Annotated in this window: 52 protein-coding genes and 3 pseudogenes (2 of these 55 only partly in view); 31 read left to right on the top strand and 24 right to left on the bottom strand. The window is 73.8% G+C overall.

Translation table 11 applies throughout. The features are described 5' to 3' along the window. The 3 genes and pseudogenes from ACFY4A_RS13060 to ACFY4A_RS13050 form a co-directional block, all read left to right on the top strand. Positions 1-303: the 3' portion of a HemK2/MTQ2 family protein methyltransferase gene (locus ACFY4A_RS13060; RefSeq protein WP_390829489.1), read on the top strand. Its footprint begins 393 nt before the window's first position; only the last 303 of its 696 coding nucleotides appear in the window; its start codon lies off the left edge, out of view; its stop codon occupies positions 301-303. After that, positions 272-529, top strand: a complete 258-nt coding sequence (locus ACFY4A_RS13055) for a CDGSH iron-sulfur domain-containing protein (RefSeq protein WP_390829488.1) — start codon at positions 272-274, stop codon at positions 527-529. Before ACFY4A_RS13060 ends, ACFY4A_RS13055 begins: the two co-directional genes overlap by 32 nt. Positions 530-1,021: 492 nt before the next feature. After that, positions 1,022-1,341: pseudogene (locus ACFY4A_RS13050) on the top strand (alpha-hydroxy-acid oxidizing protein); the annotation flags it as partial. 54 nt (positions 1,342-1,395) lie between these two features. Here ACFY4A_RS13050 and ACFY4A_RS13045 read toward each other — a convergent pair. From ACFY4A_RS13045 to ACFY4A_RS13035, 3 genes are all read right to left on the bottom strand, one after another. After that, a complete protein-coding gene (locus ACFY4A_RS13045) occupies positions 1,396-3,039 on the bottom strand; it encodes an RICIN domain-containing protein (RefSeq protein ID WP_390829487.1) in 1,644 nt (547 codons plus the stop codon). 462 nt (positions 3,040-3,501) lie between these two features. After that, on the bottom strand, positions 3,502-3,879 hold the full coding sequence (locus ACFY4A_RS13040) for a toxin Doc (RefSeq protein WP_390829486.1): 378 nt from the start codon (positions 3,877-3,879) through the stop codon (positions 3,502-3,504). A gap of 3 nt (positions 3,880-3,882) precedes the next feature. Continuing rightward, positions 3,883-4,128 carry a hypothetical protein gene (locus tag ACFY4A_RS13035; RefSeq protein WP_390829485.1) on the bottom strand — a complete coding sequence of 82 codons (246 nt, stop codon included), beginning with the start codon at positions 4,126-4,128 and terminating at the stop codon, positions 3,883-3,885. A 253-nt stretch (positions 4,129-4,381) separates the two neighbouring features. Here ACFY4A_RS13035 and ACFY4A_RS13030 point away from each other — a divergent pair, with 253 nt between their 5' ends. Further along, positions 4,382-6,754, top strand: a complete 2,373-nt coding sequence (locus ACFY4A_RS13030) for a SpoIIE family protein phosphatase (RefSeq protein ID WP_390829484.1) — start codon at positions 4,382-4,384, stop codon at positions 6,752-6,754. Between the two features lie 13 nt (positions 6,755-6,767). Here the strand turns inward: ACFY4A_RS13030 and ACFY4A_RS13025 are convergent, their stop codons facing one another. Further along, complete coding sequence (locus tag ACFY4A_RS13025; RefSeq protein ID WP_390829483.1) at positions 6,768-7,319, bottom strand: RNA polymerase sigma factor; 552 nt, start codon at positions 7,317-7,319, stop codon at positions 6,768-6,770. A gap of 46 nt (positions 7,320-7,365) precedes the next feature. Here ACFY4A_RS13025 and ACFY4A_RS13020 point away from each other — a divergent pair, with 46 nt between their 5' ends. From ACFY4A_RS13020 to ACFY4A_RS13010, 3 genes and pseudogenes are all read left to right on the top strand, one after another. After that, complete coding sequence (locus ACFY4A_RS13020) at positions 7,366-8,730, top strand: serine/threonine-protein kinase (RefSeq protein WP_390829482.1); 1,365 nt, start codon at positions 7,366-7,368, stop codon at positions 8,728-8,730. Between the two features lie 196 nt (positions 8,731-8,926). Further along, on the top strand, positions 8,927-9,628 hold the full coding sequence (locus ACFY4A_RS13015; RefSeq protein WP_390829481.1) for a DUF4232 domain-containing protein: 702 nt from the start codon (positions 8,927-8,929) through the stop codon (positions 9,626-9,628). 64 nt (positions 9,629-9,692) lie between these two features. After that, a pseudogene (locus tag ACFY4A_RS13010) lies at positions 9,693-9,968 on the top strand (arsenic transporter); the annotation flags it as partial. 204 nt (positions 9,969-10,172) lie between these two features. Here the strand turns inward: ACFY4A_RS13010 and ACFY4A_RS13005 are convergent. From ACFY4A_RS13005 to ACFY4A_RS12990, 4 genes are all read right to left on the bottom strand, one after another. Further along, a complete protein-coding gene (locus ACFY4A_RS13005; RefSeq protein ID WP_390829480.1) occupies positions 10,173-11,141 on the bottom strand; it encodes an aldo/keto reductase in 969 nt (322 codons plus the stop codon). 33 nt (positions 11,142-11,174) lie between these two features. Continuing rightward, positions 11,175-11,750: a flavoprotein gene (locus tag ACFY4A_RS13000; RefSeq protein ID WP_390829579.1), complete on the bottom strand. Its 576-nt coding sequence runs from the start codon at positions 11,748-11,750 to the stop codon at positions 11,175-11,177. Positions 11,751-11,897: 147 nt separating this feature from the next. Continuing rightward, positions 11,898-12,095: a ferredoxin gene (locus ACFY4A_RS12995; RefSeq protein WP_390829479.1), complete on the bottom strand. Its 198-nt coding sequence runs from the start codon at positions 12,093-12,095 to the stop codon at positions 11,898-11,900. Between the two features lie 12 nt (positions 12,096-12,107). Next, a complete protein-coding gene (locus ACFY4A_RS12990; protein WP_390829478.1) occupies positions 12,108-13,313 on the bottom strand; it encodes a cytochrome P450 in 1,206 nt (401 codons plus the stop codon). A 274-nt stretch (positions 13,314-13,587) separates the two neighbouring features. Here ACFY4A_RS12990 and ACFY4A_RS12985 point away from each other — a divergent pair, with 274 nt between their 5' ends. From ACFY4A_RS12985 to ACFY4A_RS12970, 4 genes are all read left to right on the top strand, one after another. Further along, the gene (locus tag ACFY4A_RS12985; protein WP_390829477.1) at positions 13,588-14,220 is read left to right on the top strand and encodes a LysE family transporter; all 633 of its coding nucleotides are present in this window, start codon (positions 13,588-13,590) and stop codon (positions 14,218-14,220) included. Positions 14,221-15,022: 802 nt separating this feature from the next. Further along, positions 15,023-15,472: a nitroreductase family deazaflavin-dependent oxidoreductase gene (locus tag ACFY4A_RS12980; RefSeq protein WP_390829475.1), complete on the top strand. Its 450-nt coding sequence runs from the start codon at positions 15,023-15,025 to the stop codon at positions 15,470-15,472. Positions 15,473-15,661: 189 nt separating this feature from the next. After that, on the top strand, positions 15,662-16,681 hold the full coding sequence (locus tag ACFY4A_RS12975; protein WP_390829474.1) for a glutathione S-transferase family protein: 1,020 nt from the start codon (positions 15,662-15,664) through the stop codon (positions 16,679-16,681). Between the two features lie 59 nt (positions 16,682-16,740). Then, positions 16,741-17,061: a DUF4235 domain-containing protein gene (locus tag ACFY4A_RS12970; protein ID WP_390829473.1), complete on the top strand. Its 321-nt coding sequence runs from the start codon at positions 16,741-16,743 to the stop codon at positions 17,059-17,061. Positions 17,062-17,310: 249 nt separating this feature from the next. Here ACFY4A_RS12970 and ACFY4A_RS12965 read toward each other — a convergent pair whose 3' ends face one another. The 3 genes from ACFY4A_RS12965 to ACFY4A_RS12955 form a co-directional block, all read right to left on the bottom strand. Further along, positions 17,311-17,703, bottom strand: a complete 393-nt coding sequence (locus tag ACFY4A_RS12965; RefSeq protein WP_390829472.1) for a VOC family protein — start codon at positions 17,701-17,703, stop codon at positions 17,311-17,313. 287 nt (positions 17,704-17,990) lie between these two features. Then, positions 17,991-18,374 carry an anti-sigma factor antagonist gene (locus ACFY4A_RS12960; protein ID WP_390829471.1) on the bottom strand — a complete coding sequence of 128 codons (384 nt, stop codon included), beginning with the start codon at positions 18,372-18,374 and terminating at the stop codon, positions 17,991-17,993. Positions 18,375-18,539: 165 nt separating this feature from the next. Continuing rightward, on the bottom strand, positions 18,540-19,508 hold the full coding sequence (locus ACFY4A_RS12955; protein ID WP_390829470.1) for a ribose-phosphate diphosphokinase: 969 nt from the start codon (positions 19,506-19,508) through the stop codon (positions 18,540-18,542). A 211-nt stretch (positions 19,509-19,719) separates the two neighbouring features. Here ACFY4A_RS12955 and ACFY4A_RS12950 point away from each other — a divergent pair, with 211 nt between their 5' ends. From ACFY4A_RS12950 to ACFY4A_RS12940, 3 genes and pseudogenes are all read left to right on the top strand, one after another. Then, positions 19,720-20,382: a DUF4230 domain-containing protein gene (locus ACFY4A_RS12950; RefSeq protein WP_390829469.1), complete on the top strand. Its 663-nt coding sequence runs from the start codon at positions 19,720-19,722 to the stop codon at positions 20,380-20,382. A gap of 109 nt (positions 20,383-20,491) precedes the next feature. Further along, entirely contained in the window at positions 20,492-21,046 is a 555-nt protein-coding gene (locus ACFY4A_RS12945) for a VanZ family protein (RefSeq protein WP_390829468.1), read from the top strand. 9 nt (positions 21,047-21,055) lie between these two features. Continuing rightward, positions 21,056-21,682 (top strand): annotated as a pseudogene (locus tag ACFY4A_RS12940) (ricin-type beta-trefoil lectin domain protein); the annotation flags it as partial. Positions 21,683-21,703: 21 nt separating this feature from the next. Here the strand turns inward: ACFY4A_RS12940 and ACFY4A_RS12935 are convergent. Then, entirely contained in the window at positions 21,704-21,940 is a 237-nt protein-coding gene (locus tag ACFY4A_RS12935) for a hypothetical protein (protein WP_390829467.1), read from the bottom strand. A gap of 242 nt (positions 21,941-22,182) precedes the next feature. On the opposite strand from ACFY4A_RS12935, the gene ACFY4A_RS12930 reads away from it, so the two are divergent. Together ACFY4A_RS12930 and ACFY4A_RS12925 are read left to right on the top strand one after the other, a co-directional pair. Beyond that, positions 22,183-23,202, top strand: coding sequence for a PHP domain-containing protein (locus ACFY4A_RS12930; protein ID WP_390829466.1), 1,020 nt, complete (start codon positions 22,183-22,185; stop codon positions 23,200-23,202). A 106-nt stretch (positions 23,203-23,308) separates the two neighbouring features. Then, positions 23,309-24,337, top strand: coding sequence for an SDR family oxidoreductase (locus tag ACFY4A_RS12925; RefSeq protein ID WP_390829465.1), 1,029 nt, complete (start codon positions 23,309-23,311; stop codon positions 24,335-24,337). 256 nt (positions 24,338-24,593) lie between these two features. On the opposite strand, the gene ACFY4A_RS12920 is transcribed toward ACFY4A_RS12925, so the two are convergent. Beyond that, positions 24,594-25,805, bottom strand: coding sequence for a cysteine desulfurase-like protein (locus ACFY4A_RS12920; protein WP_390829464.1), 1,212 nt, complete (start codon positions 25,803-25,805; stop codon positions 24,594-24,596). A gap of 264 nt (positions 25,806-26,069) precedes the next feature. Here ACFY4A_RS12920 and ACFY4A_RS12915 point away from each other — a divergent pair, with 264 nt between their 5' ends. The 4 genes from ACFY4A_RS12915 to ACFY4A_RS12900 all read left to right on the top strand — a co-directional run bounded on the left by ACFY4A_RS12915 (position 26,070) and on the right by ACFY4A_RS12900 (position 30,328). After that, positions 26,070-26,564, top strand: a complete 495-nt coding sequence (locus ACFY4A_RS12915; protein WP_390829463.1) for an FBP domain-containing protein — start codon at positions 26,070-26,072, stop codon at positions 26,562-26,564. 53 nt (positions 26,565-26,617) lie between these two features. Then, positions 26,618-27,832 (top strand): aromatic acid exporter family protein, encoded by a 1,215-nt coding sequence (locus ACFY4A_RS12910; RefSeq protein ID WP_390829462.1) that lies wholly within the window; start codon positions 26,618-26,620, stop codon positions 27,830-27,832. 89 nt (positions 27,833-27,921) lie between these two features. After that, positions 27,922-28,962 carry a hypothetical protein gene (locus ACFY4A_RS12905; protein WP_390829461.1) on the top strand — a complete coding sequence of 347 codons (1,041 nt, stop codon included), beginning with the start codon at positions 27,922-27,924 and terminating at the stop codon, positions 28,960-28,962. Between the two features lie 217 nt (positions 28,963-29,179). Continuing rightward, on the top strand, positions 29,180-30,328 hold the full coding sequence (locus tag ACFY4A_RS12900; protein ID WP_390829578.1) for a lactonase family protein: 1,149 nt from the start codon (positions 29,180-29,182) through the stop codon (positions 30,326-30,328). On the opposite strand, the gene ACFY4A_RS12895 is transcribed toward ACFY4A_RS12900, so the two are convergent. From ACFY4A_RS12895 to ACFY4A_RS12875, 5 genes are all read right to left on the bottom strand, one after another. Next, positions 30,296-31,033: a DUF2470 domain-containing protein gene (locus ACFY4A_RS12895; RefSeq protein ID WP_390829460.1), complete on the bottom strand. Its 738-nt coding sequence runs from the start codon at positions 31,031-31,033 to the stop codon at positions 30,296-30,298. The genes ACFY4A_RS12900 and ACFY4A_RS12895 overlap by 33 nt on opposite strands. Positions 31,034-31,244: 211 nt before the next feature. Next, positions 31,245-32,093: a pentapeptide repeat-containing protein gene (locus ACFY4A_RS12890; protein WP_390829459.1), complete on the bottom strand. Its 849-nt coding sequence runs from the start codon at positions 32,091-32,093 to the stop codon at positions 31,245-31,247. A 45-nt stretch (positions 32,094-32,138) separates the two neighbouring features. Then, positions 32,139-32,978 (bottom strand): alpha/beta fold hydrolase, encoded by an 840-nt coding sequence (locus tag ACFY4A_RS12885; RefSeq protein ID WP_390829458.1) that lies wholly within the window; start codon positions 32,976-32,978, stop codon positions 32,139-32,141. 60 nt (positions 32,979-33,038) lie between these two features. Next, on the bottom strand, positions 33,039-33,935 hold the full coding sequence (sigJ, locus tag ACFY4A_RS12880) for an RNA polymerase sigma factor SigJ (RefSeq protein ID WP_390829457.1): 897 nt from the start codon (positions 33,933-33,935) through the stop codon (positions 33,039-33,041). A gap of 98 nt (positions 33,936-34,033) precedes the next feature. Continuing rightward, positions 34,034-35,335, bottom strand: coding sequence for an alpha/beta fold hydrolase (locus ACFY4A_RS12875; RefSeq protein ID WP_390829456.1), 1,302 nt, complete (start codon positions 35,333-35,335; stop codon positions 34,034-34,036). A 217-nt stretch (positions 35,336-35,552) separates the two neighbouring features. Between ACFY4A_RS12875 and ACFY4A_RS12870 the strand changes: the two genes are divergently transcribed. The 3 genes from ACFY4A_RS12870 to ACFY4A_RS12860 are packed head-to-tail and all read left to right on the top strand — an operon-like array spanning position 35,553 to position 38,499. Continuing rightward, positions 35,553-36,308: a (Fe-S)-binding protein gene (locus ACFY4A_RS12870; RefSeq protein ID WP_390829455.1), complete on the top strand. Its 756-nt coding sequence runs from the start codon at positions 35,553-35,555 to the stop codon at positions 36,306-36,308. Further along, on the top strand, positions 36,305-37,822 hold the full coding sequence (locus ACFY4A_RS12865; RefSeq protein WP_390829454.1) for a LutB/LldF family L-lactate oxidation iron-sulfur protein: 1,518 nt from the start codon (positions 36,305-36,307) through the stop codon (positions 37,820-37,822). The genes ACFY4A_RS12870 and ACFY4A_RS12865 overlap by 4 nt, the downstream gene beginning before the upstream one ends. Then, positions 37,819-38,499, top strand: coding sequence for a lactate utilization protein C (locus tag ACFY4A_RS12860; RefSeq protein WP_390829453.1), 681 nt, complete (start codon positions 37,819-37,821; stop codon positions 38,497-38,499). The genes ACFY4A_RS12865 and ACFY4A_RS12860 overlap by 4 nt, the downstream gene beginning before the upstream one ends. A gap of 4 nt (positions 38,500-38,503) precedes the next feature. On the opposite strand, the gene ACFY4A_RS12855 is transcribed toward ACFY4A_RS12860, so the two are convergent. Continuing rightward, entirely contained in the window at positions 38,504-38,869 is a 366-nt protein-coding gene (locus ACFY4A_RS12855; RefSeq protein ID WP_390829452.1) for a cupin domain-containing protein, read from the bottom strand. A gap of 226 nt (positions 38,870-39,095) precedes the next feature. On the opposite strand from ACFY4A_RS12855, the gene ACFY4A_RS12850 reads away from it, so the two are divergent. Then, positions 39,096-40,013, top strand: coding sequence for an aminoglycoside phosphotransferase family protein (locus ACFY4A_RS12850; RefSeq protein ID WP_390829451.1), 918 nt, complete (start codon positions 39,096-39,098; stop codon positions 40,011-40,013). A 207-nt stretch (positions 40,014-40,220) separates the two neighbouring features. Here ACFY4A_RS12850 and ACFY4A_RS12845 read toward each other — a convergent pair whose 3' ends face one another. Beyond that, positions 40,221-41,246: a cytochrome c oxidase assembly protein gene (locus ACFY4A_RS12845; RefSeq protein WP_390829450.1), complete on the bottom strand. Its 1,026-nt coding sequence runs from the start codon at positions 41,244-41,246 to the stop codon at positions 40,221-40,223. Between the two features lie 448 nt (positions 41,247-41,694). On the opposite strand from ACFY4A_RS12845, the gene ACFY4A_RS12840 reads away from it, so the two are divergent. The 5 genes from ACFY4A_RS12840 to ACFY4A_RS12820 all read left to right on the top strand — a co-directional run bounded on the left by ACFY4A_RS12840 (position 41,695) and on the right by ACFY4A_RS12820 (position 48,098). Then, entirely contained in the window at positions 41,695-43,500 is a 1,806-nt protein-coding gene (locus ACFY4A_RS12840) for a bifunctional metallophosphatase/5'-nucleotidase (protein WP_390829449.1), read from the top strand. A 408-nt stretch (positions 43,501-43,908) separates the two neighbouring features. Further along, on the top strand, positions 43,909-46,218 hold the full coding sequence (locus ACFY4A_RS12835; protein ID WP_390829577.1) for a heavy metal translocating P-type ATPase: 2,310 nt from the start codon (positions 43,909-43,911) through the stop codon (positions 46,216-46,218). A 125-nt stretch (positions 46,219-46,343) separates the two neighbouring features. After that, the gene (locus tag ACFY4A_RS12830) at positions 46,344-46,601 is read left to right on the top strand and encodes a DUF1876 domain-containing protein (RefSeq protein WP_390829448.1); all 258 of its coding nucleotides are present in this window, start codon (positions 46,344-46,346) and stop codon (positions 46,599-46,601) included. A 337-nt stretch (positions 46,602-46,938) separates the two neighbouring features. Further along, positions 46,939-47,394 (top strand): cyclic nucleotide-binding domain-containing protein, encoded by a 456-nt coding sequence (locus tag ACFY4A_RS12825; RefSeq protein WP_390829447.1) that lies wholly within the window; start codon positions 46,939-46,941, stop codon positions 47,392-47,394. Between the two features lie 38 nt (positions 47,395-47,432). Further along, positions 47,433-48,098 carry a CBS domain-containing protein gene (locus ACFY4A_RS12820; RefSeq protein WP_390829576.1) on the top strand — a complete coding sequence of 222 codons (666 nt, stop codon included), beginning with the start codon at positions 47,433-47,435 and terminating at the stop codon, positions 48,096-48,098. Positions 48,099-48,274: 176 nt separating this feature from the next. Here the strand turns inward: ACFY4A_RS12820 and ACFY4A_RS12815 are convergent, their stop codons facing one another. Both ACFY4A_RS12815 and ACFY4A_RS12810 read right to left on the bottom strand, forming a co-directional pair. After that, positions 48,275-49,171 carry a universal stress protein gene (locus ACFY4A_RS12815; RefSeq protein ID WP_390829446.1) on the bottom strand — a complete coding sequence of 299 codons (897 nt, stop codon included), beginning with the start codon at positions 49,169-49,171 and terminating at the stop codon, positions 48,275-48,277. A gap of 360 nt (positions 49,172-49,531) precedes the next feature. Then, positions 49,532-50,659, bottom strand: coding sequence for a hypothetical protein (locus ACFY4A_RS12810; protein WP_390829445.1), 1,128 nt, complete (start codon positions 50,657-50,659; stop codon positions 49,532-49,534). Between the two features lie 233 nt (positions 50,660-50,892). On the opposite strand from ACFY4A_RS12810, the gene ACFY4A_RS12805 reads away from it, so the two are divergent. Further along, positions 50,893-51,633: a PP2C family protein-serine/threonine phosphatase gene (locus tag ACFY4A_RS12805; protein ID WP_390829444.1), complete on the top strand. Its 741-nt coding sequence runs from the start codon at positions 50,893-50,895 to the stop codon at positions 51,631-51,633. 51 nt (positions 51,634-51,684) lie between these two features. Here the strand turns inward: ACFY4A_RS12805 and ACFY4A_RS12800 are convergent, their stop codons facing one another. Beyond that, complete coding sequence (locus ACFY4A_RS12800) at positions 51,685-52,329, bottom strand: protein-L-isoaspartate(D-aspartate) O-methyltransferase (protein ID WP_390829443.1); 645 nt, start codon at positions 52,327-52,329, stop codon at positions 51,685-51,687. Between the two features lie 109 nt (positions 52,330-52,438). On the opposite strand from ACFY4A_RS12800, the gene polX reads away from it, so the two are divergent. Then, complete coding sequence (gene polX, locus ACFY4A_RS12795; protein WP_390829442.1) at positions 52,439-54,166, top strand: DNA polymerase/3'-5' exonuclease PolX; 1,728 nt, start codon at positions 52,439-52,441, stop codon at positions 54,164-54,166. 86 nt (positions 54,167-54,252) lie between these two features. Here polX and ACFY4A_RS12790 read toward each other — a convergent pair whose 3' ends face one another. Further along, positions 54,253-54,832, bottom strand: partial view of an SAM-dependent methyltransferase gene (locus ACFY4A_RS12790; RefSeq protein ID WP_390829441.1) — the 3' portion only. It continues 236 nt past the right edge of the window; only the last 580 of its 816 coding nucleotides appear in the window; the start codon falls outside the window, past its right edge — the gene reads right to left on this strand; its stop codon occupies positions 54,253-54,255.

Here is a 54,832-nt window from a genome sequence, read left to right as displayed (position 1 = left end):
CGCGACGGGCGGCTCGTCCTGGACCGGATCTGCCGGGACGCGCCCCGGCTGCTGCGGCCCGGGGGCGTACTGCTGATCGTGCACTCCGCGCTGAGCGCTCCCGACCGCACCCTGGACCGGCTGCGCGCGGCCGGCCTCGAGGCCGCGGTGGTGCGCCGCCGCCGGATCGCCTTCGGTCCCGTGCTGCGGTCGCGGCGCGGCTGGCTGCGGGAGCGGGGTCTGCTGTCCGCGGCGCAAGCGGCCGACGAGAAGGAAGAGCTGGTGGTCATCCGTGCCGAACGCCCCCTACGGCAAGCCGCGTGACAACCCGGGCGACAGCCCGGACACCCCCACGGGTGGTCCGCGCCCCGACCCTCCCTGCCGGGTCACGATGCAGCGCCGCGGTCCGATCCTGGTCGACGGCCCGGTCGAGGTGGAACTCGAGGACGGCAGCACCGTCTTCTCGGACCGCTTCCGCGTCGCCCTGTGCACCTGCCGCCGCAGCCGCCGCTACCCGTGGTGCGATACCAGCCATCGTGACAGGACGTAGCGCGGTCCCGACGGCCCGCGCCCCGGGGCACTCCTCCCGCCCCGATGCCAGGGGCCGGCGGGCGGCCCCACTCCGCCCGCCGGTCCTGGTGCGGAATCGCCCGGTCCCCGCGGCAGTGCCCGCGCTCCCCAGCCACGGGACCCTTCAAGTGTGCGCGGGGCACGCGCGATCCCGGCCCCTCAGAACGCGAAGACGCTCGTCACCGAAGCGTTCTTCACGCACTCGTTGCCGTAGGTGCGCTCGTAGGAGACGCGCCTGCCCTGCGCAGCGGGTCCGGGCCCAGGGACCCGATGCCCGGCCCGAGGACACCCACGACGAGGACAGTCACGACGAGGACCGCGGCGAGGGCACCCGCGGCGGGGAGGGGTGAACGGAGGGCGGCGGATTCGTCCACGCCTGGCGTGAAGGCTGGACGAACCGTCCTCTGGTACGGCTCACGCACGGCGCCTCAGCGTCAGCGGGCCCCGAGGACAGCGCCCTTCCCGCCGCGCTGGCGGGCGCCAGGTGGCCGGAACCGTCGTGCGGCCGCCGCCGCGCTGCCGCGGGTGGCCGGGGCGGTCGGCGACCGGCTGACGGTCCTGTTCGACAGCGGTGTGCGCACCGGGGACGACGTGTTCAAGGCGCTCGCCCTCGGTGCGCGGGCGGTGCTGGTGGGCCGGCCGTACGCGTACGGCCTCGGCCTCGACGGCCAGGCGGGCGTCGAGCATGTGGTCCGCTGTCTGCTCGCGGAGTTCGACCTCACGCTCGCCCTGACGGGGCACGCCGGGCCGGCCACGGTCGGCGCGGGCGACCTCGTCGAGGCCCCCACCTGACCCGCGCCGGCCGGCCGTGGCCGCCGCCCGCGTCCGGGCGGCGGCCACGGTCGCTCACGCGGTGACGTCCGGCGGTGCGGCCCGGCGGGCGGACGGCGCGCCCGCCCCGGCGACCGACAGCGGGCCCGGAGTCACCGACGCGGAGTCTGCCGCCCAGCGCTGCGCGGCGGTGCCGTCGCGAACCTTCACCACGATGTCCGCCTCCGCCTGCGGCGAGGCGGAGGTCAGGGCGAGTCCTTCCTCCCAGCGCGGCAGCAACTCTCCCTGCGCGCCCACGTCGTAGCGCACGTCGCGGCCCCGCTCGTCACCGGACTGCGCGCAGGTGCCGAGGACGACCACGCCCGCGTCCGCGTGCGAGTCCAGGCACAGGCCGGGGTCGGCGACGCTGCGCAGCAGCCCGTCGTCCTCCAGCGACCACCGCTGGTTCCAGGCCGAGGAGCACTCGGCCAGTCCGGCGGCGGCGCCGGCCTTCGGCTCGCCCCGGACGGCCAGGCAGAGACCGGCCGCGACGTTGCGCAGCCGGGTCTCCTCGGTCGACGGGGACGGCCGGGCGGGGCCGGGCGTCGCGGAACCGGCGGACGGGGCCGCGGAGTCGGTGCCGTGCGCCGTGTCCCGTGTGCCGGACGCACCGGTGGACGCGGCCGGGGCGGTGCCGTCGCCGTGCGACCACAGGTTGACGCCGAGCACTGTAGCGAGCAGTGAGGCGGAGACGAGGCCGAGGCCGGTGCGCAGCGCCCGGGACGGCCGCGGGCCGCCCGGGGCGCGGCGGCCCGGCGCGGTGATCCGGGACAGCAGCCGGTGCCGGCCGCCGCCCGGACGGCCTCCGCCGTGCCGGGCGGTGCCTCTCGTGCGCGTGGTCTGTCCGGCGCGCCCCGGGCGGGAGTCGAGATAGCGGCGGGCGCCCCAGCCGAGCACCGCTTCGGCCAGCAGCGCGCCCGGTCCGTTTTCCACCTGGCCGAGCTGTCCGGCGGCGTCCCGGCAGTAGCGGCAGTCGTCCAGATGCCGCCGGACGTCCGGCAGCAGGCCGCCGCCGCGGCGGATCGGCACGTCGAGCAGCCGGTTGTAGAAGCGGCAGTCGTCGGTCGGCGCGAGTTCGCGGTGGGCGCGCACGCAGCCCTCGCGGAACTTGTCCCGGGCCTCGTCCAGGGTGCGGGAGGCGGTGTCGAGGTCCATGCCCAGCAACCCGGCCGGGACGTCGAGCGGTTCGGCCTCCACCTCGATGTGCCACAGCAGGCACCGGGCGGCCGGGACGAGACCCTCGAAGGACCGCTGGGCGAGCCGGCGGTTCTCCGGGACCAGGGTCGCGGCGGCCCGCATGCCCCGGCCTCCGGCGGGTTTGCGCAGCTCCGGCAGGGCGGCCGATATGCGGTCCTCGGCGGCCCACAGCCGGACCGTGTCCCGCACGGTCAGCAGCAGCCGGGGGCGCAGCGCGACGCCCGGCTCGCCCAGGGTCAGCCGGTCGAGGACCTGGTGGAAGGCGGCCGAGGTCACCATGGCCGCGACGGGCGCCCGGGAGGCGAGGCAGATCACCGTGTAGTCGTGGACCGGCTGCCAGTGCCGTGCGATCAACAGGGCGACGCAGTGGGCGACTTCGTCGTCCGTGCTGCCGGTGAGCCGGGCGGCGAGGGATTCGTCGGACTCCCCGGGGATCCCGCCGGGCGGCGGACTGGGGGGACGAGAGGGGCGGGGGGTGGGCACGAAGACGCTTCCTTTGGTACGTACCTGTGTGGAGCGGGCCCGCGGGTCTGGCACACGGCCGGCGGACGAATCGGCTCGACTCCCCAACTGTCCCTGTGGAAACGGCCCTTGCCCACGCACGGGCCGCTCAGCCTTGCACAGCTCAGTGACACACAACAAGACATACCGACAACCCGGGCATCATTGACGGAAAGTCAGGAAGCAGGAGGTCACCGGACGCTGTGCGCGTAGCCACCGGGCGGTCTGCAAGTACGCGTTCCCACCGTTGCCGTGCGCCCCGTGTGAAGCACGCGCACACACCGGCGCCGCGCGCACGCTCCCCGCACGCCAGGCTCGGGAGTGCACTGGTGTCGGCCTCTTGAAGGCCCGGCGCGGGACGGCGGCTCTCCTGCGCGCGCCGGGCCGCCGACCGTGTTCCTCCCGCCCACGGCCGGCGGCCCCGGGGGCATACGGCAGTGGGTGTCAGATCTCCCAGGAGCGCAGACGGTCGGCGGCGCCGTAGACGTCGGTCTTGCCGGACATCAGGTCGCGGGTGAGGTCGACGAGGGCGCCGTAGGGCGGGTCGATGCCGACGCCGCTGACGAACATGTAGGCCACGGCCGTCGCGCAGGCGAAGCGGGCGTTGGCCGACGGCAGGGGTTTGAGCACGGCGAGGGTGTGCAGCAGGGCGGCGGCCCGCCAGGCCGGGTCGGAGTTGACGCCGAGACGCGGCGGGTCGACGCGGTGGCGGGCGACGGCGGCCACCAGGGCCGAGAAGTCGTCGACCGCGGGCTGGTCCGGCAGGACCTCCTCGTGGCGCTGGAGCAGCCAGGGCACGTCGATGTGGATGACGGGGGTCATCGGTCAGGCTGCCCGCCCCTCGCCCTTCGCGGTTGACTCGTCCTCGGGAAAGGCCGTCGCGAACTCGTCCGCGTGGGCGGTGAAGAACCGCCGGAAGGCCTCGGCGCCTTCCTGGAGGGCCCGGTGCCGGGCTATGTCCGCGGCGGCTGCCTCGCGTACGAGTGCCTTCATCGACGTGCCGCGTTCCTTGGCGATCTGACGCAGGTCCTCGAGCTCGCGGTCGCTGAACTCCACATTGAGAGCTGGCATGGTCCACACGGTACCGCGCGGGTACTTTCCCGTAAATACCCGCTGGTCACAGCGGTGGGACAGCGGTACCGCGGGCGGGCCCGCCGCAGTGGGGGCGCGCCGCCGCGCCGCTCCGACGCGCCACGCGGCGGGCCCGGCGGTGACCGCGCCCGGCCGGCAGGGGGGTCGCCGTCCGTACGGCGCCGGTACGCACTAGGCTGGAACGCAAGTGACGCACCTGTTCACTGTGAGTGTGCGCGATGGAGTGGCGACGATGAGCCCCGTGTATCCGTTCGACGATGCCGCCACGGCTCGGGCTGTCGTCGACGAGCACGGCGTCCTCCTCGAATGGAACGAAGGCGCGCGCCGGCTGCTCGGCTGGGCCCCCGACGAGGTGCTGGGCGAGCAGGCCGCGAACCTGCTGGCCGACGGCCCGGTCACCCTCCTTCCCGACGAGTCCCGCTGGAACGGCACGCTCACCCTGCGGCACCGCGACGGGCGCGCCGTGCCCGTCTGGATCCTGGCCCACCACCGGCGCCCGGAGGACGGCGGCAACTGGCTCCTGGTCACCCCGCTGGAAGGCGCCGGACCCCCGGAAGCCGACGACCCGCTGGCCCGTACCGAGCTCATCCAGTCCCCCTGCGCCGTGGCGATCTACGACGAACGACTGCGGCTGCACGCGATGAACGCCGCCATGGCCGACGTGCTCGGGGTACCGGCCCAACGGCTGCGGGGCCTGCGCCACTCCGAGATCGGCGGCCATCGGCAGAGCGAGGACTTCGAGTGGCACATGCACCGGGTCCTCACCACCGGCCGGGGGAACGACGTGCGGACGTATGTGCCGATAGGCGGCGACGGTCAGGTGAGCGCCTGGCTGGCCCGTATGTCCCCGATCACCGACCGGCAGGGACGGGTGCGCGGGGTGTGCGTCGCCGCGCACGACTTCACCGAGCAGTACCGGGCGCGCGAACGGCTGCAACTGGTCAACGAGGCGAGTGTGCGCATCGGCACCACCCTCGACGTCCCGCGGACGGCGCAGGAACTCGCCGACGTCTGCGTCCCGGCCCTCGCCGACTTCGTCAGCGTCGACCTGCTTGACCCGCCCGAGCACGGCGGCGAACCCCACACCGGGCCGGTGACGATGCCGGTCGTCCTGCGCCGGGCCGCCCACCGCTCCGTCAACGCGGGCAGCCCCGAGGCGCTCGCCGCCGGGCGGACCGAGCTGTACCCGGCCACCTCCCCCCAGGGCGCCTCGCTGGTCACGGGCCACTCCGTGGTGATCTCCAAGGACTCCGGCGACCTCGGCAAGTGGCTGTCCTGGGACCCGGTGCGCCGCATGCACGCCCGGGAACTCGGCGTCCACGGCACGATGTCCGTGCCGATCCGGGCCAGGGGCGTGACCCTCGGGGTCGCCGTGTTCACCCGGTTCCGGCAGCCCGCCCCCTTCATGCCCGACGACGTGCTGCTGGCCGAGGAGGTCACGGCCCGCGCCGCCGTCTGCATCGACAACGCCCGGCGCTACTCCCGCGAGCGGGAGACCGCCCTCGCCCTCCAACGCAGCCTGCTGCCCCGCAGCCTGCCGCGCACCGCCGCGCTCGAGGCGGCCTCCCGCTACCTCCCGGCGGCCCGGGCCGGGGTGGGCGGCGACTGGTTCGACGTGATCCCGCTGTCCGGGACGCGGGTCGCCATGGTCGTCGGGGACGTCCTCGGGCACGGCGTGCAGGCCTCGGCCAGCATGGGCCGGCTGCGCACCGCCGTACGCACCCTCGCCGACATCGACCTCGCCCCGGACGAGCTGCTCACCCACCTGGACGACGTGGTGGCCCGGTTGTCCGCCGAGGCCGGGGCCGAGGGACGGCCCGGCGAGGTCGGCGCGACCTGCCTGTACGCGGTGTACGACCCGGTCTCCCGGCGCTGCACGCTCGCCCGCGCCGGGCACCCGCCGCCGGTGCTGGTCCCGCCGGACGGCCCGCCCCGCCGGGTGGAGCTGCCCTCCGGTCCGCCGCTGGGCCTGGGCGGGCTGCCCTTCGAGAGCGTCGAGCTCCAGCTGGCCGAGGGCAGCGTGCTGTCCTTCTACACCGACGGGCTGGTCGAGAGCCGCGAGCGGGACACCGACGCCGGCCACCGGCTGCTGTGCGAGGCGCTGGCCGCCCGCAGCGGCTCCCTCGAGGAGACCTGCGACCGAGTCCTGCACACCCTGCTGCCGACGGGCGGCGCCTGCGACGACGCGGCGCTGCTGCTGGCCCGCACCCGCGCCCTGCCACCCTCCCAGGTGGCGACCTGGGACATCCCCGCCGACCCGTCGCTGGTCGCGTCGGTTCGCAAGCAGGTCGTCGACCGGCTCGACGACTGGGGGCTGAGCGGGGCGGCGTTCACCGCCGAACTGGTGGTCAGCGAGCTGGTCACCAACGCGATCCGGTACGGCACCCCGCCCATACGGCTCCGGCTCATCCACGACGAGTCGCACCTGACCTGCGAGGTGTCCGACACCACCCACACCGCTCCGCACCTGCGCCGCGCCAAGGCCTGGGACGAGGGCGGCCGCGGCCTGCTGCTCGTCGCACAGCTCACCCGGAGGTGGGGCAGCAGGCACACCGCCGAGGGCAAGACGATCTGGGCGGAGCTGAGCCTGCTCGACGACGAGTGAGCCCGCTCGGGTCTCAGGATCCGTCGGCCAGCCAGGGCCGCACCCGCCGACGCGCCTCGTACAGCCGCGACTTGAGCGTGCCCAGCGGGATGCCCGCCCGTTCGGCGGCCTCGGCGTACTCCAGCCGGCAGATGTCCCGGTACACCAGCGGCGCCACCAGGTGGGGATGCTCCCGCTCCAGCCGGTCCAGCGCCTCCAGCAGGTCCACCCGGGACCCCGCGATGACGCTCGTGGTACGGGGGTCGGCGTACCGCGCGGGCTCGATCCGCGCGGGCTGCTCGGCGGCGCGGCGCCTGAGCTCCCGGTACTTCTGGCGGCAGCAGTTGGCGACGACCGTGTAGAGCCAGGTGCTGAAGCGGCTGCGGCCCTCGAACGCGGTGATCTTCCGCGCGATCTGGAGCAGCACGTCCTGCGCGGCCTCCTCGGCGTCCTCGCGGCAGGGCAGGAAACGCCCGCAGCGCCGGACCACCTCGGGCCGGACCTGCTGGAGCAGGGCCTCCAGCGCGGCGACGTCACCGGCGGCGGCACGCCGGGCGAGGTCTTCGACCGGCGCCGCGTTCTGCACGACAAGGCCCCCTTCGCGTGGCTCCCGGGGCAGGCATCATAGTCGCATGCACTCCCTCGAGCGGATCGGCCGCTACCGGCTCGAACGGCGCCTGGGCACGGGCGCCTTCGGCACGGTGTGGCTCGCCCACGACGACGAGCTCGAGGCCCCCGTGGCCGTCAAGGTCCTCGCCGAGAACTGGTCCCACCGCCTCGACGTGCGCGAGCGGTTCCTGGCCGAGGCACGGCTACTGCGCAGGGCAGGCTCGTCCAGGGTGGCTCAGGTCTACAACATCGGTGAACTGCCCGACGGCAGACCGTACTTCGTCATGGAGTACGCCGACGCCGGCACCTTCGCCGACCTGCTCGTCACCGGTCCGCTGCCGGTGCCGGAGGCCCTGCGGCTGACCGCGCTGGCCGCCCGCTCCGCCCACGCCCTGCACGAGGCGGGCATCGTGCACCGGGACGTCAAGCCGAGCAACGTGCTGCTGCGCACCGCGCCGGACGGCACCCGGCGGGTGCTGCTCGCCGATCTCGGGCTCGCCAAGAGCCTGGCGCAGGCCTCGGGGCTGACCCTGGCGGCGGGTTCGGCCGGGTACCGGCCGCCGGAGCAGGCCGAGCCCGGCGTGGGCATCGACGCGCGGGCGGACGTCTACGGACTGGGCGCGGTCGGCTACCGGCTCGTCACCGGCACGGTGCCCGCCGAGCCCGGCCAAGTGGTACGGCCCGAGCGGCTGCGGCCGGGCCTGGACCCCGTTGTCGCCCGGGCACTGACGCGGGCCCTGGACCCGGACCGCGAGCGGCGCTGGCCCACCGCCGAGGCGTTCGCGGACGAGCTGGAACGGCTGGCCTCGGCCCCGGCGACCGCCGTCCGCCCGCGCGGGCGGTCCAGGACCGTCGTGCTGGCCGCCGCCGTGGCCGCCGTCGCCGTCGCCGGGGCCGCCGTCGCCCTGGTGAACCGGCCGTCCACGGCGTCCGGCGTCGACGTCCGGGACGCCACCGGCCGGATCGCGGTGCGGGTGCCCGACGACTGGGGGCGCCAACTGCGCGACTCCGGCTGGGATCCGGCGGCGCTGGGGCTGCCCGCAGGGCACGAGCCGGGACTCGCCGTCGCCGACGACCTGACCGGATGGCAGGATCTCGGCGCCGATGTGCTCGGGGTGTTCGCCGGCCTGAGCGAGCACGGCGACGTCACCGCCCGCGTCGACGCACTCGGCCACCCGGGCTGCCGCTACGACGGCGCCCGCGCCTACTCCGGCGGGCGGTGGCACGGCCGGGTCCGGACCTGGAGCGACTGCCCCGGCGGCGGCCGGCTCACGGAGACCGCGCTCGTCCCGGCCGGCGGCGGGCAGCCGCAGGTGTACGTGCAGATCCGTCAGCACGGCGGCGGCGACGCGACCGACCGCGTACTGCGCTCCCTGCGCGTCACCTGATCCCCCGTACGGGCGAGACCGCTCGACCCCGTACGGGCGAGTCCCGCCCGGGGTCCGCGCGGGAAGAAGTCACCGGGAGAAAAGGTGTGGACGGCCGCGAACTTTTCGCCCGGTCCGCGCATCGGACACTCAGGACGGCGCACCCGGCGCCGGAGGCACGCGGCCACCGCGTGCGAGCGACCCAGGAGTGTGGAACATGGCGCACAAGTCCCCGTCCGCCCGCCGGGTGGCCCTGCTCGTCGGCGCGGTCGCCGTGCTGGGCCTGCCGCTGACCGCCTGCGGCCACGGCAGCGGCACGAGCGGCGCTCCGCGGAAGGTGTCCGGCACCGCCGCGCCCGCGACCGGCGACACCACCGCCGGGACGGCACCCGGCACGGCCCCCGGCACGAGCTCCGCTCCCAGCGGCGGCGCCGCACCCCCGAGCGGGGCGGCCACCGGCTCCGCCCCGGGCACGGGCGGCACCCGCACCCCCGTAACGAGCACCCGCTGTCACACCTCCGAACTCAGGGCATCGGTGGGCCGCGAGAACCCGGGCGCCGGGCAGGAGAACTTCCCGGTCGTCCTCACGAACACCTCCGGCCGCACCTGCACCGTGCACGGCTATCCCGGCGCCGCCTTCGTGGACGCCTCCGGCAGGCAGCTGGGCCCGGACCCGAAGCGGTCCGCGGGCACGCCCACCACGGTGACGCTGAAGCCGGGCCGAAGCGCCTGGGCCGGTCTGACCTTCTCCAACCCCCAGGTGAGCGGCGCGAGGGCGGCGACGCCCGCCGCGCTGATCGTCACCCCGCCGGACGAGCGCGACCACCTCACGGTGAAGTGGACGGCCGGCCAGGTGCCCGTGGGCGGCAACGCCTCCTCGGTGTTCCTGACGGTCCTCAGCCCCGGCACCGAGCCCTGACCGGTCCCGTCCGCGGCGCTCTCCCGCGGGGGAACCGGCACGGCCCTCCCCCGGAGGAAGACCGCTGAACACTCCGCTGGCCGAAGCCCTTTCGGTCGTCCTGCTCGTCGCCGTGCCCGCCTGGGCCGTCGTCCCTCCCTTCGGCCGGCCCGAGGCGGTCATGGCCGTGCCCGCCGCCGGGATCGCCGTCGCCACCGGCGCGATCCGGCTGGACCACGCCCGGGCCGAGGCGGAACGGCTGGGACCGGTGGTCGGGTTCCTCGCCGCGGTGCTGGTGCTCGCCCAATTCAGCGGCCGCCGCCGTGGCGGTGGCGCCTGTTCCGGTCGTCCCACGAGCGGCGTGTCGGCATCTCGAACGTCCACCGCGCAGAGGGCGGACCCATGGCCTGCTCGCCGACCGGCCACACCTTTGCACAGGCCAGCGGCGAGCAACAAGGGATCACGCGGTCTTGTGCTTGACGCTCCCGGCGCTCAGTGTTGACGGATTGTCAATTCCCGTGGACGGAATGCGATTACTGCCCAATGTGCGGGGCAATTGCCGCTCTCAGTGGCCGCTCACGGCGTGCGGTGTGTACGGCCGTTCCAGTTCCTCGGCCTCCTTGTCGCCGAGCTCCAGTTCGACCGCGGCCACCGCGTCGCGCAGGTGCTCCGGCCTGGACGCGCCGACGATGGGCGCCGTGACCGTGTCCTGGCGCAGCAGCCAGGCGAGGGCGACCTGGGCGCGCGGGACCCCGCGGTCCCCGGCGACGCGGGTGACGGCCTCGACGATGCCGCGGTCGCCCTCCGTGTAGAGCCGGCCGCCGAAGGCGTCGGTGGCGCTGCGCTCGGTGGTGGCGCCCCAGTCCCTGGTGAGGCGGCCGCGGGCCAGCGGGCTCCACGGCAGTACGCCGACGCCCTGGTCCGCGCACAGGGGAAGCATCTCCCGCTCCTCCTCGCGGTAGAGCAGGTTGTAGTGGTTCTGCATGGAGACGAACCGGGTCCAGCCGTGCAGCAGGGCCGTGTACTGGGCCTTGGAGAACTGCCAGGCGTACATCGAACTCGCCCCGATGTAACGGACCTTGCCCGCCTTCACCAGGTCGTGCAGCGCCTCCATGGTCTCCTCGACGGGCGTGTGGGGGTCCCAGCGGTGGATCTGGTACAGGTCGACGTAGTCGGTGCCGAGCCGGCGCAGGCTGTGGTCGATCTCCGTCATGATCGCCTTGCGGGACAGGCCGCCGCCGTTGGGCCCCGGCCGCATCCGGCCGTGCACCTTGGTGGCGAGTACGACGTCGTCGCGGCGGGCGAAGTCGCGCAGCGCGCGGCCGACGATCTCCTCACTGGTGCCGTCGGAGTAGACGTTGGCCGTGTCGAAGAAGGTGATCCCCGCCTCCAGTGCCTGCCGGATCAGCGGGCGCGACGCCTCCTCGTCGAGGGTCCACTCGTGCGTGCCGCGGCCGGGCACGCCGTAGGTCATGCAGCCCAGACAGATCCGCGACACCTCGAGGCCAGTCGAACCGAGCTTCCCGTACCGCATCGTTGCTACTCCTGTCCTTGGCGCGGTCGCCGGTCACGAGCCGGGGCGGCCCGCGGACGTCCGCGTCGGAAACGTGTCCAGCAGGTCCAGTGCCCGTTCCCAGCCGAACTCGGGCCGGCCGCCGTCCCGGGACGGTTCGCCGGAGGACGGCTCCCCGAAGCGGACGCCCATCCCGCGCAGGCGGACGAGGCTGTCCCGGTAGGCGGGGTGGGCGGCGAGGGTGTTGGAGACGCACGGCAGGACCACGACCGGAACGTCCATGCCGTACGTCTCGCACAGGGTGGCCAGGGCGAGGGTGTCGGCGGTCCCGGCGGCCCACTTGTTGAGCGTGTTGAAGGTGGCCGGCGCCACGACCACGGCGTCCGGCGGCGGGAACGGCCGCGGGTCGCCCGGCGTGCGCCAGGCCGACCGTATGGGGCGGCGGGTCTGCGCCTCGACCGCGGCGGTGTCGAAGAAGCCGCCCATGGCGACCGGTGTCGCGATGACACCGACCTCCCAGCCCCGTTCCTGCGCGGCGGTGAGCAGCTCGCTGACGCCCGCGGCGATGCCGGCGGCGCAGACGACGACGTAGAGGAAGGGCTTCCCGGACGCTGTCCCGGACTCCTTCACGGGCGGTGCCCCGGAGGGCTTCTGGGCCTGTTCGCTCACCCGGGAACCCTAGTCAATCCTCCACCGCCGAGGCCACGGGCCGGCGCGACGGGCACCCGGCGGGCCGGCCGCCGCGGACTGCGGCGGACCGGCGGACGGCGTGGCCCACTACTCGTCCTCGGACAGCGTGATGGCGCCCACGGGGCAGGCCCGGGCGGCCTCCCGGACCATGGGGTCGCCGGCGCCGTCCTCCCGGCCGGGCAGCAGGGCACTGAAGCCGTCGTCGTCCTGGGTGAAAACGCCCGGCGCGGTCAGGGCGCACTGTCCGGCGCCGATGCAGCGGTCCTTGTCGATCTCGATGCGCATGGCGGCAGCCTCTTACCAACTGACGGGGAGTTCCAGCATCCCCTGGATGGTGTCGCCGGGTTTGAAGGGGATCTCCTCCGGCGGGGCGGCGAGCCGGAGCCCGGGCAGCCGTTCGAGGAGCGTGCGCAGGGCGATCTCCAGCTCGGTGCGGGCGAGGTTCTGGCCGAGGCACTGGTGGATGCCGAAGCCGAAGGCGACGTGGTGGCGGGCCGAGCGGTGGAAGTCGAGGGTGTCGGGTGCCGGGTAGACGTCCTCGTCGCGGTTGATGACGGAGGTGGAGAAGACCACGCCCTCCCCGGCCCTGATCGTGGTCCCGCCGATCTCGATGTCCTCGGTGGCCAGCCGCAGCAGTCCGTCCGCGATGGACAGCATCCGCATCAGTTCCTCGATCGCGTCCGGCAGCAGCGAGGGGGCGGCGCGCAGCTCGGCAAGCCGCTCGAGGTGCAGCAGGAGCGTGTAGGTGCCGAGGGAGATCATGTTGGCGGTGGTCTCGTGGCCCGCGACCAGGAGGATCATCGCCAGGGCGGTCAGCTCCTCGCGGTCGAGTTCGCCCTCGCGCAGCCGCTGCTGGACGAGTTCGTCCAGCAGGCCCTCGCCGGGCTGCCGCCGCTTGCGGTCGATCAGCTCCTCCAGGTACGCCGCCAGCCGGTCCCGGGCGTCCTGTGTGTCCTCGGCCGCCGGTCCGCGCAGCAGCCGCCTCGACTGCTCCTCGAAGAAGTCGTGGTCGGCGTAGGGCACGCCGAGCAGGGCGCAGATCACCATGGACGGCACCGGCAGCGCGAAGGCGCGCACCAGGTCGGCGGGCGGCCCCTGCGCGATCATCGCGTCCAGCAGGTCGTCGACGATCTCCTGGATGCGCGGCCTGAGCTCGGTGGCGCGCTTGAGGGTGAAGCTCGGGATCATCATCCGCCGCTGGCTGCGGTGCTTGGGGTCGTCGACGCCGAGGAGTGCCGGCTTGCGGTCGCGGACCGCGGCGAAGCGGGGCGTGGTGGCCGGGAAGCCCGAACGGGTGCGGTCCGTGGACAGCCGGGGGTCAACCAGCAGGTCACGGGCGACGGCGTGGCCGGTGACGAGCCAGGCCGGGCGGCCGTCGTAGAGCCGGATGCGGGCCAGCGGCCGGGCGGTGCGCAGCGGATCGTACCCGGTGGGCGGGTGGTAGGGGCAGGCCCGGTCCTGGGGGAAGGAGACGGGCTCGGACAGTTCGGTCAGGTCTGTCATGGAAGACCTCGCAGACGAAGGATGCTTCGTGCCGATCTTCATTAGATGCCCGGGGCACCTAGGGCACGACATCGAGTTCGGCCAGATCGGCGACCTGCGGGATCTGGCTGGGAACCACCCATTCGCATCGTAATTCGGTTGCCGCCGAAACGGCGCGGGGCCAGGATCCGGCCATGTCCACGACCGATGGGTTCCCGCCGCTGCCCGCCGCCGACCTCCCGACGCGGTCCCAGCAGCAGCCCGGCCGTCCCCGGAGGCCCGGTCCGCAGCTGTCGTGAGCGCCGCGCTCGTCGCGGGCCTGCTCGCGGGCTACGGCATCGCCGTGCCCGTCGGCGCCGTCGCGACCTACCTCGTCACCCTGACCGCCCGTACGTCCCTGCGGACCGGTGTGTGCGCCGCGCTCGGCGTGGCGACGGCCGACGGCCTCTACGCCCTGCTCGCCGCCCTCGGCGGCTCGGCCCTGGCCGCCGCGCTGCGGCCGGTGATCGTGCCGCTGCGCTGGGCGTCGGCCCTGCTGCTCGCCGCGCTGGCCGTCCGGGGCGCGGTCGTCGCGCTGCGGCGGTATCGCGGACACCGGCTCGCCACCCGGACCGCTCCAGCGCCGCCGAGCCCGGCCCGGGCGTACCTGGCGTTGCTCGGGATCACCCTGCTCAACCCCACCACGCTGATCTACTTCGCGGCACTGGTGCTCGGCACCCGTGGCACCCAGGCCGCACCGCCGTCCCAGCAGGCGGTGTTCGTACTGGCGGCCCTCGCCGCCTCCGCGAGTTGGCAACTGCTGCTCGCGGGCGGCGGCGCGCTGCTGGGCCGGGCCCTGACGGGCCACCGGGGCCGGCTGGTGACGGCTCTGGTGGCCAGCGGTGTGATCACGGTGCTGGCGGTACGGATGCTGATACCGCCCGGGTGAACGGCCCGCGTGAGGGGGACGACGTGCGCCCGCGGGCGACGGTCCCCGCCTGCCGGGGACGCGGCGCACCCGCAGGGGGACGCTCCCCGCCCGCGGGCGACGGGGTGCGCCCGCGCGGAACCCGGACCGCCCGCGGGCAAAGCGGTACACCCGTGCGGGAGCCGGACCGCCCGCGGGCAACGCGGTACACCCGTGCGGGAGCCGGACCGCCCGCGGGCAACGCGGTACACCCGCGGGCAACGCGGCCCGCCTACGGGTAACGGCGTACCCGCCCCGCCCGCCAGGGACGCGGCGCGCGCCCGTGCGGGAGCCGAGCCGCCTGCGGACGATGCGGACCGCCTGCGGGCGCGCGGCCCGCCCGCCCAGGGACGCAGCCCACCTGACGGAGGACGCGGTGCGCCCGCGAGGGACCCGGACCGCCCGCGCAGGACCCGGACCGCCCCCGGGCAACGCGAACGCGGTACACCCGTGCGGGAGCCGGACCGCCCGCGGGCAAGGCGGTACACCCGCGGGCAACGCGGCCCGCCTACGGGCAACGGCGTACCCGCCCCGCCCGCCAGGGACGCGGCGCGCGCCCGTGCGGGAGCCGAGCCGCCTGCGGACGATGCGGACCGCCTGCGGGCGCGCGGCCCGCCCGCCCAGGGACGCAGCCCACCTGCCGGAGGACGCGGTGCGCCCGCGAGGGACCCGGACCGCCCGCGGCGCCGCGGGCGTGGTCGGCGGCGGTGCGGTGGGGATGAATCGTGCGGGCGCGGATGTTGTTGCGACATCAGTCACGGGACGCGACGAGAGGACGGCCGGCATGGCTCTTGAGGGCGAGTACGAGCCCAGCCCGACCCAGTGGGTGCGGGAGCAGGTGGAGCTGTACGAGAGCTCCGGCGGCACCAAGGGGACCACGCTGCGGGACACGGGACTGCCCGTGATCCTGCTGACCACCGTGGGCGCTCGGAGCGGCAGGATCCGCAAGACACCGCTGATGCGCGTGGAGCACGAGGGGCGGTACGCCGTGGTGGCCTCCCAGGGCGGTGCGCCCAAGCACCCGTTCTGGTACTTCAACCTCAAGGCCGACCCCCGGGTCGAGCTCCAGGACGGTGTGGTCAAGCAGGACATGACGGCCCGTGAGGTCACCGGTACGGAGAAGGAGCGGTGGTGGGAGCGGGCCGTGGCCGCGTTCCCCCCGTACGCCGAGTACCAGGAGAAGACCTCGCGGGAGATCCCGGTCTTCGTGCTGGAGCCGGCCGCCGGGAACTGAGCCCCGAGAAAATCCGGCCGGGACGCATGAGCCCGTCCCGTCCGGGCATGCGTCTGTCAGGCCCCGCCGCGCTCCCCCGTCGCGGCGGGGCCCTTTCGTGCCGCTCCCCGGCCGCCGCGGCCCACGCCGTGCCGCCGGCGGATTTCGGGGAACGTGTTCTCCAGGAAATCCGTCGAGCAGGGAGGACACATGAGCGGCGGGGGCGAGGGCAACAGCGCCTACGGCCACAAGGCCTTCAAGCGGTCCAGGAGCCACTTCGCGGACCGGATCACCGCCGACGGGCGGGACGGCTGGCCGGTGGAGGCCGGACGTTACCGGCTGGTGGTCAGCCGTGCCTGCCCGTGGGCGAGCAGGTCACTGGTCTCACGGCGGCTGCTGGGGCTGGAGGACGCCCTGTCGCTGGCCGTCGTGGATCCGATCCAGGACGACCGGAGCTGGCGTTTCACACTCGACGCCGACGGCCGGGATCCCGTGCTCGGGATCCGTTTCCTCAGCGAGGCCTACGACCGGCGGGAGACCGGCTACCCCGGCGGGGTGAGCGTGCCCGCGGTCGTCGACGTGCCCAGCGGCGAGCTGGTCACCAACGACTTCCAGCGGATCACGCTCGACCTCGCCACCGAGTGGAGCGCGCTGCACCGGCCGGGCGCGCCCGACCTGTACCCGCGGGCGCGGCGCGACGAGATCGACACGGTGATGGCGGAGGTGTACGAGGACGTCAACAACGGTGTGTACCGGGCGGGCTTCGCCACGAACCAGGAGGAGTACGAGGCGGCCTGCGCGGGCGTGTTCCGGCGGCTTGAGCTGCTGTCGTCCCGCCTGGCCGGGCAGCGCTACCTCGTGGGCGACACGATCACCGAGGCGGACATCCGGCTGTTCACCACGCTGGTCCGGTTCGACGCCGTCTACCACGGCCACTTCAAGTGCAACCGCTGGAAGCTCGCCGAGAACCCCGTGCTGTGGGCGTACGCCCGGGACCTGTACCAGACCCCCGGTTTCGGGGACACGGTCGACTTCGACCACATCAAGCGGCACTACTACCAGGTGCACACGGGCATCAACCCGACCCGGATCGTGCCGCTCGGGCCGGACCTGTCGGGCTGGCTGAGCCCGCATCACCGCGAGGAGCTCGGCGGGCGCCCCTTCGGCGACGGGACCCCTCCGGGTCCCGTACGGCCCGGCGAGGAGGTTCCGTCGCGGGGCCGGCCCTGAAGAACCCCGCCCCGTCAGCCCCGCCCCCGTACCCGCCTCACATTCTCAGGGAGACACCGATGGCCAAGAAGAAGCACAAGCTCCCGCTCGTCTACCAGCCCGTCGGCTTCGTGCTGGGCTGGGCCGGCGGCGCGCTGGCGGGAATGGCGTTCCGCGCGACGTGGAGGGCCATCCGCCACGAGGACGAGGCGCCCGAGCCGCTCGACGAGGACCGCCGCTGGGGCGAGATCCTGCTCGCCGCGGCCGTCCAGGGCGCCATCTTCGCCGTCGTGCGCAGCGCCGTCGACCGGGCGGGCGCCACCGCAATCGAACGCTCGATCGGCGTCTGGCCCGCCAAGGTCAGGGACGACCCCGACCCACGCCGCCGTGGAACCCGGTGACCGCGCGCGCCGGACGCCGTGACCGGCGGCCCGCTGTCCGACAGGGCGACCAGCCGCCCCCCTGCCCCACCCGGTCGCCCCGCCCGCTCCCGCCGGATCACGACGCGCGCGGCGGCGCAGCGCGGCCCGGCCCGGCCCGGCGGCAGTCACGGGCCGGCTCGTGCGCGCGGCCGCTCGCATGCGAGCCGGTACGGGACGGCTCCTCACCGTAGCCCGTAGCCCGTAACCCGGCGCCCGGGGCCGGTGGGCTCAGCCCTGTTTGGGGCCTGCCTGCGGGACTCGGCGAAGGGTGAAGGTGTGGCCGGCCGGGTCGGAGCAGTTGCGCTCCTCGTACGGGCCGGGGGCGTCCTTGGCTACGACGGGGCGGCCGCCGAGTTCGACGACTCGGCGCTCGGCGGCGTCCAGGTCCTCCACCAGGAAGTCCAGGTGGACCTGGAGCGAGTTCTCCGGGCGGGGCCAGCTCGGCGGTGTCACGCCCGCGTCGCGGCGGAAGGCGAGCCGCAGTCCGTCGGCGGCCCTGATCTCCACCAGGTTCGCGGTCACGTCCGTCTCCCGCGCCTGGAGCAACTCCTTGTAGAACATGGCGAGTTTTTCGGGCTCGGCGCAGTCGAGCACCACGACGCCCGCGTTCACCAGTGGCATGTCTCCTCCATAGGGTCCGGCGGCAGGACGTGACCGCCCCGCCGTCCCTGCCTCCCGGATATCCCCGCCCCGCGGATTCAGGCACCCGCCACGAGTGAACCCCGGACGACCTGGGGGCGCGTCAGTTATTCGCTGCACCAAGAGGATCGGGGCCGGGAGACGCGCCGCCGGATACCGAGGCCGCCAGGGCGCACGAGCTCGGCGAAACCGGCCGCACCACGGGCAAGCCGGTCCTGCTGATGGACTGACGCCCGGTCACCGGGCACACCGTCCGGCGGTGTCCACCGTCACACGGAACCGGACGCGGCCCCGTGCTGTTCCAGGGCCGCCTCCAGCGTCGGCTGCGGGGGCAGCAACCGGGACAGGCCGGTGACCTTGAGGATGCGCAGGGTCAACGGGTGCGTGCACACCAGGTGCAGCTCTCCGCCGTGGTCGAGGACCTGGCCGCGGGCCCGGTAGAGCAGGCGCAGGCCGGAGCAGTCGAAGAAGTCCACCCGGCTCAGGTCGATCACGATCCGGGCACCGGGCCGTGCGGTGGCCCGGTCGATGTGGGGGGCGATCTGCGCCTCCGCGGCGATGTCGATCTCGCCGCGGAACTCGAGCACCGTGTGCCCGCGGTCCCGGTGGACGCGCAGATGCCGGGTGAACGGCGGCGCAGGTTCCTGCTGCACGACGAGATTCCCCTCCAACCGGCTCCGCGTACGACGGGCTCGGAGATCACAGCATCCCCCGGCCTTCGGGACCCAACGCCCCTGGCCGCTCTGCAAGTTACCCTCGTAGGAGTGAATTTCAGCATGTTCGGTTGACATATGTCTCCGAATTGCAGCCGACTGCGGCTACTCGCCGGGCGGCGCGTCGAACAGGGCGCTGACCGACTCGCCGTTGTGGATGCGGCGTACGGCCTCGGCGAGGGCCGGGGCGATCGACAGGATCCGCACTTTGCCCTTGTGTGCCCGGTACTCCTCGTCCCCCACCGGCACCGGCACGGTGTTGGTGCACACGATCTCCAGGACGTCGCTCTGCTCGGTCAGCCGTTTCAGGGCGCCCGCCGCGAACAGGCCGTGGGTGCAGGCGACGCGGATGGAGCGAGGCCCCAACTCACGGAGCTTTGCCAGCAGTTCGAGTACCGTGCTGCCCTTGGCGATCTCGTCGTCCAGCACGATGACGTCCCGCCCGGCCACGTCACCGATGACGGAGCTGATGGTCACCCGGTCGTCGGCGTAGCGCTGCTTGGCCCCGGCGGCCACCCGGGCCCCGATCATCCGGGCGAACGCGGCCGCTTCCTTGGCGTTGCCCAGGTCCGGGGAGACCACGGTGGTGCGGGACAGGTCGTACTGCCGGAAGTGCTCGGCGAGTTCGCGCAGCGAGTGCAGGTGGTCGACGGGCACCGAGAAGAAGCCGTGCACCTGCGGGGCGTGCAGCGTCATCGCCAGGACACGGCTCGCGCCCGCCGCGACCAGCAGGTCGGCCACCAGCCGGCCGCCCAGCGAGATGCGCGGCGCGTCCTTCTTGTCGGAGCGGGCGTAGGAGTAGTGCGGCATCACGACGGTGATCCGCCCGGCGGAGGCGCCGCGGGCCGCGTCGCACATCAGCAGCAGCTCGACCAGGTGCTCCTGCACCGGCTTGACGAGAGGCTGGATGAGGAAGACGTCCCGCTCCCGGCAGTTCGCCCGGAGCTGCACCTCCAGGCAGTCGTTGGCGAACCGGCTGACCCGCGCCGGACTGAGGGGCACGCCCAGATGCGCGCAGACCTCCGCCGCCAGGTCGGGGTGGGCGCTGCCGCTGAACACCGCGATGTCTCGCACGATCCGCTCCTCGCCTGATCATTTCCGGCTCCCGGCTCATGCTACTGATCGCACGGTGGCCGGTCGCGGCACGCCGCCGGGACGAGGCGGCCGCCCACGGGCCGCGACCGCCCGCGGGGCGTACCGCGACCTGGCCCGATGATCGGCCACCAGACCGGCCTGGCAAGGGATTTGGCGGGCATTCTCAGGAGGGAGGAAGGAGGACCGCGGCATGACGACTTCCCTCGGGCGAGCCACCCGGCGCATGCCTGGCTGGGCGAAGGCGGTGAGTGCCGTCGTGGTGGTGCTCTCGGTGCTGTTCGCCGGTGTCAAGCTGGCCGTGCTGCCCGGCATCAAGGACCTGTTCGGAACCGAGACGCACGACCGCTCGGGCCCCGCACTGCTGAAGTCAATCCAGGATCTGAGCCGTTACAACGCCGCCTCCGGCAACTTCCAGGTCGTCGTGGACCTGGAGAAGGACAGCAAGTACCTGCCCGACGCGATCCGCGGCACCCGCACCCTGTACGTCGGGGCCGGCACCGTGGACGCCTACGTGGACCTCGGCCAGGTCGGCGACCACGACGTGACGGTCGACGGCGACCGCACCTCGGCCACGCTGCGGCTGCCGCACGCGCGGCTCGGCCGCCCGGCCCTGGACGCGGACCACTCCTACGCCGTCTCCAAGCAGCGCGGTCTGTTCGACCGCCTGGGCGACCTGTTCTCCGACAACCCCAACAGCGAGCAGGCAGTGCAGCGGCTCGCGGTCGCGCACATCGCCGACGCGGCCAAGGACAGCGGGCTGACCGCACGGGCCGAGGCCAACACCACCGGCATGCTCGAAGGCCTGCTCAAGTCCCTCGGCTTCAAGGAGGTGCACGTCACATACGGGCCCTGAGGAGACCCCGGACAACCCGGCGGGGCCGGTACGCCGCACCCGGCCAGGCAGGGGGTTCGCGGGTAACCGGCTTACCTGACAAGGGTTGTTGACGACCGGGAGGATCTGCATGGCCCGTGTGGCGATCAGTCCGCGTATCGTTTTCCGCCCGCGCGGGGCCAGGGCCCGGTCCAAAGCCGCCGGGTGGCGGGCTGGTGGTGTGCGCCGGCCGCTGCCCTGGCCGCTGCGGCTGCTGGCGATGCTGTGTGCCTTCGCCTTCATGGTGGCGTTCGCGGTCGTCCTGGCGAAGCTGACGCTGGAGCCGTCGCCCGCGTCGGCGTCCATCGCGCACAGCAATCTGCGTCCGGGGCGCTCGCTGCGGGCCTATCTTGAGGGGGCGGGGACCCAGGAGGCGGTCAAGCAGATCGGTGGGAACCTGCTGCTCGGAGTGCCGTTCGGCGTGCTGGTGCCGGTCGTGGCGCCGGGGGCGCGCGGAGTGCTGCGGGTGCTGCTGCTGACCGCGACGGTGATGCTGCTGGTGGAGTTCGCGCAGGGTGCGCTGATCACCGGGCGGGCCTTCGACATCGACGATGTCGTCCTCAACACCGCGGGCGCGCTGCTGGGTTACGTACTCCTGGGCCGGCGCATGGGCCGGGCCGTGCACGCGCGCAAGCCGCGTGAGTGATGGCCGGAAGGCACCATCCACGGCCCCGGCCACTCCGGCTCGGGCGGCATCGGCGCGGCCTACTCCCTGCCGGGCGGCCAGTCCTTCGCGGACGCCTTCCACACCTGTGCCGTCGACTGGGCGCCCGACTCGATCACCTGGTCGGTGGACGGCAACGTCTACCAGCGCCGCACGCCTGCCGACCTGGGCGGGAAGAGGTGGGTGTTCAACAAGCCGTTCTTCCTGATCCTGAACCTGGCCGTGGGCGGCTACCGGCCGGGCGACCCGGACGGCTCCACCTCCTTCCCGCAGCAGCTCGTGGTCGACTCGGTCTCGGTGACCACGAGCGACACGTCCGGCGGCGTCGCGATCCGGGGGCTGGCCGGCAAGTGCGTGGACGTGGCCGGGGCTAACTCCGCCAACGGCACCCCCGTACAGCTCTACGACTGCAACGGCACCGCCGCCCAGCAGTGGGCGGTCGCCTCGGACGGCACCCTGCGCGCGCTCGGCAAGTGCCCGGACGTCACGGACCCCGGCACCGCGGACGGCTCCACCGTCCAGCTGTGGGACTGCGGCGGCGGCGCGAACCAGAAGTGGGTCGTCTCCTCGGCGCACGACATCGTCAACCCGCAGGCGAACAATGGACGGTGCGCTGAGCCCCTGGACCGGCCCTGACGGTCAGTGCACCGTCCAGGTGAACTTGTCGCCGCCGACCCAGCGGATCACGTCCGGATCGTCGAGGTCGTGGACGTTGATGCCGAAGGCGGCGGCGGCTTCCAGGACGTCGATGACGGTCTTCGCCTCGCCGACCACCTCACCGTCGATCTCCACGATGCGGAAGGGCGGACTGCCGGGCTGCACGCCGTGCACTAGGATCCGCGGCCGCGAAATGTAGGGGGTAGCGACTTCGGTCATGCCATCCAGCCTAGAACGCCGACCGCGGCGACGGGTCCCGGTGCCACCGGGCCCGCGGTTCCGGCACCGCTGCGGCGTCCGCCCCCGAGCCGGCCCGAAGGGCCCCGACGGACCGGCCCCGGCGCCCCCGGGCCGGCCCGAAGGGCCCCGACGGACCGGCCCCGAGGCCTCCGGGCCGGTCCGTCCGGGTCCCGCGTGGTGCGGTCGCGGTGGCGCCGGGAACCCTGGGGGTGGAGGTGGCGATGGACCCTGTCGAGGCACTGGACCGGATCGCCTTCCTGCTGGAGCGGTCCCTGGCGCCGACCTACCGTGTACGCGCCTTCCGCACCGCCGCCCGGGTGCTGTCCGGGCTGCCCGACCACGAGGTGGCCCAGCGGGCCACGGCCGGGACGCTCGAGTCGCTCAAGGGTGTCGGCCCGAAGACCGCCCAGGTGGTGCGGGAGGCACTGGCCGGGCAGGTGCCCGGCTATCTGCGCAAGCTGGAGGACGAGGCGGACCATCCGCTCGCGCCGGGCGGCGAACGGCTGCGAGCGCTGCTGCGCGGCGACTGCCACCTGCACTCCGACTGGTCCGACGGCGGCAGCCCGATCGAGGAGATGGGCCGGACCGCGGCGCGCCTCGGGCACGAGTGGGCGGTGCTGACGGACCACTCGCCGCGGCTGACGGTGGCCCGCGGGCTGTCCGCCGAGCGGCTGCGCGAGCAGCTGGAGGTGGTCGCGGAGCTGAACCGGACCTGGGCGCCGTTCCGGCTGCTGACCGGCATCGAGTGCGACATCCTCGACGACGGCTCGCTCGACCAGGAGCCGGAGCTGCTGGAACGGCTGGACGTCGTGGTGGTGTCGGTGCACTCCAAACTGCGGATGGACGCCCGGTCGATGACCCGCCGCATGGTGGCCGCCGTGCGCGATCCGCGCTCCGACGTCCTCGGCCACTGCACCGGACGGCTGCTGACCGGGCGGGGGCGGCCGGAGTCGGAGTTCGACGCGGACGCGGTGTTCGCCGCGTGCGCCGAGACCGGCACGGCCGTGGAGGTCAACAGCCGCCCGGAGCGGCTCGACCCGCCGCGGCGGTTGCTGCGCCGGGCCGTCGAGGCCGGCGTGCTGTTCTCCATCGACACCGACGCCCACGCGCCCGGCCAGCTGGACTGGCAGATCCACGGATGCGCGCGGGCCGAGGAGTGCGGAGTGCCCCCGGAGCGCGTGGTGACCACGTGGACCGGGGAGCAGCTGCTGGACTGGACCCGCGAACGCCGGAGGCCCTGAGGCATACCGCACGCGCGCTTCTCGGTGCTCTTCCGTGCGGTCCGCGTCGACCGGCCGGGACCGGGTACTCGGCGGACGCACGGTCCGCCGCCGAGAGGAGCCGAAGGTGAGCAGCGCTTCGGACAGCCGGGTCGTCGTCACGGGCGCCACCGGCAATGTCGGCACGAGTGTCGTACGCGTCCTCTCCGAGGATCCGGAGATCGGGTCCATACAGGGACTGGCCCGCCGGATCCCGCAGTGGTCGCCGCCCAAGACGCAGTGGTCGGCGGTCGACGTGTCCTTCGAGCAGTCCGGGCTCGCCGGGGAGTTCGCGGGCGCCGACGCGGTGATCCATCTGGCCTGGGCCTTCCAACCGACGCACGAACCGGCGGCCACCTGGCGCACCAACGTGCTGGGCAGCATCCGGGTCTTCGAGGCGGTGGCCGCCGCCCGGGTGCCGGTCCTGGTGCACGCCTCGTCGGTCGGCGCATACTCACCGGGGCCGAAGGACCACGCGGTGGACGAGTCGTGGCCGACCCACGGCTGGCCGGACGCCGCGTACAGCCGGGAGAAGGCGTATCTGGAACGGGCCCTCGACGTCTTCGAGCGGGACCATCCGGACGTGCGGGTGGTCCGTATGCGCCCGGCCTTCCTGTTCAAGCGGGAGTCGGCGAGCGAGCAGCGCCGGATCTTCGGCGGCCGGTTCCTGCCGGGGCAGCTGGCCCGGCCCGAGCTGATGCCGTTCCTGCCGGACATCCCGGGCCTGCGGGTGCAGGCGCTGCACACGGACGACGCCGCCCGGGCCTACCAGCTGGCGCTCGCACACGAGGTGCGGGGAGCGTTCAATCTGGCCGCCGAGCCGCCGCTCGACGCGCAGGTGCTGGGCGAGCTGCTCGGCTCCCGGCCCGTACGGCTGCCGCGCACCGCCGCCCGCTCGGCGATCGCCGCCGCGTGGGGGCTGCGCCTGCTGCCCGCCTCCCCCCAGCTGTTCGACGCGGTCCTCCACCTCCCCCTGATGGACTGCACCCGGGCCCACACCGAACTGGGCTGGCGCCCGGAGCGTACGGCGACCGAGGTCATCCAGGAGTTCCTCCAGGGGTTGCAGCGGGGCGAGGACGAGGAGACGGAGCCGCTGCGAGGCCGCAAGGTCGGGTGAGCCGAGGGCGGGCCGCGCCGGGCAGGGTCGGACTCAGGGCTCCGGCTCTGCACCGGCGGGGGCCCGCGAGGGGCGCCGGCCCCCTGCGCACGGCACCGGCGGGGTCCCGCGAGGGGCGGCCCCCTGCGCATGGCTCCGGAGGTGTCAGCCGTGCGCGCAGCGCCCGCATCTGTTCCTCCAGCGGACTGGACATCCACGGCGGCGTGGCCCGCAAGCCCTGACACCCGGGCGCCGGGCGCGCGGGCCGCACCCCGGTCTACGGCGCCGTGCGCAGGAAGTCCGCCAGCGCCTCCAGGAACCGGTCGACGTCCTCCTCGTCGTTGTAGGGAGCCAGTCCGACCCGCAGCCCGCCGGTGTCGCCCAGGCCGAGCCGGCGGGAGGCCTCCAGGGCGTAGAACGCGCCCGACGGCGCCGCGACGGCGCGTTCGGCCAGGTGGCGGTAGGCGTCGACGGTGCTGCGGCCCTCGATGGTCAGCAGCAGGGTCGGAGTGCGCTCGGCCGCGCGCGAGTGCACGGTGATCTCCGGGAGGCGGGACAACTCCTCCTCGATCCGGCGGCGCAGGGCGTCCTCGTGCCGTTCGAGCGAGCCGAAGGAGGTGAGGAGCCGTTCCCGCCGGGTGCCGCGCGCCCGCGGATCCATCCCGGCGAGGAAGTCCACGGCGGCCCGGGTGCCGGCCAGCAGTTCGTAGGGCAGGGTGCCGAGTTCGAAGCGCTCGGGGACCGCGTCGGACGAGGGCAGCAGCTTGTGCGGGCGCAGGGTCTCCAGCAGGTCCGGGCGGCTCGCCACGACGCCGAGGTGCGGGCCGAGGAACTTGTACGGGGAGCAGGCGAAGAAGTCCGCGCCCAGGGCCGCGAGGTCGACCGGGGCGTGGGCGGTGTAGTGCACGCCGTCGACGTGGAGCAGGGCGCCGCGCTCGTGGACCAGGGCGGCGATCGCGGGCAGGTCCGGGCGGCTGCCGATCAGGTTGGAGGCTGCGGTGACCGCGACCAGCCGGGTGTGGTCGGACAGCTGGTCCGCGATGTGCCGCGCGGTCAGTTCGCCGGTCGCCGGGTCGAAGTCGGCCCAGCGCACGACGGCTCCCACGGCCTCGGCGGCCTGGACCCAGGGCCGGATGTTGGAGTCGTGGTCGAGCCGGGTGACGACGACCTCGTCGCCCGCCGCCCACGTCCGGGCCAGCGTGCGCGAGAAGTCGTACGTCAGCTGGGTGGCGCTGCGCCCGAAGACGACCCCGGAGGGCTCGGCGCCGAGGAGGTCCGCCATGGCTTCGCGGGCGGCGACGACGCAGTCCTCCGCGTTGCGCTCGCCGACCGTCGTCAGCCCCCGGTTGGACAGCGGACCGGCCAGCGCCTCGGCTACGGCGTCGATGACCGGCTGCGGCGTCTGGCTGCCGCCCGGGCCGTCGAAATGGGCCCACCCGGCCTTCAGGGCGGGGAACTGCGCGCGGACACCGGCGATGTCATGCGTCACGGACTACTCCTTCGAACGCTCCTGGCACGGGATGCGCCCCCCATGATCCATCGCCCCGCGCCACGAGGACAGCCCCCTACGTCCTGCGTTCTCCAGGGCCGTCCGCCAGGCGGGGACGGACCGGGTCCTTGGGGGCCGGGGGCCGGGTCGGCGCGGCGGCCGCCGCGGCGTGAAATCCATTGGACCCCCCTTTCGGATCCTGCTTACCCTAGCCGCAAAGCTAATCCCCTTAGGCAACTTCTCCCTGTCATCCCGGAGGCCCCCGTGCGATCACTCACCGAGCAGGACGTGCGCAACTCGTTCGTGAACTGCTCCAAGGGCGAGGCCAAACGCCTGTCCGTGCCCCGCGACCTCGGTGACCGCCCCTGGGACGACCTCGACTTCCTGGGCTGGCGCGATCCTGGAGCGCCCGATCGCAGCTATCTGGTCACCGAGCGGGAGGGCCGGCTCATGGGGGTCGCTCTGCGCTTCCCCGCCTCCCAGCGGGGGTTCCTGCACCGCAGCATGTGCTCGCTGTGCCTGACCACCCACCGCGGGGGCGGAGTCTCCCTGATGACCGCCCGCAAGGCCGGAGCGGCGGGCCGCGAGGGCAACTCGGTCGGCGTGTACATGTGCACCGACCTCGCCTGCTCGCTCTATGTCCGCGGAAAGAAGGTCCCGGACTCCGGCGCGCGTTTCGAGGAGAGCCTCACCCTGGAACAGCAGATCGCCCGCACCACGGCCAACCTGGCGGCCTTCCTCGACAAGCTGTACGCCTGACCGCTCCGCACGGTCACGTTCGGTCCCTGCGCGATCGGGGAACTGCGCAAGGGATGCGGAAGGTACGTGACTGGACGTCGTCCCTGGTTCGGCTGGTGAAGCGGCACCGGGACCCCGTGGTCGTACAGGCGCTGCGCTCCACGACCGCGGCGACGATCGCGTATGTGATCGCGTTGCGGCTGAGTCCGGAGCCCGCGCCGCTGACCGCGCCTCTCACGGCTCTGCTCGTCGTCCAGGTGACCCTCTACTCCACGCTGACCACCGGCATCCGCCGGGTGAACTCCGTGGTGGCCGGAGTGCTCGTGGCCATCGCCTTCTCCTTGCTGGTGGGGCTGACCTGGTGGAGCCTCGCACTGGTGATCCTGGCGGCCCTGGCGGTCGGGCACCTGGTGCGGGTGGACGAGTTCGTGCCCGAGGTGGCGATCAGCGCGATGCTGGTCCTCGGCGTCACCGCCGTGGGCAGTACCGCCTCGGCGCGGGTCGAGGAGACGCTGATCGGCGCGGTGGTCGGCCTCGGCTGCAACCTGGTGCTCGCTCCCCCGGTGTGGACCGAACAGGCCGGTGCGTCGATCGAGGACCTGGCCCGCCGCGTGCGGCAGCTGATGCTGCGGCTGGGCGAGGAGGTGGCCGGGCATCCGCCCGTGGAGCGCGCCGCGGAGCGGCTGCACGAGGCACGCCGTCTGGACCACGACATCTCCGAGGTGGACGCCGCCCTCAGGCAGGCCGAGGACAGCCTGCGGCTCAATCCGCGGGTGCGCGAGGGCCTGCTGCACCGGGTGGTGCTGCGCACCGGGCTGGACACGCTGGAGATCTGCACGGTCGTACTGCGGGTGCTGGCGCGCACCTTCACCGACCTGGCGAAGCGGCGGGCCCCCGAGCCGATGTTCTCGCCGCAGACCGGAGCGCTGGTGCAGGAACTGCTGTGCGAGATCGCCGACGCGGTGGTCAGCTTCGCGGTGCTGGTCACCACCGACGTCAGCGTGAGCGCCGAGGAGGCCGAGTCCCGGCTGGCCGCAGAGCTGCGGCAGACCTCGGCCACCCGCGACAAGCTGGCGCGGCTGCTGCTGGAGGAGGCGCAGCGGGACGCGAGGCGGTGGCAGCTGTACGGAGCGGTGCTCACCGAGGTCGACCGCACCATCGACGAGATGGACACCGGGCACCGCTCACGCCGGCTCCTGGAGGAGCTGGACCGGTACTCCCGCGCCCAGCGCGAACGCGCCCCGCGGCTGACCCGGCTCGGGGACCGGCTGGGCGCGCCGGTCCGGTAGCCGCGGAACCACGAGGGCGCCGCGCCGCGTTCTCTGCGACAGGGGCGCGGTCGTACGGCGGCGCAGTCCTGTGAGGGAGGGGAGCAGGCATGACCGACTCGAAGGTGCGGATCGACGGGAACACACTGCGGCTGCCGGGCGGTGTGGCGGTGCGGTTCGTGCGCACCCTGCGGCTGCCGGAGAAGGGGACGCATCCGCTGCCGCCTGGATTGGGCGAGTTCCCGGTGCGGCGGGTGGCCGACTACGCGGACTCGGTGCCCGAGCAGTGGCGGGCGCGCGGCGGCGTGATGCTGCCGGTGTATCTGCGCGAGGCCATGTGGCTGAGCTTCGCGGGCACGACCGAGCCGGCCGCCCTTCAGGTCGGCGTGGGCAAGGTGTGCGCGGTGTCGGGCCGGCCCTGGAGCGACCGGTTGTCCCGGGACCCGCAGAACTACGTGGTGCTGCCCCGCCAGCCCTGGCTGGACGGCATCAACTCCGGCAAGGGCACCGTGCGCCAGTTCGTCGCCGTGCCGCTGGGCCTGGGGGCGAGCGTCGAGGGCCAGGTCACGGGCGAGGAGGTGTGGGGCGGCGTGCAGTTGCAGTCGTTCCCGCTGAACGACGCCGAACTGGCCCGGTGGCGCGAGGAGGAGCGGCAACGGCTGCGGCGGGAGGCGGCCCTGTCGGCCCAGATCTGCGGTGCCGCCTTCCCCCTTGCGGCAGCGGCGGCGCCCGCGCCGGGCGCCGCGCCGGCCGCCCCGCGCCGGGCCCCGGCCGCCATGGGGCTCGGTGTCGGCGGCTCCATGCGACAGGAGGTGTACCGGGACGACCGGCCGCCGGGCGCCTGGTCCGAGCGGCCCGCGGGGCGGGTGTTCGTGCACCTGGTGACGCCTCCGCAGTGGCGCCGCATCACCGGCGAGGCTCCCCCGCCGTCGCCCGTGGACCGCGCCGCGTACACGAGCGCGGGACTGCCCTGGTTCGACTACTACGACCAGGACGCCGAGGACCTCTCCCCCATCGACGCCCTGTCCGCGGTGCGCCCGGCCGGTGACTGGCTCGGCGACGACCACGAGCCGTGGCAGGAACCGTCGCCGCACCAGGTGCGGCCGCTGAAGGACGCGGCGGGCAGGCCGGTGGAGGACGGGGACTGGTAGGCCCGCCGGTCCGCCGCCCCGCGGGATCCGGGACGCGTCCTGCCGCGTTTGCGTGGGAGCGGTGGCGCACGTCAAGGTGGCAGTCACGACCGGGACGGCCGACGACCTGAGGTGCGGCATGGACAGTGGTGCGAGGGCGTCGCGACGGGGGTCCCCCCTGCTCGGGCGGCGCCAGGAGCCGGGGGGAGGTTGGAGCAGGCGGCGGTTCGTCGGGGCCCTGACGGGAGTCGTCGCCGTGCTGGCGGTCCCGGCGCCCGCGACACCGCGGGCCGGGTCCGCGCCCGGGAGCGCACCGGAGGCCGCCGCGAGCGGTCGGCAGCGGGCGGCGAGGCCGTCCGGTCCCCGGCCCCTGTACCTGGGCACCTACACCTCCGTACCGGACGGCGGCAGGGGCATCGGCCTGGCGGTGTACGACCCCGTGTCGGGCGCCGTCGGCGGCCGGGGCACCCTTGCCGGGGTCGCCGACCCGTCGTACCTCGCCGTGCATCCCGACGGCCGCACGCTGTACGCGGTCGACGAGCGGCAGGACGGCGGTGTGACCGCGGTACGGCTCGCCGACCGGAGGGTTCTGGGCACCCGGAGCACCGGCGGGGCGGGACCGTGCCATCTGTCCGTGCACCCGACCGGGCGCTGGCTGCTCAGTGCCAACTACGGTTCCGGCAGCGTGGCCGTGCACCCGATCAACGCCTCGGGCGCGCTCGGCGAGCGGGCCGACCTGGTGACGCACACCAGCCCGCCGCCCGGCCCCGGGCAACAGGGGCCGCACGCCCACCAGGTCATCACGAGCCCCGACGGCGGCCACGTCCTCGCCGTGGACCTCGGCACCGACACCGTCTACACCTATCGCCTCAACACCCGCACGGGCCGTCTCACCGAGGTCTCCCAGGCGCACACCCGGCCCGGCGCCGGGCCGCGTCACCTGACCTTCCACCCGAACGGACGGCACGCCTATCTCGCCAACGAGGTCGGCGACACCGTGGCGGTCTGCGCGTACGACCGGCCCACCGGCCGGCTGACCATCGGCGCGACGCAGTCCACGGGCGGGGGGACGGGCAAGAACTACCCGGCGCAGATCCTGGTCACGGCCGACGGCCGGTTCGCCTACCTGGCCAACCGGGGCCACAACACCCTGGCGCGCTACGCCGTGGAGGCCGGCGGGGCCCGGCTCCGGCTGCTGGGCACGACGCCGGTCGCGGGCGACTTCCCGCGTCAGATCGCCTTCTCGCCGGACGGCGCGCTGCTGTTCGCCGCGAACCAGAAGTCGAGCACGGTCAGCGTCTTCCACGTCGACCGCGCGAACGGCGCGCTGCGCCTGGCGGGTACGCCGTTCCCCTCACCGGTCGCCGTCTGCGCGCTGCCGCTGTAGGGCACGCGGGCAGGAGGCGGCGCCCGCCTGGAGAAGCAGGACGTGCATGCGTTCGGTGAGCGCGGCGAGGTCGTCGGCGGGCGCGTGGAACGGCAGGCGTACGTCTCCGTGGGTGCGGACGCGTTCGATGCGCAGGGTCAGTCCGTGCCGGTCGACGGCGAGCGGCCGGACGCGCACCGCGCCGTGCAGACTGTCGGGTCCGACCAGCCGGGTCAGCCGCTCCACCGCCTCGGGGTGGGCGTCGGCGAGGTGGGTGAGCAGGCCGGCCTCCGCCAGGGCGAACGGGTCCGGCGCGGCCGCGGCGAACTCCTCGGCGCCGACGACGACCGCGCCGGACGGCTGCCGCAGCACGACGCGCGTGGGATGGAACACCAGGTGCCGCGTCTCGGGGACGAGCCGGCCGGCGAGCCGGAGCCGGGCGCGGATCCGGTTGCGTACGGGGACGGCGGCGACGTCGGCGAACTCCAGGACGGCGGACGGCTCGCCGCGCGGCGCGCAGATCGCGGCGGTGCGCAGGGCGCTGTCCTCCGGAACGTGCAGGAGTACGCGGCCGTCCTCGCTCACGGTGTGCGCGCCGACGCAGTCCTCCCGTCCCCCCTCCGCGGTCACCGAGCAGGACCAGGCGGCGGACCAGGCGGCGGCGAGCACGGACCGCGCCCGCTGTGCCGCTCCGGGCGCCGCCGTCCAGATCTGGCTGTCGTCCACCCTCAACCTCTATCTTAGGTGAGCCTTGCCTAAGTTATCGAAGATCGGGGGACGTGCCAACCAGGGAGGGTGTGTCGACCGGGCGACCGGCCTCGGGGGCGGACGGTCCGGGCCACGACCGGCGGGCGCGGAAGACCGTGGAACGGCGCACGGCTCCCGCCCCGGCGCAGTCCCCGCGGACCGGGCGCCGGCGCGGGACCGCGGCGGTGGGTCAGCTCCGCGCCGTCCAGTGCGCGGGACGGGAGAGCGATCCGGGCAGCCGGGTGCCGGCACTGCCCCGGGCGGCGTCGACCTGCGGCTGGGTCAGGAAGAACGCGCCGGTCAGATCGGCGTCCGTCAGATTCGCGTTCCGCAGGTCGGCGCCTATCAGATCCGCGTCCCGCAGATCGGCTCCGGTGAGGTCGGCGGCGATCAGGCAGGCGCCGCGCAGACTGGCCCCGCGCAGGTCCGCCCGCTTCAGCCTGGCCCCGATCAGGTCCGCGCCCCGCCGGTCCTTCGGCCTGCCCTTCCCGCGCCGCACCCCGGTCCGCGCCAGCTCACTGGTGCGCAGCAGCAGGACGTCGACCTCCTGGCGGTGCGCGCCGACGTCCAGCGCGAGGAGTTCCTCGGGCGGCAGGAGAGTGAGCTGTTCGGTCCGCTCCAGCGCCCGGCGCAGCTCGCCGTGCACCGGGCGGGCGGCGCTCAGGGTGAGCGCCTCGGTCACGTACCACAGCAGCTCGTGCAGTTGCCGCACCACCGGGAACACCTCGAACATGCGCCGGGCGTCCTCCCCCGACCCCGCGCGCCAGTCCCGTCCGCCGAAGACGACCTGCGAGACCTTCTGCCCCGCACCGAAGCAGTCGTAGACCGTGCACCCGGTGAAGCCCTGCTCCCGGAGCCGCGTGTGGATGCCGCACCGGTGGTCGTCCCGAAGGTTCGGGCACGGCTTTCCCGCGGGCTTGTCCAGGGCGAAGTCCGCGGAGGCGGCGAAGGGCAGGGCGACACAGCAGAGCCCGAAGCACTGGGCGCAGTCGCCGCGCAGTCCGCTCCGGTCGCGCCGGGCGACTTTCTGATCTTGCATGACATTCAGCCTAAAGGCCCGCGGTACGGGGTCCGGACGGGCGGTTCACCGCAGGAAGGCGGCGATGACCGCCACGAACCGGTCTGCGTCGTCGAGCCACGGGTAGTGCCCCGCGCCGGGCTGGACGACCAGCTCGGCGTGCGGGAAGAGCCCGGCGTACTCGGCCATGGCGGCGGGAGGCGAGTTCAGGTCGACCTCGCCGGCGAGCACGAGCACCGGGGAGGTGAACCGGGCGAGCGCCGCCCTGGTGGCGTCCGGGTCGAAGGCGCCGTCGGCGACGTACGCGGCCGCGGCCTCGGCGTTCTTCTGGTCCGCGTCGGCGGCGTCGAGGGCCCGGGCCGCCGCGTCCCAGCGGCCGTGGCGGAGCGGGGCGAGCGCCTGCCAGTGGGCGTCCGTCGCCCGGCCCGCCGTGATCTCCTCCAGGGCCGCGTACGCCGCCGCGAACCACGGCTCGTCCTTGCGCCGCCGCGCCGTCTCGCGCCGGTCCTCGCCGGTGACCTCGATGCCCACGGCCAGGACGCTCGGCGTGATCAGCGCCAGTCTGCCGACGCGTTCGGGGTGGCGGGCCGCGTACAGCGCCGCCAGATTCGCGCCGGCGGAGTGCGCGAGCACGTCCACGCGCTCCACGCCGAGATGCTCGCGCAGGGCCTCGACGTCGTCGACGAGCCGGTCGCAGCGGTAGCTCGCGGGGTCGCGCGGAACCGCCGATCCTCCGGTGCCCCTCAGATCCGGCAGCACCAGCCGCCGGTGCGCGGACAGACCGCCGAGGTCACCGAGGTACTCCGAGGCCCTCATGGGTCCGCCGGGCAGGCAGATGACCGGAGGCCCCGCTCCGAGGGCGCGGTGGGCGAGCGTCGTCGCGTCGTACGCGAGGTGGTCGGGCATGACGGCGACCTTGGCAGGGCCGTCGCCCGCCCGGCAACCGAATTCCCGGCCCGGGACCGCTCAGCCCTCCCGAGCGGCGGCCAGGTCCAGGTGCCCCAAGCGTTCGGGGTCGGCCAGGATGTACAGGTGGGTGATCCGGCCGTCGGCGACGACGACGCCCATGACCGACCGCGGCCCGCCCTCGGGGGCGTTGGCCACCCCGACCGAGCCGTTGACCAGCACCAGGCGGGCCGTCCCGGCGTACTGCGCGAAGGTGAGGGCCTGGGCGGCCACCGTCCTCGCCCCCCGGACCACCTTGGATGCGGCCGCGCCCCGGACGAGCGCGCCGGAGTCGACCCGCAGCACCACGTCCGGGTGGAGGACGGCCACCAGCGCCTCGAAGTCGCCGCCGCGCGAGGCGGCGAGGAAGGCGTCGAGCACCTGCTTCTGCCGGGCGAGATCAGCTTCGGCGGACGGGGTGGCGCCCTGCACCCGGCGGCGGGCGCGGCTGACGAGCTGCCGGGTCGCCGCGGCGCTGCGCTCCACGATCGGCGCGATGTCGTCGAAGGGCACCGCGAACAGGTCGTGGAGCACGAACGCCAGCCGCTCGTCGGGCTGAAGCGTCTCCAGGACGACGAGCAGGGCGAGCCCCACCGAGTCCGCGCGGACCGCCTCCTGCTCCGGGTCGGTCGGGCTCAGGGGCCGGATCACGGGGTCCGGGACGAAGGTGTCGTCGATCGGCTCCTCGCGGCGGGCGCTGCGGGCGCGCAGCAGGTCGAGGCAGACCCGGCCGGTCACGGTGGTGAGCCAGGCGCCGAGGTTGCGGATGGCGCCGGTGTCCGTGCGGGTGAGCTTCAGCCAGGTCTCCTGGACGGCGTCCTCTGCCTCGGGCACCGAGCCGAGCATGCGGTAGGCCACCCCCCGCAACTGCCCGCGGTGCTCCTCGAAGCGCCGTGCCAGGACTTCCCCGTCACCCATGCCGGCCATGTCCTTCCCACCCCGTTCCCCCGTACGTCCCGAGCATCGAGCAATCCTAGGCCTCGGGCGTGGCCGCGGACCGGTCGGCGCCGCCGACGTCACACGTCGCCGCGGACGAGCCCGAGCAGCCGGTCCAGGACGCGGGGCCCGCCGGCCCGGACGCCGTCGTGCTCGAACTCGTCGGTGACCCAGGTGCGCAGGCCGCGGATCGCGCGGGCGGTGCCGAGGGCGTGGGCGGTGTCGACGTACATGTCGTCGTGGTAGACCGCCGCGGCGACCGGGACCTCGTTCGCGGCGAGGCGGGCGGGGTCGTACAGGGGCCGCCAGTCGGTGCGGGCGGCGAGCACGTCGGCGGTCTCGCGCAGCGGACGCAGCGCCGGGTCGCAGTCGAACATCCAGGGGTGCACGGTCTCGCCGGTGAACAGCACCGGCCCGTCGCCGGCGAGGGCCTTGGCGGCGTCGAACTGCGGAAACTCCGCGCGGACCCGCTCGGCCGACCAGGCGGTGGGCCGGGCGTCCTGGCCGTAGATCGCCTCGTGGACAAGGGCGTACAGCGGGTGGCCGCCGTACGACAGCAGACCCTGGACCTCTTCCTGGAAGGCGTCGGACAGTTCCGGGCCGTTCGGGGTGCGGACGAAGGCGTGCTCGAGGAGGAAGTGGAGGCGGTGGCTGCCGTCGCCGCCGCCGAGCATGATGCCGAGCGACTGGAAGGCCTCCACGGTCAGCCGGTAGCCGTTAGGGAGCACCACGTCGTGGGTGAGCAGGTGGTCGGCGATACGGCGGGCGCGGTCGACGTCCTGCGGGTAGCGGGCGTAGTGGGCGGCGACCTTGCGCTCGATGCGCGGGTAGGCGGCCCGGTAGACGTCGTCGGCGTGGGCGTCGAGCGAGGGAAGGCCGCCGGTGATCAGGGCGGCGGCCATGCCCTCGGGGTGCGTGGACAGGTAGTTCACGGTGCAGAAGCCGCCGAAGCTCTGCCCGAGGACGGTCCAGGGCGCGCCGCCGGTCACCTCGGGACGGATCGCCTCGCAGTCGCGGACGATCGAGTCGGCGCGGAAGTGCGTGAGGTAGTCGGCCTGCGCGGCGGCGCCGCCGCGCAGCGGCAGGGTCTGGCGGTTGGCGGGGGCGGAGTGGCCGGTGCCGCGCTGGTCCAGCAGCAGGACCCGGTAGTCCTCCAGGGCCCGGCCGAACCAGGCCTGCCGTCCGATGAAACGGTTCGCCCCGAAGCCGGGACCGCCCTGGAGATAGACCAGCCACGGGAGGTCCTTGCCCGCCTTGTCCCCCGCGACGGCCTCCCGTGCGTAGAGCTCGATCGTCTCCCCGGCCGGGTCGTCGTGGTCGAGCGGCACGGTGAAGGTGCGGTCGGTGAGGACGACGCCGGGGTGGCGGTAGCTGACGGTCAAGGGTTCTCCCGGGACGGAGGGTTTACGGCCGCGTCCCAGTTCAGCACATGTTCCTCCGCCGTCCGACCGTGGGATCGCGCGATCGTGCTGAACGCCCGGTCGAGGGGCCGGCGGCCGTCGGCCCGGACGCCCCGCCACGCCGGAGACCGGGGTCTCCCGTCGGACCCCTCGCCTGACTAGGCTTCACTCGTCCGATGACCGACGACGAGGAGCCGCGATGCGTGTCGCTCTGTTCCTGACCTGCGTCAACGACACGCTCTATCCGGACACCGGGCGCGCGGTGGTGAAACTCCTGACCAGGCTGGGCGTGGAGGTGGACTTCCCGATGGCCCAGACCTGCTGCGGACAGGCGCACTACAACACCGGGTACCGGCATGGGGCCGAGCCGCTGGCCCGGCATTTCTCCGATGTCTTCCGGGACTACGAGGCGATCGTGACACCGTCCGGTTCCTGCGGAGCGATGGTGCGGGAGCTGTATCCGCGCATGGGTGCGCGGGCACGGGCCGAGGGACGCGGGGACGGGCTCGCGGCCACCCTGGCCCCGGTGGTGCCCAGGACGTACGAACTGACGGAGTTCCTGGTGGACGTGCTGGGGGTGACGGACGTGGGCGCGTATTACCCGCACACGGTGACCTATCACCCGACCTGCCACGGACTGCGGAGCCTGGGCCTGGGCGACCGGCCGCTGCGGCTGCTGCGGGCGGTGAAGGGACTGGAGCTGGTGGAGCTGCCCGGGGCCGAGGAGTGCTGCGGCTTCGGCGGCACCTTCGCGGTGAAGAACCCCGACGTCTCGGCGGCGATGGGCGCCGACAAGGTGCGCAACGCCGAGTCGACGGGCGCGGAGGTGCTGTGCGCGGGCGACAACTCGTGCCTGATGCACATCGGTGGCACGATGACCCGCCTCGGGACCCGCATGCGGCCGGTGCACATCGCGGAGATCCTGGCCGGCACGGAGGAGGAGGTGGCGGCATGAGCGCGACGTTCGTGGGAATGCCCGGCTCCTCGGCGTTCCCGTCCTTCCCCCGGGCCGCGCACGAAGCCGTGCGCGACACCACCCTGCGCGGCAATCTGCGCCACGCCACGCACACCATCCGCGCCAAGCGGGCCGCGGCCGTGGCGGAGATGCCGGACTGGGCGGCGCTGCGTGCGGCGGGCCGGCAGATCAAGGACCACACCCTGCGTCATCTGGACCGGTATCTGGTGCGGGTGGAGGAGGCGGTCACCGCCGCGGGCGGCACCGTCCACTGGGCCGCCGACGCCGACGAGGCCAACCGGATCGTGGCCGGACTGGTCAAGGCCACGGGCGAGAGGGAGGTCGTCAAGGTCAAATCGATGGCCACCCAGGAGATCGGCCTCAACGAGGCCCTCCAGGCCGAGGGCATCCGGGCCTACGAGACCGATCTCGCCGAGCTGATCGTGCAGTTGGGCCACGACCGGCCCTCGCACATCCTGGTGCCCGCGATCCACCGCAACCGCGGCGAGATCCGGGACGTGTTCCGCTCCGAGATGAGCCGGTGGGGCCGCCCGGCCCCCGAGGGCCTCACCGACACGCCCGCCGAACTCGCCGAGGCCGCCCGCCTGCACCTGCGGGAGAAGTTCCTGCGCGCCAAGGTCGGCATCTCCGGCGCCAACTTCGTCGTCGCCGAGACCGGCACGCTGGTGGTGGTGGAGTCCGAGGGGAACGGGCGGATGTGCCTGACCCTGCCCGAGACGCTGATCTCGGTCGTCGGCATCGAGAAGATCGTGCCCACCTGGCGCGACCTGGAGGTCTTCCTCCAGACGCTCCCCCGCTCCTCGACGGCCGAGCGGATGAACCCGTACACGTCCATGTGGACCGGCACCACCGACGGCGACGGGCCCAAGACCTTCCACCTGGTACTGCTGGACAACGGCCGCACCGACACCCTCGCCGACGAGGTCGGCCGCCAGGCCCTGCGCTGCATCCGCTGCTCGGCGTGCCTGAACGTCTGCCCGGTCTACGAGCGGGCCGGCGGGCACGCCTACGGCTCGGTCTACCCCGGCCCGATCGGCGCCATCCTCAGCCCCCAACTGCGCGGCACCGCAAGCGAGATCGACGCCTCCCTGCCGTACGCGTCCTCACTGTGCGGCGCCTGTTACGAGGTGTGCCCGGTCGCCATCGACATCCCCGAGGTGCTGGTCCACCTGCGCGAACGCGTCGTCGAGGGCGGCCCGGCGACGCGCGCGGGCAACAAGGTGCTCCTCAAGCCGGCCAAGGGGCACGCCGCCGAGCGTGCGGCCATGCGCGCGGCCCGCTGGGCCCTGACCCGCCCCGGCGCCCTGCGCGGCGGCCAGCGGCTCGCCTCCCGCACCCGCCGCTTCCACCCCCGCACCCTGCCCGGCCCCGGCCGGGCCTGGAGCGGCACCCGCGATCTGCCGCCGGTGCCGCCGGAGCCGTTCCGCGACTGGTGGCAGCGCACGCACGGCGGACCCGGCGGAAAGGACTCGAGCGGAAGGGACGCGAAGTGAGCAGCAGGGACCGGATCCTGGGCCGGGTACGGCGTGCCCTGGCGGACGTACCGCCGGACGACACTCCCCCGGTGCCTGAACGGCCTGGGAGGGACCCGCAGTACGAGCGGGCGGTCTCCCGCGACTATCTGCGGCAGCACGGCGACCGGAGCACCGAGGAGACGGTCGACCTGCTCGCCGAGAACCTGACCGACTACCGGGCGATCGTGCACCGCTGCGACGCCGAGGGGCTGCCCCGGCTGATCGCCCACCTGCTCGGCGAACGGGGCTCGAAGACCGTCCTGGTGCCGCCCGGCCTGGAACCGGACTGGCTGGCCGCCGTCGAGGTCACCCGGGTCGCGGACCGGCCGGACAGCACCCCGCGCGAACTCGACCGGATCGACAGCGTCGTCACCGGCTGCGCGGTCGCGATCGCCGAGACCGGCACCCTCGTCCTGGACGGCTCCCCCGACCAGGGCCGCCGCCGGATCACGCTCGTCCCCGACCATCACATCTGCGTGGTGTGCGTCCCGGAACAGGTCGTCTCCTCCGTGCCGCAGGCACTGGACCGCCTCGATCCGACCCGCCCGCTGACCTGGATCTCCGGCCCCTCCGCCACCAGTGACATCGAACTGGACCGGGTGGAGGGCGTGCACGGGCCGCGCACCCTGGAGGTGGTGCTGGTGAGCGGGAAGTGACCGGCTACCTCCCGCTCTGCTTCGCGTACCGCTGTGCCATGGAGCCCGCGAAGTCGTACAGCACGACCTGCTCGTCGCCCACGACCCAGGCGTCGTGTCCGGGCGAGCAGACGAAGACGTCGCCGGGCCCCACCTCGGCCTCGCCGCCGTCGTCCATGGCCAGGTGCATACGGCCCTGCACGACATAGCCGTTGTGGTGGACCAGGCAGTTGCGCGTCCCGGCGATCGGGCCGACCGACTCGGACCAGCGCCAGCCCGGTTCGAAGGTGACCACGGCGAAGTCCAGTCCCGTGAGCTGGACGGCTTCGGGGTGGCCCCTTGGGAAGTCGCGCCGCTCGTCCGGCTTCTCGACCGTCTTCACTTCCAGCATGACGGGATCTCCCTTCCGGCCGTGATCCCTGCGGCCGGGGCCGGTCTCCGTCTCCGCGCGGACGCGCACGGTACCGGCGGGGGCCGAGCCCCTCGCTCTCATCGTCTCCCCGCCGACCGGCCCTCGCCATTCGGCTCCCGCGGGCGGGCACGGCGCCCGGCGGGGCCCTGGCCGCCGGGCAAAACGGGTTGACGGGCCCGCGGGACACCTCGTTCGATGGCTGTCCATGTGTGCCGACACCCCGTGCCCGGACGAGCCGGACTTCGACGACTCACTCGTGCGGCGGCTGATCGCCGCTCAGTTCCCGCGGTGGACCGGGCTCTCCGTCCGGCGGATCGGCTCCGCCGGCACCTCCAACGTCATGTACCGGCTCGGCCAGGACATGGTCGTACGGCTCCCCCGCACCGCCGGAGCCGCCGAGGACGTCGAGAAGGAGCACACCTGGCTGCCCCGGCTCGCGCCGTCGCTGCCGCTAACCGTGCCCGTGCCGCTGGGCAAGGGGGCGGCGGCCGAGGGCTTCCCGTGGCCCTGGTCCGTCTACCGCTGGATCGACGGGGAGATCCCGGCGGTCGGCGCCGTCGCCGAGCCGCGCCGGCTGGCGACGGACCTGGCGCGGTTCGTCACCGCCCTGCACCGGATCGATCCCGCGGACGGGCCGCCCTCCTACCGCAGTGAACCCCTGGCCGCGCGGGACGCCGCGACCCGCGCGGCCATCGCCGCCGTGCACGGCGCCGTCGACCCGCACGCGGCCGAGGCTGTCTGGGAGGAGGCGCTGCGGGTACCGGAGCCGACCGGGCCGCCGGTGTGGATCCATGCCGATCTGCAGCCCGGGAACATGCTGCTGGCCCGGAACCGCCTGTGCGCGGTGATCGACTTCGGTTGCCTCGGGCTGGGGGACCCCGCCGTCGATCTCCTCGCGGCGTGGTACGTGGTGCCGGACACCGCCCGGCCCCTCTTCCGCGCCGCCCTGATGGTGGACGACGCGGCCTGGGCCCGGGGACGCGGCTGGGCACTGTCGGTCGCCCTCATGGAGCTGTCGTCCTACCGCGGCACCAACCCGTTCATGGCCCACGTCGCCCGGCACGTCATCACCGAAATCCTGCTCGACCACGACGCCACGCAGGTCGGCGGCCGGCCGCGGTGACGGCTGCGGGGGCGTCGCGCGGCCCGGTGCGGGAACCTCTCGGTACGGGGGCGTCCGCCTCGTCGGCGTCGTCCCCGGGGAACGACCAGCACCTGCTGGTGGACCGGCAGCCGCTGGGACGTCAGCAGCCGCGCCCACGACGGACGAGCCGGCATCCTGTCGCGGGAGAACCGGGGAGCGCGCAACCGGCCTGGGCGGAACCGGAGTTCAGCCGGTGCCGCGCTGCCGCCGGATCCTGTCGGCCACCTCGTTCTGCTCGGTCTCCCACCAGGGGCGGACGAGCGCGGGCGCGGACGACGGGACCTGTTCGCCGGCCGGCCGGGACGGTACGGCGACGCGGACGAGTTCCTGGTCGAGGCGGCGGTCGAGGGCGGCGTTCCGGACGCGTTCGGCGCGCGCCCACTGCACCAGGATCGCCAGGATGAAGGGGAGCGCGGCCAGTTCGGCGATGCTGAGCATCGCGCCGCCGCCGATCTGCTGGTCGTGGTGGACGTCCGTGGCCCAGGCGGGCGCGTGGTACTGGTACCAGGCCCCCGCGATCAGCGTCCCGTGAGTCATCACCACGACTCCCGGCACCGCGTCGACGATGCCGTCCAGGAACACCAGCGCGGCCCGCACCGGATGAGTGCACCAGGACGGCAGGGTCTGCTCGTGGGTGAGCACCGGGACGACGAAAAGGCAGCCCACAGTGAGCAGATGCAGGTACATCAGCTCGTGCAGCCAGCCGACGCGCAGCGCGGTGGCGAAGTACGGCGTGAAGTACACGACGAGTTCGGTGGCGAGCACGAGGGCCGTGCTGACCAGGGGAAAGGTGAGCACGCGCACCAGCCGCCCGGTCATCACCCGCCGTACCCGCTCTGCCCTGCCCTCCGGCAGCGCCTCCACCGCGAGCCGCAGCGGGTCGCCGAGGGCCAGACCGAGGGGCGCGACCAGGTCGAGCAGGATGTTCTGCACGGCGGCGGGCCAGAACAGGACGTGGTCGTACACGGCCAGCGCCGACGTCGTGGCCACCAACAGCGTGCCCAGTCCGAGCAGCGCGAAGGCGGCGGTACGGGCGGGCGACCAGCTCCTGCCGCGTCTCCTCAGCCGCAGCACGCCCCAGCCGTACAGCCCGCCGAGGACGGCCACCAGGACCAGCGCCGGGACGTCGGCCTGCCACGAGGACAGCAGACGGCCGAGGGTCGGCTCGGCGAGCTGCCCGGCCGACAGTTCGGCCACCGCGCCAGAAACCATGCGTTTCGCTCTCCATCCACCCACAGGGGACAAGTCGTTTCATGCCCCCTGCGGACGGTAGCCGCCCACGGCCGCACACAAGGCGGCGGGGTGAGGGCGTCCGACGCGTCGCGTCAACACGGCGCCACGCCCGGGAAAGGGCCACTCAACGGGCCGAACCTCCCGGGCAGTCGGGCACCCCGACGGCGCGGCGGAGGCCGAGGGGGCCGCGCCCGAAGGCGTCATCGCACCCCGAGCCGAGTGACGACTTCTCACGGATTCCTCACCGTCGGCTTACCGCGACGACCGCCTTCGACGTCCAGGCGAATCAGTCAAAATCGCCCTGAACGGCGAGGGTCCCCTGGATGGAAACATGTCCGTAACCGCAAAGTTCCTGACAACTACGCGCGTTGACTCTAGGCTGCGGCCTGCTGCCCCTACCTAGTTCCAGTCCCATCAGGAAGGCACCATGTCGCCGACCCACTCCCGCCGCCCGGCTCCGCGAAGAGTCATCGTCGTGGCTCTCGCCACGGCCGCCACGCTGGCCACCGCCGGCGCGCTCGTCGGGGCCGACCCCGCCCAGGCCGGCCCCGACGCCGACTCGGCCCCCACGCAGGACCTCCAGCTCCTCGCCATCAACGACTTCCACGGCAACCTGGAGCCGCCGACCGGATCCTCCGGCCGGGTGACCGAGCTGCAGGCCGACGGCACCACGAAGGACATCGACAACGTGGGCGGCGTGGAGTACCTGGCGAACAGCCTGCGCACCGCGCGCAAGGGCCACGACCGCTCGCTGACCGTCGCCGCCGGCGACCTGGTCGGCGCCAGCCCCCTGCTGTCCGGCCTCTTCCACGACGAGCCGACCGTCGAGGCGATGAACAAGCTCGGTCTGGACGTCACGGGCGTGGGCAACCACGAGTTCGACGAGGGCAAGGACGAGCTGCTGCGCCTGCAGAACGGCGGCTGCCACCCGGTCGACGGCTGCTACGTCGACGGACGCGAGTTCAAGGGCGCCGAGTACCCGATCCTGTCGGCCAACGTGGTCAACGAGAAGACCGGCAAGCCGCTCCTCGAGCCGTACGTCGTCAAGGACGTCAAGGGCGCGAAGGTCGGCTTCATCGGCGTCACCCTCGAGAAGACCCCGGACATCGTCTCGGCCGAGGGCGTCAAGGGACTGAAGTTCCTCGACGAGGCGGAGACGATCAACAAGTACACCAAGGAGCTCCAGAACCAGGGCGTGCGCGCGATCGTGACGCTCATCCACGAGGGCGGCTTCCCGGCCTCCTCGTCGTACAACTACGACTGCGACTCGAGCGGCAGCGGCTCCGGCCTGAGCGGTCCGATCGTGGACATCGCCAAGAACGTCTCGCCGGAGGTCGACGCCCTCGTCACCGGCCACACCCACAACGCGTACGTCTGCACCATCCCGGACCCGGCGGGCCACCCCCGCCTGGTGACCAGCGCCGCCTCCTTCGGCCGGCTCTACACCCAGCTGGACATGAAGTACGACCCGCGCACCGACGACATCGTCCGCGCCACGGTCAAGGGCTCCAACCACGTCGTCGACCGCACCCAGCGCAGGGCGAGGGACATGACCCGGCTGCTCGACGACTGGCAGGCCCTGGCCGCCCCGGTCGCCAACAAGCCCATCGGATACATCTCCGCGGAAATCGGCCGAGGCCCCTCGGGCACCATCGAGTCGCCGCTGGGCGACCTGATCGCGGACGCGCAGCTGGCGCACGCCAAGTCCCTGGACAGCAGCGCCGTCCTGGCGCTGATGAACCCGGGCGGCATCCGTACCGACCTGGTCTACGCCGCATCGGGCAAGGAGGGCGACGGCGTGGTGACCTACGGCGAGGGCTTCGCGGTGCAGCCCTTCGGCAACACGGTCAACCTCAAGTCCCTGACCGGAACCCAGCTGATCACCGTACTCAAGCAGCAGGTCAGCGGCAGCAACGCCGCCGCCCCCAAGTACCTGCAGATCTCCGACGGCCTCACCTACACCCTGGACCTGACCAAGACGGGAGCCGACCGCGTCGTCACGGACTCCATCAGGCTGAACGGCAAGCCGATCGACCCCGCCGCCACCTACCGCGTCGCCATGAACTCCTTCCTGGCCGGCGGCGGTGACGGCTTCACCGAACTGGCCGACGGCACCGACCCGCTCGTCGGCAGCGACGACCTGGCCGCCCTGGTCGACTACCTGACGGCGAACTCCTCGGCCGCCGCGCCGTACGCGCCGACCGCAGCCGACCGGGTCACCGTCGTCAAGTAAGCGACGAGCCGGCCGATCGGACGAGGGCGGGCCTTCCGAGGCCCGCCCTCGCGTGTGTCCCCAGGCAGTGCGGCGGATCGGCTGGCGTCGGCGGGGGGCGCCCGCTCGATGTCCCGGCGCTCGGCACGGCAGGGTCCGGACGGGTCCCGGGGAGTGCCGTTCGGCCCTGGCTGCGGCTCCCGGCCGGCCGGAGACTGGGAGGACCGACGTACGGGACCGCGCGGCCGGGACGTGGCGTCCGGCCTGCGCCCGCAACAGGAGGTACCCCATGACGGGAGCCGTCGCCGGACCCGCCCGCCTCACCGCGTGGGCGGCCACGGTGCTCCCCCGCCGCCCCGCCCCGCTGCCGAGCCGCGCGCGGCGGCTCCCGTGAGCACTCCGGCCGGGAGCCGCGGCACGGGCAGGCCGCTGCGCCGCCTGGCCAGGGCACTGACTCCGACCACCGCCGAATTCCAGCCCGTGCTCCTGGCCGTCACCGCCTCGGCCCTGATCGCCGGGGGCGTCTCCTGGCTGTCCGGGAACACCGGCCTGGCCGACGTGTGCTGGGGACTTGGCACCGTCGCCGCCGTCGTGCCCGCGCTGGGCTGGGTGGTGGCCGCGCTGCGCCAGGGCCGTACGGGCGTCGACCTGATCGCGGTACTGGCGCTCGGCGGCACCCTGGCGGTCGGCGAGTTCCTCGCCGGTGCGCTCATCGCCCTGATGCTCGCCACCGGCCGCACCCTTGAAGCCGCGGCCCAGCGGCGTGCCTCCCACGACCTGGTCGCCCTGCTGGAGCGCGCGCCCCGCACGGCCCGCCGCCGTACCGGCGCCGTCGTCCGCACTGTGGCGCTCGGCGAGGTCGGCGTCGGCGACCTGCTGGTGGTGGGTCCGGGCGAGGTCGTCCCCGTGGACGGCAGGCTGGTGGACTCCCCGGCCGTGCTCGACGAGTCGGTGCTCACCGGCGAGGCCACACCCGTCGAGCGGGCGCGGGGTCAAGAGGTGCGCAGCGGTGTGGTCAACGCCGGCGGCGCCTTCGAGCTGCGCGCCGCGGCGACCGAGCAGGACAGCACGTACGCCGAGATCGTGCGGCTGGCCCGGCAGGCGGGCGCCGAGTCGGCCCCCGTCGTCCGCCTGGCCGACCGCTACGCGGCCTGGTTCCTGCCGCTGTCCATGGCGACCGCCGCACTGGCCTGGCTGCTCAGCGGGTCCGCGGTTCGGGCGGTGGCGGTCCTCGTGGTCGCCACGCCGTGCCCCCTGCTGCTCGCCGCTCCGGTCGCGATCGTCTCCGGCCTGTCCCGGGCCTCCCGGCTCGGCGTGGTGGTCCGTGACGGCGGCGCCCTGGAGAGCCTTGGACGGGCCCGTACGCTGCTGCTCGACAAGACCGGCACGCTCACCGGCGGCCGGCCGCGCGTGGTCGACGTGACCGCGGCGCCCGGCTGGAAGCCCGCCGACGTGCTGCACCTGGCGGCGACCCTCGATCAGTACTCGCCGCACGTCCTGGCGCGGGCCATCGTCGACGCGGCGCACGAGCGCGGGCTGGATCCGGGCGTGGCGCTGGAGGTGTCGGAGGAGGCCGGCCGGGGGATCTCCGGCGTCGTCGGCGGGCGCGGAGCGACCATCGGCCGGCTGCCCGCCGGTACGGCGGCTCCCGCGTGGGCCCGGGCGGTCGAGAACCGGGCGATGCTGGACGGCGCCGCGGTGGCCTGGCTCACGGTCGAGGGCCGGCCCGTCGGTGCCGTGCTGCTACGCGATCCGGTGCGGCACGACGCCCCCCGGACGCTGCGCCGGCTGGGCACGGCGGGCATCGAACGGATCGTCATGCTCACCGGGGACCGGCCCGAGCCCGCCCGTGAGGTCGCCGCCGTCCTCGGACTCGACGGCGTGCGCGCCGAACTCTCCCCGGCCGGCAAGGTGGCCGCGGTCCGCGCGGAGCAGGAGCGCGCGGTCACCGTGATGGTCGGGGACGGCGTCAACGACGCGCCCGCGCTCGCCGCCGCGGACGTCGGGGTGGCGATGGGGGCGCGCGGATCCACCGCCTCCTCCGAGGCCGCCGACATCGTCCTGACCACCGATCGCCTGGACCGGCTGGCCGACGCGGCGGCGGTCGCGGTGCGCGCACGGCGCATCGCGGTGCAGAGTGCCCTCGGGGGCATGCTGATGTCCCTGGCCGCCATGGCGGCGGCCGCCTTCGGACTGCTGCCGCCCGCGGTGGGCGCCCTGCTCCAGGAGGGGATCGACGTGGTGGTGATCCTCAACGCGCTGCGCGCCCTGCGCGCGGACCGGGCGGCCCAGCCGGCGCTCGAACCCACCACTGAGGCCCTCATCCAGCGCTTCGCCGCCGAGCACGACGAGCTGCAGGACGTCCTGGAGGCGGTGCGCGCGGCCGCGGCGCGGCTCTCCGCACGCCCCGGCCCGGACGCCCTGGCGTCGGTGCGGGAGGTGCACCGGCTGCTCACCGAACGGCTGCTGCCCCATGAGTACGCCGAAGAGCACCAGCTCTACCCGGCCTTGACGCCCGCACTCGGCGGGCCCGAGGCGACCGCCACCATGAGCCGGGCCCACGCCGAGATCGAACGGCTCTCCCGGCGCATCGCCACTCACCTCTCGCTGGCCGACGCGGAGGGCACCCTCGCACCCGAGCAGTCCGAGGACCTGCTCGCCTGCCTCTACGGCCTGCACACCGTGCTGCGCCTGCACTTCGCGCAGGAGGAGGAGAACTACTTCTCGCTCGCCCCGTGACCCTCGCCCGGGCTGCCGGCCGGCGGCCCGGGTGGGCCTTTCGGCTCTGGCGCGGCCGCGGGCGTGCGCGCAAGGTGAGGAGTGGCGGCAACGACTCGTACGGAACTCGCACGGAAGTGGTCACGATGGAAGCCAAGCAGTGGACCGTGCAGATCTACATCACCGAGGACGGCGACGACACCCACGCACGTGCCGTCCTCACCACCCGCGAGACGTCGACGGTCACCGGTCGGGGCGTGGCCCGGCGCAACCCGGTCGACCGCCCGATTCCCGAGATCGGGGACGAACTCGCCGTCAGCAGGGCCCTGGAGGACCTCGCCATCCGGCTGCACGACGTGGCGTCCGACGACATCGTCGAGCTGGCCGGTCCCGCGCCCGCCTGACGGACGTCCTCACGGCGTGCGGCGACGGCCCGCCAGGGGGCTCTTCGGGGCCGAAGGGCCCCCTGGCGGGCCCGAGCGGCCCGTGGCGGCGCGGCCCGTACGGGAACAGGCTGGATACAGCAGGGCGGCGGCATCCCGGAGAGGGACGATGACGGACAGCCCCACCACCGCGGGCCTGGTCAGGAGCGGACTCGCCGCCCTGTTCAGGCCCCTCGGTGGGCCCGGCCGCACGGTCGCCGGACCCACCGTGCGCGACGTGCGGCACCGGGGACGCCGCGGCGCCGCACGACGAACTCGCCGACCGAGCGAGGCGGCAGGAACGAGAGGAGCCGGAGCGATGACCTCCACCACCACCCGGGCCGCGGCCCTTCCGGCCGAGCACCGTGCGCGGCTCATGCGGTTCGCCCGCGAGACCTCCTTCGACATGGGCGCCCGTCTGTTCCACGAGGGCCGGCACGCCGACCGGTTCTGGATCGTCCGGACCGGCACCGTCACCCTCGACCTGCACGTCCCGGGCCGGAGCGCCGCCGTCATCGAATCGCTGGGCCACGGCGAACTGGTCGGCTGGTCCTGGCACTTCCCGCCGTACGTGTGGCAGCTGGGCGCCGAGGCCGCGAGCCCGGTGCGGGCCTACGAGTTCGACGCGGAGGCCGTGCGCAAGCTGTGCGGGGAGGATCCCGAGTTCGGCCGCGCCGTCGCCGTCTGGGTCGCCGGGGTGGTCGCCCACCGGCTGCACGCGGCCCGTATCCGGCTGCTCGACCTGTACGCCCCCTACGGCAGCGGGGGCCGGTGAACGACACGAGGCCGTACCGACGCCCCGAGGAGGAGACCGTGCACGGCAGCCCGCACATCGTGAGCGACGTCATGACGCACACCGTCGTGGCCGTCGGCCGCGACGCCCCGTTCAAGGAGCTGATCAACCTCATGGCGCAGTGGAAGGTCAGCGCCGTTCCGGTGCTGGAGGGCGAAGGACGCGTGATCGGGGTCGTGTCCGAGGCCGACCTGCTGCCCAAGGAGGAGTTCCGCGACAGCGACCCCGACCGGTTCACCCAGCGGCACAGGCCGTCCGACCTGGCCAAGGCGGGCGCGGTGACGGCCGAGGAGCTGATGACCTCCCCCGCGGTCACCGTCCACTCCGACGCCACGCTCGCCGAGGCCGCGCGCATCATGGCCCAGCGCCGGGTCAAGCGGCTGCCCGTCGTCAACAGCGAGGGAATGCTGGAGGGCATGGTCAGCCGGGGCGACCTGCTGAAGGTCTTCCTGCGGTCGGACGACGACCTGGCCGAGGAGATCCGCCGGGAGATCGTCTCCTACCTCTTCCCCGCCCCTCTCGAACCCATCCACGTCGGCGTCTCCGACGGCGTGGTCACCCTCATCGGCCGTATCCGGGACACCTCGCTGGTGCCCGTGGCCGCCCGCCTGGTACGGGCCGTCGAGGGCGTCGTCGACGTCGAGTGCAACCTCACCAGCGGCTCGGCGGTGACCGAACCGCGCTGAGCGCACCGCGCCGGTGTCGTCGCCCGCGGGTCGTGGACACGGCCCGCGGGGTCGCGTCGGTCGCGCCAGTCGTGGAGCGCACCGCGCCGGTGTCGTCGCCCGCCGCCGGTGTCGTCGCCCGCGGGTCGTGGACACGGCCCGCGGGGTCGCGTCGGTCGCGCCAGTCGTGGATCGCGTCAGTCGTGGGGTACGAGCACGACCGGGCGGGTGACGTGGTGGACGAGGGCGTGCGTGACCTGACCCGCGTGCGCGCCGATCGCGGGGTGCCTCCTGCGGCGGCCCACCACCAGCAGGCCCGACCCGCTCACGGCGCGCGGCAGAACGTGGGCCGGGCGCCCCTCGTGCAGGATCTCAGCCACGTACACGGCGGGGAACTTCTGCCGCCAGGGCTCCAGCAGCGCGGCGAGTCCCCGCTCCGCCTCCTGCCTGAGCGATCCGCGGGTCCCCGCGTCCGGCAGCCCGTGGGTCAGCGGCACGTGCCAGGCGTGCACCACGCGCAGGGGCGCCCTGCGCAGTTCGGCGGCGCGGAAGGCGAAGTCCAGGACGTCGTCGCAGGGGCCGTCGGTGTCGACGGCGACCGCCACGTCGCGGTGGGGGGTCTGTGCCGAGGCACGTCCGGAGACGTCCGGCAGATGTTCGCTCTCCGCGGTCTCACCCGCTCGCACGAGGACGACGGGCCGCTCGGCGTGTACGGCGGTCGCCATGGCCACCGACCCCAGGACGAAGCCTCCGACCGCGCCGAGCCCCTGGCTGCCGATGACCAGCAACTCGGCGTTCTCCGCCTCGTCGAGCAGTGCGGGACCCGGCTGCCGGTGCACCTGCTCGCTGGACAGGTCCAGCCGCGGGTACGACTCGGCGAGCTGGGCGACCGTGTCCCGCAGCATCCGCCGCGCGCGGGACTGCGGCACGCGCACCTCGGGCAGGTCCGCTCTTCCGGAGATGTCGGGCAGGCCTTCCCAGGCGTGCACCAGCCGCAGCGGCAGCCGTCGCCGGAGGGCTTCCCTGGCCGCCCAGTGGGCCGCGGCGAGGCTCTCGCGTGAACCGTCCAGGCCGGCCACGACGGGTCTCAGCATGACGGTCACCTTCCTTGTCCCCTCACTCGTCCCCCGGCGGGTGCGCGGCCGGCGTCACACCGGCCGCGCACCCGGGTGCGGCGAGCGCCCCTGCTCAAGCGTGCCGCACCGGGATGGTCCTGGTGCCCGTCTTCTCCTCCGGGACCGGGACCGTGGTCGTCGGGACGCCGTCCCCGTACTACTCCGCGCCCTCTTCCAGTCTCGCGCGTTCGGGCCGCGGCGGAGGTGGGCCGACCGGCCCGGGGGCGGGGGACGGTGGGCCCGAGGTCCCGCCCCGGCGGGGGACGAACGGCCGGTGCGCCCGCGTCGGGCGGCCCCAGGACGGCGGCCCGCGAGGCTGTCACGCTGAAGCGCTGAGGCTCACGGCCGTCGCGCCCCCGGTGCGCCTTGGCCGTTCCGGGGCAGCGGATAGCGCAGCAGAACGCCCACGCCCTCGTGCAGCCGCGCCTCCCGCTCGGGCACCAGGACCAGTTCCGCCCGCGTGCCCACCAGCGCCCGGGTCAGCGCCGCGTCGGCGCGCTCCGCACGCAGGTCCTGCACGCCGTAGGAGCGCAATTCCTCTTCGGTGAGGGCGAGTTGGCCGGGTTCCGGGCCGACCCACAGGCGCAGCGGCGACTCGGGGTGGTTGTTGAGGAACAGTGCCTTGACCCGGCCCCGTTGCAGGGCCGACACCGCGGCGGCAAGCCCCTCGGCCGTCGCTCCGCCGTGTGCCCGCTGGGCCAGGAAGACGTCCAGCAGGCCCCGGTCGTGCGCGGCCATGCGTCCGCTGAAGAGACTCTCGAGCCGCTGCTCCAGCAGGGCCCGCCCCGGCACCGACTCGCCCGTGCCCTCCGCCGTGGTGACATGTCCGCGCAGGGGTACGGGAAGCCGGTTGACGAGGATGCCACGGGCCCACACGTCTCCCGCGACGACGACCGCCTCGCAGTCGATGCGCCGTGCGTGGCCCTCCAGCTCCCGGCCGATCACCTGAGCCGCCCGCGGCCAGTCGCCCACTGGGATCTCCTCGTGCAGTCGGTGCCCGGGCGCGACCTTGGTCAGGGGCCATGTGCCGGCCTCGGCGTCGACGCGTACGGTGCCGGTCGCGTCCGTGGAGTGACGTCCGCCGTAGCGGACGTGCACCGCCAGGTACGGGATACCGGGCGCGTGCTGGACGATCAGCGGCATGGTGTCCGGCAGCGTTCCGAAGTGGGCCGTGTCCCGCGTGGGCGGGGCCGGCAGCTCGTCCAGCAGGGCCGCGTGGCCGTGCGCGGTGAACACCGCCTGGCCGTGTGTACCGGGGACCTCCGTGTCGCTGCCCACCAGGTCCGCCACCGCGGTGATGGTGCTCCGGTCCGCCCCCTCGGACATCAGGGTGTCCCGCAGATGCCGCCACCGCAGTGCTATGGCCGTCTCGGGATCCGCGACGGCGCTGTCGCGGGAAGTGTCCAGATACACCGACGCGAACGGACCGGACTGCTTGTACAAAGGTTCGAGAAAGGAAAGCCTCATGGTCGCTCCCGACTGCACCGCCGCCCCGCGCCCACCCGAAGCCGCTCACGGCGACCTCCCGGCGAACTCCTGGCCGGCTCGCCAGTCACCCACCTGATCAGTCTCGCACCGATCCGACCGGCCTGCCGCCCCGCTCCCGGGGGCCGGGGTGCCCGGGCTGCACCGCCCGGCGGGCCACACGACAATGGTGTCGGCGCACGATCCGCCCGGGCAGGGGAAGGCGGTGGCCTGTGATGACGTACGTCGCTGTGAGTGCGCTGAGCCATCCGGGACTGATCCGCGAACACAACGAGGACAGCCTGGTCGCCGGGCCGTGGACCCTGTGCGCCACGGTGACCGAGAATCCGCAGACGCTGGTGTTCCCCCTCGGTACGCCCCTCGTCGTAGCGGTCGCCGACGGAATCGGCGGCCAGCCCGGCGGCCACGTGGCCAGCGCCCTGGTGGTCCGGCAGCTCGCGCAGGCCGGGCCCGGCCTGACCGACGAGGACGACGTCCGCGAGGCGCTGCACGCCTGCAACCGCCGGGTGTACACGGCCGCGGAAGGCGACGGCCCTGCCACGATGGGCACCACGGTCGCGGGCGCCGTCGTACTGCCCGGGTCGCTGCTGGCGTTCAACGTGGGCGACAGCCGGATCTTCGCCGCACCACGGGGCGGGCTGCTCCAGGTCAGCGTGGACGACAACCCGCCGCCCCCGCCGGGGCAGCGCACGACGTCGCTCCTGACCCAGGCCCTGGGCGGCGGCCGGAAGTACCGTGCCGTCACCCCCCATGTGACCGCCTGTCCTCTCGCCCCGGGCGACCGGTACCTGATCTGCACCGACGGCCTGACCGACCCGGTGCCGAACGACGTCCTGGACGACCTGCTGCGGGAGTTCGACGACGGCCGGGCGGCCTTCGAACTGTGGAAGGCCGCCATCGCGGCCGGCGGGCCGGACAACATCACGCTCGCCGTAGTCCGGATCGTGGAGCAGTGACCTCCCCGCCGGCCCTGTTGACGAAGGTTTCGGAAAGGGCTCAAAAAGGGCTCAGGAGGAGAAGCCGTACCGCCCTCGCAGGCGCACGAAGCACGCGGGCGTGACTGTCCGCCGCGGTTCCAGTCCCCGCGCTGTGCGCAGGAAGGACACGACCTGCTCCCGGCCGCCGGACCCGATGGGCTGTACGAGGCGGCCGCCCGGACGCAGCTGCGCGGCCAGCGGCGCGGGTACCTCCGGGAAGGCGGCGGACACGACGACGGCGTCGTACGGAGCGCGGTCCGGCACTCCGCCGCTGCCGTCCCCGACGCGCAGCTCGATGTTCCGCAGGCCCTGAGCGGCGAGGTTGCGCCGTGCCTCCTCCGCGAGGTCCGGCCGCATCTCGACGGTCACGACGTCGGCGGCCAGTGCGGCGAGCAGCGCGGTCTGGAAGCCGAGTCCGGTACCGATCTCCAGGACGTGCTCGTCCCCGCTCAGCTCGAGGCCGTCGATCATCATGGCGGAGAGCGAGGGCTGGGTGGTCACCTGTCCGTGGCCGATCGGAAGGGGCACGTCGCGGTAGGCGTCCGCGCGGTGGCCGGTGGGCACGAACGCCGCCCGGGGCGTCGTGCGGAAGGCCTGGAGCAGCCGCTCGTCACTGACGCCGGCCGCTCGAACGGCCCGCACGAGAGCCTCGGCTGGACGGTCGGCTTCGGACATCGCACTGCTCTCCCTGCGGGGCCGGAGGGTGAGCATGCCGTCGGGCTCGCCCCCCGCAGTCATCGTCGCACCTGGCCCGCCGGACGGGTCGGTTCCTAGACTGTGAGACGTGGTTCGGGCCAACGAGGAGGTCGAGGCGCTCCTCCAGGAGTACGCGGACCTCATCGCCATCACCGGAGGCGACGCGTTCAAGGCGCGCGCCTACGAGAAGGCCGCCCGTGCTATCGGCGGCCACCCCGCCGACGTCTCCCGCCTCGATGTCGCGGGTCTGAAGGAGATCCCGGGCGTCGGCAGGTCGATCGCCGAGAAGGTCGTCGAGTACTTCCGCACCGGCAACGTCACGGTGGTGGAGGAAACGCGGGCCAGGATCCCGGCCGGGGTACGGCAGTTGATCACCATCCCCACCCTCGGCCCCAAGAAGGCGATGACCCTCTACGAGGACCTGCACATCTCCTCGGTGGCCGAGCTGGCCGACGCGATCAAGGCGGAGAAGCTGCGCGACCTGAAGGGCTTCGGGAAGAAGACCGAGGAGAACATCCTGCACGGCATCGCCCTCATGCAGCAGGCCGGGGAGCGGATCCTGCTGGGCACCGCCATGGAGTCCGCCGAGGACGTCGTCGCCGAACTCTCCCGGATCACCGGCTGCACGCACTGCGCGTACGCCGGATCGCTGCGCCGTATGAGGGAGACCATCGGGGACATCGACGTCCTCGTCGCCGCCGACCGGTCGGCGCCCTTCATGGCCGCGCTGACCGAGCTGCCCTCGACCGCCGAGGTCATCGCGCACGGCGCGAAGAAGACCTCGATCCGTACCGTCAAGGGCGTCCAGGTCGACCTGCGCGTGGTACGACCGGACTCCTGGGGTGCCGGGCTGCAGTACTTCACGGGCTCCAAGGCACACAACATCCGCACCCGGACGATCGCCGTCCACCTGGGGCTGAAGCTCTCCGAGTACGGCCTGTTCGACGCCGAGAGCGGAGCACGGGTCGCCTCCCGCTCGGAGGACGAGGTGTACGCCAGGCTCGGCCTGCCGTGGATCCCGCCCACGCTGCGCGAGGACCGGGGCGAGATCGAGGCCGGCCTGCGCGGCGAGCTGCCCGAGGTGGTCACGGAGGACGACGTCAAGGGCGACCTGCACACCCACACCGACCTCACCGACGGTCTCGCCCCGCTGGAGGAGATGGTGGCCGCGGCCGCCGACAGGGGCTACGCGTACTACGCGGTCACCGACCACGCACCCGACCTCGCCATGCAGCGCATGACCGAGGAGAAGGTCCTCGCCCAGCGCGAGCAGGTGCGGTCGCTGGACGGCCGGCACCACGGAATGCGGCTGCTGCACGGCACCGAGCTCAACATCGGCCCGGACGGGGACGTGGACTGGCCCGACGAGTTCCTCGCGGGCTTCGACATCTGCGTGGCCTCGGTGCACTCCCACTTCGGCCTCGGCCGGAAGGCGATGACCCGGCGGCTCGTGCGCGCCTGCGAGAACCCCCACATCCATGTCATCGGCCACCCCACCACCCGCCTGATCGGCAGGCGGCCGGGCATCGACGCCGACCTCGACGAGGTGTTCGCCGCCTGCGCCCGTACCGGCACGGCCCTGGAGATCAACGCGCAGCCGGACCGCCTCGACCTGGGCGACGAGGACATCCTGCGGGCCAGGAGCCACGGGGCGAAGTTCGCCGTCGACTCCGACGCCCACTCCCTCCTCCACCTCGCCTACCTGCGCTACGGAGTCGGCACGGCGCAGCGCGGATGGCTGACCCCGGACGATGTGATCAACACCTGGCCGCTGCGGCGACTGCGCCGCTTCCTGCGCAAGGACCGGGCCGCCTGAGGCGCACCCGGGCCCAATGGCCGCGGCCGTGACCGGACCGCCGGTGCGGTGCTTCGGTCACGGCCGCGAAACGGCTCGCACAGGCGTCACGGCTTGCGCGCGAGGCCGCCGTGCTCGGCGATGGCCTCCGCGGCGGGGGCTTCGGGGTCCGGACGCCAGTGCGGAACCGAGACGACCCCGGGCTCCACGAGCTCCAGCCCGTCGAAGAACGCCGTCAACTGGTCGACGGTGCGCAGGTTGTACGGGACGGCGCCGCTCTTGTTGTAGCCCTCCTGGGCCTCTTCGAAGTCCGGGTCGGTGCCCAGGGAACCGTCGTTGATGGAGAGGTAGCTGCCGGACGGCAGTGCGTCCATCAGCCGGGAGACGATGGAGCGCGCCTGGTCGTAGTCGGCCACGTGGCCCAGGATGTTGCTGAGGATGAGGGCGGTGGGACGGGTGAAGTCCAGCGTCGCGGCGGCGGCCGCGATGATGCGGTCCGGGTCCTGCAGGTTGGCGTCGACGTAGGCGGTCGCTCCCTCCGGGGTGGAGTAGAGCAGGGCGCGGGCGTGGGCCAGGATCATCGGGTCGTTGTCGACGTAGACGATCCGGGCCTCGGGGGCGATGCGCTGGGCGACCTCGTGGGTGTTGTCGGCCGTCGGCAGGCCGGTGCCGACGTCCAGGAACTGC

Origin of the sequence: Streptomyces sp. NPDC001292 (genome assembly GCF_042896465.1) — a bacterium.
GTDB lineage: Bacteria > Actinomycetota > Actinomycetes > Streptomycetales > Streptomycetaceae > Streptomyces.
The sequence above is the reverse complement of the archived record's forward strand: the minus strand, read 5'-3'. Positions and strand labels throughout refer to the sequence as shown.

Excerpts from the sequence above, each read along its gene's own strand:
- ACFY4A_RS12800 (WP_390829443.1), bottom strand. The coding sequence starts at position 52,329 with ATGTCCGAAGCCGACCGTCCAGCCGAGGCTCTCGTGCGGGCCGTTCGA.
- ACFY4A_RS12990 (WP_390829478.1), bottom strand. The coding sequence starts at position 13,313 with ATGACAGACCTGACCGAACTGTCCGAGCCCGTCTCCTTCCCCCAGGAC.
- ACFY4A_RS12935 (WP_390829467.1), bottom strand. The coding sequence starts at position 21,940 with ATGACCGAAGTCGCTACCCCCTACATTTCGCGGCCGCGGATCCTAGTG.
- ACFY4A_RS12930 (WP_390829466.1), top strand. The coding sequence starts at position 22,183 with ATGGACCCTGTCGAGGCACTGGACCGGATCGCCTTCCTGCTGGAGCGG.
- ACFY4A_RS12825 (WP_390829447.1), top strand. The coding sequence starts at position 46,939 with ATGACCTCCACCACCACCCGGGCCGCGGCCCTTCCGGCCGAGCACCGT.
- ACFY4A_RS12815 (WP_390829446.1), bottom strand. The coding sequence starts at position 49,171 with ATGCTGAGACCCGTCGTGGCCGGCCTGGACGGTTCACGCGAGAGCCTC.
- ACFY4A_RS12810 (WP_390829445.1), bottom strand. The coding sequence starts at position 50,659 with ATGAGGCTTTCCTTTCTCGAACCTTTGTACAAGCAGTCCGGTCCGTTC.
- ACFY4A_RS12850 (WP_390829451.1), top strand. The coding sequence starts at position 39,096 with ATGTGTGCCGACACCCCGTGCCCGGACGAGCCGGACTTCGACGACTCA.
- ACFY4A_RS12975 (WP_390829474.1), top strand. The coding sequence starts at position 15,662 with ATGAGCGGCGGGGGCGAGGGCAACAGCGCCTACGGCCACAAGGCCTTC.
- ACFY4A_RS12995 (WP_390829479.1), bottom strand. The coding sequence starts at position 12,095 with ATGCGCATCGAGATCGACAAGGACCGCTGCATCGGCGCCGGACAGTGC.
- ACFY4A_RS12905 (WP_390829461.1), top strand. The coding sequence starts at position 27,922 with ATGACCGACTCGAAGGTGCGGATCGACGGGAACACACTGCGGCTGCCG.
- ACFY4A_RS12965 (WP_390829472.1), bottom strand. The coding sequence starts at position 17,703 with ATGCCACTGGTGAACGCGGGCGTCGTGGTGCTCGACTGCGCCGAGCCC.
- ACFY4A_RS12805 (WP_390829444.1), top strand. The coding sequence starts at position 50,893 with ATGACGTACGTCGCTGTGAGTGCGCTGAGCCATCCGGGACTGATCCGC.
- ACFY4A_RS12865 (WP_390829454.1), top strand. The coding sequence starts at position 36,305 with ATGAGCGCGACGTTCGTGGGAATGCCCGGCTCCTCGGCGTTCCCGTCC.
- ACFY4A_RS12890 (WP_390829459.1), bottom strand. The coding sequence starts at position 32,093 with ATGCAAGATCAGAAAGTCGCCCGGCGCGACCGGAGCGGACTGCGCGGC.
- ACFY4A_RS12910 (WP_390829462.1), top strand. The coding sequence starts at position 26,618 with ATGCGGAAGGTACGTGACTGGACGTCGTCCCTGGTTCGGCTGGTGAAG.
- ACFY4A_RS13040 (WP_390829486.1), bottom strand. The coding sequence starts at position 3,879 with ATGACCCCCGTCATCCACATCGACGTGCCCTGGCTGCTCCAGCGCCAC.
- ACFY4A_RS12970 (WP_390829473.1), top strand. The coding sequence starts at position 16,741 with ATGGCCAAGAAGAAGCACAAGCTCCCGCTCGTCTACCAGCCCGTCGGC.
- ACFY4A_RS12945 (WP_390829468.1), top strand. The coding sequence starts at position 20,492 with ATGGCCCGTGTGGCGATCAGTCCGCGTATCGTTTTCCGCCCGCGCGGG.
- ACFY4A_RS12830 (WP_390829448.1), top strand. The coding sequence starts at position 46,344 with ATGGAAGCCAAGCAGTGGACCGTGCAGATCTACATCACCGAGGACGGC.
- ACFY4A_RS12870 (WP_390829455.1), top strand. The coding sequence starts at position 35,553 with ATGCGTGTCGCTCTGTTCCTGACCTGCGTCAACGACACGCTCTATCCG.
- ACFY4A_RS12855 (WP_390829452.1), bottom strand. The coding sequence starts at position 38,869 with ATGCTGGAAGTGAAGACGGTCGAGAAGCCGGACGAGCGGCGCGACTTC.
- ACFY4A_RS12845 (WP_390829450.1), bottom strand. The coding sequence starts at position 41,246 with ATGGTTTCTGGCGCGGTGGCCGAACTGTCGGCCGGGCAGCTCGCCGAG.
- sigJ (WP_390829457.1), bottom strand. The coding sequence starts at position 33,935 with ATGGGTGACGGGGAAGTCCTGGCACGGCGCTTCGAGGAGCACCGCGGG.
- ACFY4A_RS13030 (WP_390829484.1), top strand. The coding sequence starts at position 4,382 with ATGAGCCCCGTGTATCCGTTCGACGATGCCGCCACGGCTCGGGCTGTC.
- ACFY4A_RS13020 (WP_390829482.1), top strand. The coding sequence starts at position 7,366 with ATGCACTCCCTCGAGCGGATCGGCCGCTACCGGCTCGAACGGCGCCTG.
- ACFY4A_RS13015 (WP_390829481.1), top strand. The coding sequence starts at position 8,927 with ATGGCGCACAAGTCCCCGTCCGCCCGCCGGGTGGCCCTGCTCGTCGGC.
- ACFY4A_RS12980 (WP_390829475.1), top strand. The coding sequence starts at position 15,023 with ATGGCTCTTGAGGGCGAGTACGAGCCCAGCCCGACCCAGTGGGTGCGG.
- ACFY4A_RS13005 (WP_390829480.1), bottom strand. The coding sequence starts at position 11,141 with ATGCGGTACGGGAAGCTCGGTTCGACTGGCCTCGAGGTGTCGCGGATC.
- ACFY4A_RS12885 (WP_390829458.1), bottom strand. The coding sequence starts at position 32,978 with ATGCCCGACCACCTCGCGTACGACGCGACGACGCTCGCCCACCGCGCC.
- ACFY4A_RS13035 (WP_390829485.1), bottom strand. The coding sequence starts at position 4,128 with ATGCCAGCTCTCAATGTGGAGTTCAGCGACCGCGAGCTCGAGGACCTG.
- ACFY4A_RS12950 (WP_390829469.1), top strand. The coding sequence starts at position 19,720 with ATGACGACTTCCCTCGGGCGAGCCACCCGGCGCATGCCTGGCTGGGCG.
- ACFY4A_RS12840 (WP_390829449.1), top strand. The coding sequence starts at position 41,695 with ATGTCGCCGACCCACTCCCGCCGCCCGGCTCCGCGAAGAGTCATCGTC.